We start from the raw sequence: 57671 nt of genomic DNA, 5'->3' as shown, positions 1-57671 counted from the left end.
ACCGCCGGCGGCGTACACCTCCTCCACGCCCAGCAGCGCGGCGGCGGCGAGGACCACCGGATGTGGCAGACCGCCGAACTCCGCCTGCGGCGGCGACGCCAGCGCCAGGGAGCCGACCCCGGCCTCCTGCGCCGGCACGACGTTCATCACCACGCTGCTGGGGTAGGCGACCCGCCCGCCCGGCACGTAGAGGCCGACCCGCTGCACCGGGATCCAACGCTCCGTCACCCTGGTGCCCGGGGCCACGTCGATGGTCACCGGTTCGCGGCGCTGGGCGCGGTGCACCAGCCTGGTTCRCCGGATCGCCTCCTCAAGGGCGTCCCGTACCCGCGGGTCGAGGCCGTCCAGCGCGGCGGCCAGCGCATCCGCGGCAACCCGGACCGAGGGCGGCCGCACCCCGTCGAAACGCTCCCCCGCGTCGAGGACAGCGGCGTCCCCCCGGTCGCGCACGTCGTCGCAGACCGGGCGGACCGCTTCCAGCGCGGCATCGACGTCCAGCGCGGCGCGGGGCAGCAGCCCGCGTACCTGTGGCGGTGACGGCAGACTTCCACGCAGGTCGAGCGTTCTCAGCACGACGATGAGCGTATCGGTACTCACCCCCGATCCGTCGATCTCCCGGATCCCAACGGCCTTACTCCCCACCGGCAGGCTCCGCCGGGACCAGCCGAAAAGCCCGCCCCAGCACCCCGCGGGCCGCCCGCCGCCAGCCGGGCCGTCACCCCCGCCGCCGGACGCGAATCCAGGACGCGCCGCCCACCGTGACCAGCCGGGCCCACGATGTGGCATCCTTGCTGCTATGGGGCAATGCCGCTTAACTAAGCGGCATTGCCCCATAGCAGTGCCTCGCATGCCCTCGGCCTTCTCTATTGCTCTCGTCACCGCACCCCGGCGCCGGTGGTGTCGGTAAAGGGGGGGTCGGGCAGCGTGGACGCGTGCTCCGGTCCCCCGGTTGTCCGTTCTCCTGTTGCCAGAGGCGGGGCGGACGCCTACGGCTTTCGGGCTACGGCGCCGTGTCCGTCCACCGGTTCGCCGGGGTTGTTGGGGTCCGGCCGCCACGACGAGATCGGCACCACGCCCGGCTCCACGAGTTCCAGACCCTCGAAGAAACGGGCGATCTGTTGCGGGGTGCGCAGGACATAGGGAACCGCGCCGGTGTCGTCGTAACCCTGCTGGGCCTCGTCGAATCCTTCGCTGGTGTCGGTGCCGTCCCACAGCACCAGGTAGCTGCCGGACGGAACGGCGGCCACCACTCTCTTCACGATCGACAGCGCCTCGTCGACATCGGCGACGTGGCCGAGGGAACCCATGAACATGACCGCGATCGGCCTGGTGAAGTTCAGTACGTTCCTGGCGTCGGACACGATCTGGTCCGGATTGTGGAAGTCCGCGTCGACGTAGGTCGTCACACCTTCCGGCGTGGTGTTGACCAGCAGGGCGCGGGCGTGCGCCAGCACGAGCGGGTCGTTGTCGACGTAGACGATGCGGGATTCCGGGGCGATGCGCTGGGCGACCTGATGGGTGTTCTCCAGGGTTGGCAGGCCGGTGCCGACGTCGAGGAACTGACGGATACCCGCCTCACCGGCCAGGTAGCTGACAGCACGGATGAGGAACTGCCGGGACTGCTTGGCCAGCGGGACAATGCCGGGAAAAGTGGCGACGTAGGCGTCGCCGGCCTCCCGGTCGGCCGGGTAGTTGTCCTTGCCGCCCATCCAGTAGTTCCAGATCCGGGCCGAGTGCGGCACGGTCGTGTCGATTGTCGAGGGCGCTTGGTCATCGGCGGGTACCACCGACGTGAAGTCCCATTCGGCGTTGTCGCCCTGCTCGCTCACAGCATCTCCATGGACGTCAGCTTGGCTCGGGACACCCTACGAGTGCCTCGGAACCCGGGCCCAGCACCGGATTCATGCGCATTCTTCCAGAGCGCGAACGCGACATCCCGCACGGGTGATCTCACGGCGGCCAGCCGCAGGCATCCCGGTAGGGTATTTCTGGAGTGATCGGCGTGGTTCCATTGTGACGGCTGCCTGCTGCGGTAGACAAAGATTCCAAAAGGATCTCGGCACGACCAGACCAACGGGTTGTCGAACACTCTGGAGCCAGATCGTCMAGACCATCCCCGATGACTCTTAGGCAAGATCGTAAATTCGGATCAGTCCGGCGCTTCGGCCAGGGCGACCGGTCCGCCYGCCCGCGAGTCGCCATGAAGATCATGTGATCGGTGCGACCGGCCATCACCGGCACGGACGTCACCAGCGAGGTCGGCGAGGAGGATGTCCGCGAGCCGTTCTTCCGGGACCGCGATGTCCCGGGCGCGTAGGGCGGCCGCAAGGTCCTGATCCCAGGGCGCGTCGGTGACGTGGCCCGGCCGGGCCACGCCCGTGGATCCCGCCGGAGCCGCGGCGGCCGGGTGATCGGCTGCGGCCGGCACGGCATCAGCCCGCACGGCCTCAGATGGCATGGCCGCAACCGCGGCGAGGTAGTCGGCGGCGGCCATCCGCCATGGCCTGGCACCGGTCCGCGTCATGACGTGCGCGGCGATCCGTAGGCCGTCGCCGTCGAAGTCGCCGTGATAGCGCAGGTCCGCGTCTGATGCGGCCAGCTGGCGCAGCAGCGTGATCGCGGCGCTGGAGGGCCAGCCGGCTGTGCAGACCAGCGGTGGGCACGCGACACCGAACCGCGTGATCGCCATGGTGACCAGCGAGGGGTTCTCGACGACCCACACCCGCCGCGCGACGACACGCAGCCCCGGACAGGCGCGGACCTGGGCCAACGTGACGACGCTGGCCTGCCCGGCCTCGGCCCACAGCCGCAGCGCGCGGCTCAGCGGGTCGTCACCGACCGGCCGCAGGCCCGCGACGAGCACCTGGGCGGACAGCGCGTCGCTGGCGACCCCGGCGCGTTCCCAGAGCGCGCGGCGCTCGTCCGCGCCGGCCGGCGGCGCGACACCGTAGATCGCGGCCAGCGCGCGCAGGACCAGGGTGGACAGCCGCGTCCCGTCGTCGAGGGCATGGGTGCGCCCGACGACCGCGTCCGCGAAGGCCGGCAGCGGCTGGCCGTCCGCCRGCAGCCTGGCCAGGACGCGCAGCGCCGCGTCGAGCAGCGCGCGCGTCGCGTCCACCGAACCGTCGACGACGCCCGCCCGCCGGACGTCCGCGGCCCAGGCCAGCAGCGCGGGTTCGGCGGCGACGACGGGCTGCGCGCACAGCCATTCCCACAGGTCACGCCGGGCGCGCGCCGCCGCGGCCCGGGACGCCGCCCGGTCGGTGAACGGGCCGTGCAGCGCCTCGGCCACGGTGCGCGCGTCGAGGCCGAACGACGTGCGCAGGAGCGTGTCGAGGCGGTCGAGGTGGACGGTGGTGACGCTGCCCGGCAGCCGGTCCAGCCCCAGCAGGTCCGCGAGGGCGGTCCGCTGGTTGTCGTCGAGCGGTCCGATGCGCAGGGAGGTGACGGGTCGTCCGCTCGAGAGGCGAGCGTGCAGCGCCCGCCACAGCGGGGCAAGAGCCGGTCGTTCCAGCCCGGCGGCCACGCGGGGAGCCCCGCCCGTCCTGCCATCGGTTGTACCGGCATCGGCCTGGCTGGTCCCTGGGGCCGCATCGGCCTGGCTGGTCACAGCGGCTGGCCGTCCGCGTCCGTCAGGCGCAGGCCGTCCCAGGTGAAGCGGGCCGTCGTCACGGCGTCGTCGCTGCCGTCCCCGGTGATAAGGGAGTGGATCGCGATCCCGTCGAGCTCGCGGTACATGCACCACTCGTGGTCAGATGTGATCATCAGGTCGAGGTCGAGCGAGGCGAGCAGCTCGAACACCTGGCCGCGGTTGGTCGTGTCGACGCCGACGAAGACCTCGTCGAGCAGGATCAGGCGCGGGGCGGTCGGCGCCGACTGGTAGTGCGCGGCGAGCGCCGCGAACAGCGGCAGGTGCAGGGCGATCGCCTTCTCACCGCCTGACAGCGCGCCGTGCAGCTTCTTGGTCAACGGCTGCCAGCCCCGCTCGTTGCCGCGGTCGACGCGGACGATGAACTGGTGCCAGGCCGTGTAGTCAAACACCCGCAGGAGCTGTTCCTCCCAGCCGGTCGCGGTGTCGTCGTCACGGGCGTCGTCGACCCGGGCGCGCAGGAACTCGTGCAGCGCCTCATGGTCGGCTTTGGTGAGCTGGCTCGGGTCCCGCAGGAGCAGGTCGCGGGCGCCGCGGGTCGCGGCGGGCAGGGCCGGGTCGACCCGCCACTGGATCTGGACGGCGGTCCTGGATGCGGTGCGTACCCTCTCCAGCCGGCTGTTCATGTCCGCGACGAGGGCGTTCGCCTGCCGGATCCGGTCGGCGACGTGCCGGCGGGTGTTGCCGGTGAGTGTCCGGTCGAACAACTCCCGTTCACCTTCGGTGATCTCGGCGCGGGAGCGCTCCCGCTCGTCGCGGACAGCGTCGTGCAGATGGGCGGCACCGACGCGGATCCCGTCGACGGCCGCCGTGAGAATCTGGATGTCCTCGTCCGGCTCCAGGACCAGCTCGGCCCGGTCCGCGAGTGCCTGCCGGCTGCGGTGCACGGCGTCGGTCAGCCGGGTCTCGGCCTCCTTGAGGTTCTGCCTGGCGTACGGGGTGGTCGTGAGCCTGGCCGCGACCGCGCGGGCGGCCTCCAGAGTGGGGCGCACCCCGTCCAGCCCGGCGAGCGGGATGTCGAGCCGCGTGTCCGCGGCGAGGCTGCCGGCCCCGAGGTGCCGAAACCGGTTCGCCCGGCTGTCACGTTCGGCGACGGCGGCCTCGCGGCGGTCCGCGTCCACGACACGCCGCTCGTCCAGCTCGCCGACGCGGCGCTCCAGCGCGCGCCCTGACTGCTCCATCATCACGCGCTGTTTCGCCAGTTCCTCCAGCCGGCGCCGGGCGCCGGCGATCTCGTCGAGGACCTGCCGGTACTCGGGCCCGATCGCGGCCTCGATCCCGTCGAGTTTCGCGCGCAGGCGCTGGGTCTCCCCCGCCGCATCGCCCGCCGTCGCGGCGAGCCCGAGCGCGCTCTCCTGGGATCTGGTGGCCACCCCCGCCGCGGCCACCGCGGCGTCTCGGGCGGCGGTGGCCCGCTGGTGGCAGTCGAGCCAGCCGTCCGCCAGCCGGTGGAAGGCCGTCGCGGCATCCTGCACCGCCTCCAACGCGTCCGTGTCGGTCGGCAGCCCGTGCTCGGCGCCCGCCGCGGTCAGGGCACGGGTCGCGGCGCGCACCGCGTCCTCGCCTTCCCGGACCTCCTCCAGCCGGTGGCTGACCACGTCGTCACGGGCGGCCACCGCCGCGTCCGCAGCCTCCAGCGCGCCGCGCGCGGTGTCGAGCGCGCGGTGACTCGGCCGGGCGCGGCGCTCCGCCGCGATCCGTTCCCGCCGGGCGCCGAGTTCGCCGAGTTCCCGGCCGATGCCGGCGAGAACGTCGTCCAGCTGGCTGATCAGCCTGGTCAGCTCGTCGACACGGCGTCGGCGAGCCCGGTCACGCGCCAGCGCCCCGATGTGGGCGGGCTCCGGCTTCGACCAGCTGCCCCGGGCCGCCGCCAGCCGCCAGGTGCCGTCGGCGCCGACCGCGACCGGGTGGCCGTCGGGCACGGTGGTATCGACGGCGATCCCGGCGAGCAGGCGCAGCACCCGCTCGGCCGGCACCTTCGCGTCTGGCTCGGGTGTGAGCACCGCGCCCAGCCCGCCCGCGGGCGCGGGGGCCATCCGGTCGACGTCGATGACCGTGTCGTGCCCGGGGACGGTGAGCCCGCCCGTCGGGAACACCCAGGCGTCGAGCAGCCCGGCGGCTTCCAGCGCCGCCTCAATGCCCGCCTGGACGGCCGGGGCGACGCCGTCGCGGAAAGACACCAGCCGCCACAGCGGCGCGCCGGGCAGCCCGGCCCGGTCGGCGGTCCTGGTCGGCGGGGCGGACGGCGGCAGCTCGGTGAGGATCAGCAGCCGGTCCCGCTCCGCCGTGTGCGCGTCCCGTTCGGCGTCGCGGTCCCTGTGCTCCCGGGCCAGCTCGGCCGACCGGGCGGCGATCGCCTCGAGCAGCGGGCCGGCGGTCTCCTCGACGAGGCGCAGGACGTCGGGTTCGGACTCGGCCGCGTCGCGCAGCGCCCCCGGGTCGGTGAACCGCAGCTGCGCGCAGCTGGCGGCCCAGCGGGCCAGCGCCTCGCCGAGGGCCTCCCGCGCGTCCTCGTATGCCACGCGGGCATCGCGCCGAGCCGCTGTCGCGGCGGTGAGTTCCTGGCGGGCCCGCTCCAGGTTCCGCTCCGCCGTGGTCCGCGTGTCGACCGCGGACCGGTGTTCACCCAGCGCACGGCGTACGGCGCCGATCTGACGGCCTCGGGCCTCGACCGCCGCGCGCAGCAACGACCGGGGCCGCGTCGCCGCGGCACTCCACGAGGCGGCGGCGTCCTCGCGGTCCTCCCCGGCGCCGGCGGCGCGCTCGGTGACGGCAGCGAGCTGCTGGTAGGTCGCGGTCATGCCCGCCCGGTCGGCGGCGGGGCGGGCCGTCTCCCGCGCGGACGCGAGCTCGGCCTCGGCACGGGCCGCGCCCGTCGCCGTCCGGGTGGCGGTGGCCTTGTCGACACGCGCCCGCTCCTGCGCCCCGGTGGCCTGCTCGCGGGTGTCGGCGGCGCGTCGCTGTGCCGCGCGGACCTGGCCGCGCAGCTCGTCGAGCCGCCCACCGGCCCGGTAGGCGTCACTGACCTGCAGGCCCTCGACCCGGGCCTGCAGCGTCCCGCGGTCGGTTTCGGCGGCCGTGATGCGCTCGTCGAGCGCCTCGCGCTCAGCGACGACCCGGTCGTACTCCTCCTGGCTTTCCCGGGCCGTGCGTGTCAGCGCGTCCAGGGTGCTGGTGGCGGAGATGAGGTCGGCGGCGGCCGCGCGCAGCACCCGGCTGGCATAGGCTCGCTGCCGGTCGGCCAGTACCCGCGCGGCCTCGACCTCCTCGTCGAGCCGGCGCAGGCTCTCCCGCTGTCGGTCCAGGCGCTCGAATCCCTCGGCCAGCTCGGCGATCTCGGCTCCCCCGAGCGGCGGCAGCGCCCGGGACAGCAGCGTCGACAGCAGCGACGGGTCGAGCCGTTCCGACAGTTTGGGCGTCCGCAGCTGCAGCATCGCGGTGATCAGCCCGCTGTAGCGCTGCTCGCTCAGGCCGCCGAACAGCTCGGCGCGGATCGCCGCCCGGTAGTCGGCCGCGGTGGGGTACAGCTGGCCCGTGTCACCCAGCTCCGCCTCCAGCCGTTTGCGCGTCAGCGGGGCGTTCGCCTCGTCAACCACGCTCAGGCCACCGGGCAGCCCGATCCGGCTGGTGGTCGTGAAGTAGTTCGCTGTCGCCGATGCCGTGTGCACGGACGCCTGCAGCCGCGCGCCGCAGGTGAACCAACGTTCATCGGACCCGTCGATCCCGTCATCGGACCCGTCGGTCCCGTCGTCGGGCCTGGCCGGCCCACCGCCCTCGCGCCCGCCGTCACCGACGCCGTCACCGTCGCCGACGGGCCRCACCGGGCTCGGCTGGCCGGTCGGGCCGGTCTCGCCGGTCTCGGGGAGAGCACCGAAACGGAACTCGATCCAGACGTAGCCGACGCGGGTCTGGCCGCTCGCGCCGTCCCCCATCAGGTTCCAGTGCATCGTGCGTTCCGGCCCGCCGAACGTCGACAGCCGCCTGGCCTGCAGGTTCGCGTCGAGCAGGTACGGCAGCAGCAGCTCCAGCGCCTTGGACTTGCCGGTGCCGTTACGACCGCGCAGCAGCAGCCGGCCGCGGTGGAAGTGGAACGTCTCGTCGTAGTAGCGCCAGACGTTGACGATCCCGGCGCGCTGTGGCCGCCAGCGGGCCACCCGGGCCTGGGCGTCGGCCGGAGCCGGGCGAACGGGCAGCCTGGTCACGCTCATGCTCACGCCTGCCCGCCCGACGCGACGTCCCGCTCAGCGTCCCGCGCGGCGCCCCGCTCAGCGTCCCCTGTGACATCCCCGGTGGCGGCCTTCGCGGCGGATGACGCCACGTCCGTGAGGCGCGACCGATCCTCGCGGTGGTCGCGGTAGCGTGCCGCGGCGGGCAGGGCCCGCACGACGGCGGAGGCACCGGTATGGCCCGTGTCCAGCGCGGCGAGCCCGAACATCCGAAGCTCGGTGACCGCGTCCCGCGCGAGCCGGTGCGCGCCCTCCTCGGAACGGTAGCTCTTCGCCCAGGACGGCAGCCCCGCGAGTATCCGCCCCGCCTCGATGGCCAGCTGTTCGATCGTGAGCCCGGCCGGCGCGGCCCGCAGCACGTCGAGCAGCATCAGGCCAGCGATCTTTGCGCTGCTCGCGTCGTCAGGGAAGCGGCTGTCGGTCGCGATCCCGTCGGGGTCGACGAACAGATATCCCTCGGCTCGCTCCTCCAGCTCGAAGCCTGCCAGCTCCGCGGCCCGGCGGACCATCGTGCGGCCCGTCGGCGTGGCGAGATACGCCAGCTGCGCCGCGCTGAGCTGCCAGCGATAGACGACCGGGTCGTCGACCAGGCGCCGGATCACCGAATGCCGCAGCCAGAGATTGCGCCGGGAGTCGGAGACCGTCGGGGCCTCGGCCGCGGCGTCCCCGTAGCGGGTCTCGACGAGCATGTCGGCGATGAGCACGTCGATGTCGATCAGCTCCTGGTCCGGGGGCGGGGTCGCGCCGGCCTTCCCGGCATCGTCGGGAGTGTCGTCCGCAGTGGGCGTGGCGGGCGCGTCACCGACGCCGGGCGCCACGGACGCGCCGGCGGTGACCACCCGCGACGGCGCGACCGGCGCGGCGAGCAGCCGCACCAGGCGGGTGGTGTCGACGCGGTAGAGGACCTTCGCCTCCTCGGACTGCACATACGTGTCGGTGACGCCGTCCACCGCGCTGACCACGCCGAGGGACTCCAGGAGCTTCAGCGCGTCGACGAAGGCCATCCGCCCGGCGCGGCTGGCGGTGTCGAAGGGCGGYAGGGCGTCGTCCGCCGCGCAGGCCGAGGCGGCCCGGTCGGCCAGCAGCCCGATCGTCGTGACCGGACCGGCCATCAGCTCGGCGGCCACCACGCAGAACAGCACGTACCTGCTCCGGTCGAACGGGGCCCGCGTCGACCGCGGCCGGCGCGCCGGGCGCGACGGGTCCGGCTCCGAACGGATCTTCACCAGCCGCGCGTAGCCGGCCCGCGGCTCGACGACGAGCTGCCATCCGCAGAAGTAGTCGAACCAGTCCGCGATCGGCTTGCGCCGCCGCCGCACGACCGCGAACGCGTCCGGGCTGCTGGCCGCCGTCAGCAACGGGCTGCCGAGCAGCAGCCGGATGCCCCGGGCGACGTCGACGCGCTCGTCCTGGACGTGTTGGTTCGCCGACGAGCTCACCGCGCGGCCTCGCTGGGACGCGCGCGCTGGCCGACGAGGATGATCTCGACGACGTGGTCCGGGGCGGTCAGCACACCCCGCGGGGTACGGATCATCGCCAGCCTGCCGTCACCCGTCGGCCGCGCGACGATCTCGACCCGCCCGTCGGACGTCGTGGCCCGCCGCGCGCCCGAGCTGTCCAGCGGCCCGTCGAGCGCATGCCCCAGCAGGTCCAGCAGGTATGACAGCTCCTCATGGCCGAGCTCGGCCACCGCGGACAGGCGGATCGGCCCGTCCGTTCTCAGCCGCCGCCAGATGGCCTCCAGTTCGGCGCGCTCCCGCCGCGCCCGCTCCTCGCGCGCACGCCGGACGGCCGTGACGTCACGGACCCGGCCGGTCCGGGAGAAGCGCTCCACCCGGCCCGCGCGCCGCAGCAGCGTCGACACCTCCACCGAGGGGGCGTCCGCCCAGCTCACGCCGGTCGGCACCAGTTCGGGGTCGGCGTGCCGCAGGTGCGCGTGGCGGGCCGGGGCCAGCCCGAACGCCGCGCCCCACAGCCGGTGCAGGTCGTCCTCGGCGGGAGCGGCGGCGAACGCGCGCGCGAGCACGCGGAAGTCGCGGGCCGCGCTCGACGACCGCCGCCGGGACTCGCCGATGCGTTCCAGGGCCGCGAGCAGGGCGACGATCGCCCGCCGCGCCACCGTGTGCAGCTGCTCCGCCCGCGGGCGCGCACCGCCGTCCGGGTCGAACCACAGCCGCAGGCCCTCCCAGCGCAGCCGGCGGTGCTCCAGCCAGGCCGGCGCCGGATCGTCCCCGCCCATCGGCGAGAGCTCGGCGCCCAGCAGCGCGCGCCCGCGTAACGCGCCGACACCGCGGGACTCCACCCGCCGGATCGCCTCGCGGATCTCGTGCGACCGGTGATCGAGGTCGGTGACGAACTCCTGCAGGTAGGCGACGGTGGCCCGCTTGACCTCGTGGAAGGTGTCAAGATCGGCGTTCTCGGCCCGCAGGAGCCGCTGCAGCTCACCGTTGAACTGCTTGGTGTTCACCCGGAGAGCCTCAAGATGACCCTCAAGCTCACTGAGCGTCGTGAAGATCCTGCGGTTCGGCGAAGCCTCGTCGGCCATCAGCGCGTACAGCGCGTCCAGCCGGTCCACGATGGCGTCCAGAACGGCGGTCTGCAACGCGCCCGCCGAGGCGAGCACCGCCAGCGCGTGCTGGACGCCCGCGAACGCGGCCTCCCCACGTCGCGTCAGCGAGTACTGCAGGTTGCCGCGCTCGTACTCGGCGGCGGTGGTGTAGTCCGCGCCGTGGTTCTGGATGACGTCCAGCAGCCGCCATTTGCCCAGCTGCGCGAGCGCGCGGCCAAGCTCGTCCGGACCGAGCTCACGGAAGAACCCGACGGACGCCAGCCGGTCCGAGATGCCGTCGAGGCCCAGCGCGGTCTCCAGCCGCTCGTTCGCCTCACCGAAGACGTGCAGGATCGCCGTGTACAGGTCGACGTTCTGCTCGGTCGCGAACCGGAACATCTCCGGTGGCACCCGATGCGTCGAAGTCATCCAGTCACCGCCATGGCACCCCACCACCGGCCGCGCTCAGTGATCCACCGAATGTCCCACCGTAACTGACGAATCCGAAACTAACAGGCCCGACCCCAAGGCCGACCACCCGGCCCACTCTGATCGACACAGCGACGGCCTCCTCCGGACATCCTTGGCCAGGATGCGCGGAGACAGCCACCGGACGAGCTCACAGCCGTCACCGACCACGCCGACACAGTCGCGTTGGATCACGATTCACCGGCGTGCTGTTTTACAGATGATCTATGTGCTATCTCCATGGTCAACTGCGTGCTAAATCCTTGATCATAATCGTCTGTGCATGCATACGCCCCTCGCCTGCTCGACACAGAGCTTGCTGGCCAGATACCAAGGCGGACGCAGTCACCCCAACATGAACACCCACCCAGATCAGGCCCCAGCGTCACTACTCAGCACAACAGATCATGACTTTGTGTGATCTCATCGAGATCCTGGCCACCGGCCGTCCCAGCAGCAGACAAACAGCCCTGCCCGGCACACAGAGAGGGACCGGCCAGAGGTAACGGTCAGGACAGGGCGGCGTTCGATAGTATCGCTGTCGATAGTATCAACAGCGGTAGTATCCCAGCCGGCAGGCGGTGGCCATGGTCGATTTTGTGGGGCGGGAGCGGGAGCTGGCCGCGCTGGACGGGCTGCTGCGGGCGGTGGAGGCGCAGGTCGGATCGTCGCGGCCGGGCAGGTGCCTTCTCGTCCGTGGGCGGCGGCGGATCGGCAAGTCAAGTCTGGTCGAGGAGTTCGTCGACCGAGCCGATGTTCCCGCGGTGTTCTTCACCGCCGCCGGGGCGTCCGCCGACGTCGAACTGGAAGCGCTGCGGGAGGCGGTCGCCGCGTCCACGCTGCCGGAACGGACGGTATTCGCCGACTCGGTGCCCGGGAACTGGAGCGCGGCCCTGCGGCAACTGGCCGGGCTCCTCCCCGACGACCGCCCGAGCATCGTGGTGATCGACGAGGTGCCGTACCTGATGGACCGCGTCGACGCGTTCGAGGGGGTGCTGCAACGCGCCTGGGACAGGGAGCTCAGCCGCCGGCCGGTACTGCTTGTGCTGATCGGATCGGACCTGTCGATGATGGAGGCGTTGGGCTCGTACGGGCGGCCGTTCCACCAGCGCGGGCAGGAGATGGTGCTGGGCCCGCTCAACCCCGCCGAAGTCGGGCAGATGCTGCGACTGGGTCCGGCCGAGGCGTTCGACGCGGCGCTGGTGACCGGCGGGCTGCCGCTGATCTGCGCGGCCTGGCCGGCGGGTGGGGATCTGTGGTCCTTTCTCGCCGCCGAACTGGCGAATCCCGTCTCCGCGCTGCTCGTCTCCGCCGAACGCTCGCTCGCCGCCGAGTTCCCCGGCTCGGCAAACGCCCGAGACGTACTGTCCGCTATCGGCAGCGGAGAAAGCGCGTTCACCAACATCGCCCGTGCGGCCGGCGTGATGGCGCACACCAGTCTCACCCGCTCGCTCGAACTTCTCGTCAGCAAACGGATCGTGGCAGCCGAACTGCCTGTCTGGACCATTCGCTCGAAGGAACGCCGCTACCGGGTCACCGACCCCTACCTGCGGTTCTGGCTACGGTTCATCGGCCCGTACCTGCCGGAGATCGAACGCCGCCGCGGCGACCTCACCCTGGCCCGGATCCGCGACGGGTGGACGTCCTGGCGCGGCCGGGCGGTCGAACCGCTCCTGCGCGACTCCCTCGCCCGCCTGCTGCCCGACCAGACGCTGCCCGCCGCCCCCGCCGTCGGCTCCTACTGGAACCGGCCGAACACCATCCAGATCGATATCGTCGCCGCCGACCGGGAACCGGTCGCCAAGGAGCTCTACTTCCTCGGCTCCATCAAATGGTTGGAACGCTCCGCGTTCGACCACCACGACCTCGCGGTGCTACAGAAATACCGGGCCGCGCTCACCGACGAGCCGCTCCCCCTCGTCGCGGTCAGCCGTGGCGGAGTCACCGCCACCGGCCTCACCGCCATCTACGGCCCAGCCGAACTCATCACCGCCTGGCAGACAACCTGAGCAGACGGAATTCGCCAGCCCGCCGTCCGACGAGGCGCAGACCGCGAACCGACGCTCTCCGGTAACACATGACGCCTCGGAGTCATCCAGTCGCCACCATGACCCCAACACCGGCCACGCTCAGCGATCCGTAAGGCTTCCCGCGTCCTGTCTCGTTCACTCTTGACCGATCTGGTTACGGCGTACACGCTGGTTACAGCGTAACCATGACGACCGGAGGGGAACCATGACCACGAGCAGCACACAACGGCGGCCCGGGACGGTCGCGCACGCGTTCGCCGACCTGATGAACGATCACGATCCGGACGCGGTTGACGGCTTCATCGCGGCGGACTACATCAACCACAACCCGTTCGTCGAGGACGGGCGCGAGGCGAACCGGGTGTTCTGGACGCAGTGGTTCGCCGCGTTCCCGGACACCGAGGTCAGCCTTGACGACGTCCTCGTCGACAGGGACCGGGTCGCCGGCAGGTTCACCTACCGGGCGACGTTCCAGGGCCCTTTCATGGGGCTGCCACCGACCGGGCGCGCGGTGGTGATGCATTCGATCGATATCTGGCGCGTGGTCGACGGCATGGCCGTGGAGCACTGGGACCAGCTCGACGGGCAGGCGTTCTTCGCGCAGCTGACCGGAGACGCCGACAACCGATGACGATCGACGCGCAGGACGGCCAGAACGGCCCGGCACCGACGCGTGCGCGGCGGCGCCGAGAGCGGGAACGCGCCGCCGCTCGCGAGGCGATCCTGTCCGCCGCGCGGGAACTGGCCCGGAGCGAGGGCTGGGAGACGGTGACCATGCGGCGGCTGGCGGAGCGCATCGACTACTCCACGAACTTCTCCTACCGCTACTTCACCGGCCGTGACGACATCCTGCTCACCCTCATCCGCGACGGATTCGCCCGGCTGCGCGACGCGATGGACACCGCAGGCCGACGGCCGGCGGCCGAATCCGCCGCCGAGGCGTCCGACACGGACGTCCCGGACGGCACAGACGTCGCGGCCATCCGACGGGCCGCACACGCCTACCTCGACTTCGCCCTGACCGAACCCGACCTGTACCAGCTCATGTACGGCCTGGGCGGCGTGCGCATGCCCGCCGCCGACACCTGGGTCGAGGGGCAGGCCGTCGGCGACGTCCTGACCGGGCTGCTCGCCGCCGCCGGCGACCGGCAGCCCGAGCAGCACGTGCTGCAACTGTGGGCCACGGCGCACGGGCTGGTCGCGCTGCTGGTCGTCGGCCGCGTCGACGTCGACTCCGCCGCGCTGCACGCCCTGCTCGAGGAGGCGCTGACCGACTGCCTCACCCGCGCCCTGCCCGCACCGGCGTCACCCGCATCACCCACGTCACCTCGGCACAGCGGCCGATCAGCAGCGGAACCGACTGGAAAGAGGCAGTTGTGAGCAGCCTGGCCACCGCCGCCGCGCTCGTCGCAGTCGCGGCTGCCGCGATCATCTATGGCACCGACGTCTTCTCCGCGCTCGTACTGCGCCCTGCCGCGGTCGATGCCGCTGACGCCTCCGTGGCCGACCTGCTCGGCCGGGTCCACGAGTACGGAGATCGCCGGCTGCCCGTGCCCGGAGCGGTCTCCGTCCTCGCCGCGGCGCTCGCCACCGTGGCCAGCGACACCAACCCCGCGCGCATCGGCGGCGCGACAGCGCTGGCCGCGCTGCTGGCCTGGCTCGCGATCTACGTACGCGTCAGCGCACCGATCAACAGACGGCTCCGCGCGGCCGCGGCCAACCACACCGTCCCGGCGGACACCCGAGCCCTCCAGCAACGCTGGGACAGCGTCATCTGGACCCGGGCCGCCCTGCAGAGCATCGCGCTGGCCGGTCTACTCGTCATCATCCTCGGTCGATGACCAGGAGACCTGTCCAGCGACCACCGTGTCCAGTTACTGGGAGTGTTGTGAACATGGATCCACGGCAGACCGCCGACGCGGTCGCGCAAGCTATGACATCTCGTGACCACGCGGCGCTCATGGCCCTGTACGCCGAGGACATCGTCTTCAGTTCGCCCGTCACCGCCGTGCGGTTCACCGGCAGGGCAGAGGTGGGCGCGCTCATGTCTCACGTCCTCGCCGGTTTCCAGAGCTGGGAACGCACCTTCGTGTTCACCGGCGACGACGAGTGCGTGTTCGGCGCCCGCGGGCGCATCGGCGGCCACGACATCGACCTGGCCGAACACTTCCGTCTGGACCCGACCGGACGCGTGGCCGAGATCAGCATCTATGGACGCCCGCTGGCCGGCATCGCCGCCATCGCCGCCATCGCCGCTGTCACCGCCCCACCGCTCGCCGCCCGCCACGGCCGCAACCGTGAGCGCCTGGTCGGCCGGATCTCCCGCGGACTCCCCGGCGCCCTGGCCCGGGGAGACCGGCTCATCACCCGCCTGGCCCGCTGAAACGCACCCCCGCCGCCGGCGCGGCAACCCCTCAAAAGCCACAAAACCCCCAGAGGTGTTGATCATGGGGGGTCACGGGGGGCTTGGCCCCCCGGCAGACATCGCGGCTGGTAGCGCAGTCGATCGCAGATCGACAAGCAGCCGAAGCCAGCCCGTGGGCGCGGCAGGGATCGAACCTGCGACCACTCGCTTGTAAGGCGAGCGCTCTCCCGCTGAGCTACGCGCCCGGGATGCTCGTAAGCGTACGCAACAGCGCACGGCTGTGGGGGATGGGTGCCACGGAAACCGGTGCCCGGCACGGATGTCGACGTTGTCCACGCCGGGGAACGTCCGTCCKGGCCCGGCGCGGGGTTGCCGACTGTCCGGTGTTGCCGGCTGTCCGGGCGCGCCGCTGGCCCGCGCGTGTGCCCGCTTGGCCCTGCCGCCGGTCGGACGGGCCGAGCGGGCACACGTCACCGGTCACCTCAGGCTGTTGCCCAGCATCCGCGCGAGGGCGGCTTCGACCTCGGCGCTGAGTTCGGGGGGCGCGGGCACCGGCGGTGCGGACGCGCTTCCCGGCAGCGGCGCCGGAACGTGGACCGGAAGATCAGAACCGGCTGGTGCCGGGGAGGTCTCCCGGCCGCAGTCCTGACACGAGATCGAGCCGAGAGCCTTGGCCAGGCGTGTCGAGCCGCAGCTGCCGCAGCGGTCGAGGGTCTGCGACCAGCCGACCGTCTGCTGGCACTGCGGGCAGAACAGCACCTGCTCCCCCGCCACGACCGCCCGCCGCCACGGGCTGGCTCCCCGGGTGGGGTCGGTCTGGCGGGTGTGACAACGAAAGCACGGCATCCTGCAACCTGATGTGACGGGAAAGACCGGGTGCAGCCTACAGCGCGGCGAGCGCCTTGAGGTATTCGGCGTGGTCCCGAGCCTCACCGGGACTGTTCACGATCTTCCAGTGGACGGCACCCTCCTTGTTGATGATGAAGGTCGCCCGCAGGGCAAATCCTTTGCTCTCCTCGAAGACGCCATAGCTGCGCGCCACCTCGCCGTGCGGCCAGAAGTCCGCCAGCAGCGGGAAGTCGTATCCCTCGCGCTCCGCCCACACCTTGTGGGCGTAGGGCGAGTCGACCGAGACCGCGAGGACCTGCACATCGTCGTTCTGGAACGACGAGAGCTCGTCGCGAACCGCGCAGAGCTCGCCCTGGCAGATACCGGTGAAGGTCAGGGGGTAGAACAGGAGCACGACGTTACGCCGCCCGCGGAACTCCGAGAGTGTGACCTCCTCGTTGTTCTGATCACGCAGGGTGAAGTCAGGGGCGATGCTGCCTACGTCGACGGCCACTGGCACATCCTCTCGACAGTAACGGTGTGTATTCGGATAAGGGGCGGCTGGCCACCCGTTCCCAGCATGCCATCTGTTCGGCCCCTGGATCAGGATCCCTCGTGCCGGCGACCGCCCGTGCCGGGTGCCACCGCCCACGACCTCCTGCCGACCTCCTGTCACCTCCCGCGGTTTCCGATCAGTCGTGCGGCGCCGACGTGACCGGGGACTACTGCCCAGATGTCCCGGCCGGTAACATTCATCCCGTCCCGTCGACCCGGATGCGCCTGCGTCACTCGCTCCCGTCCGCTTCAAGCTCCCATCTGTTACATGGGTGTATCCGCTTCCTTCGACAGCGGACACCTCGCGYGGCAGCCGGGTGGTCTGCCGGTGTTGTTCCGATCGGCCCGGATCGGCGCATCCGTCAGGGGTGTATGAAACCGCGGGGGATGTACAGACGACGGCACACGAAAACGCAGGGGGCACGGTGACCGATCAGAATTTCGGTCCGTATGGTCAACACGGATACGGACAGCAACCGCCGGGGCCACACAGTACGAATCCGTACGGCCAGCCCCCGCCCGGGGACCGCCACAACAACCCCGGATACGGGGAGCAGCCCGGATACGGGGCCGGGTACCCCACGTCGGGTGCCCTTGTTCCCGGCGGCCACCCACAACCCGTGGGCGCGGGCATCCGCGGCAAACGACGCAATCCCTTCGCGTCCTGGCTCGGCCTGCCTCTGATCACCCTTGGCATCTACGGCATCGTGTGGGTCTACAAGACCAACAAGGAGCTCAACGCCTACGACCGGCGGATCGACGTCAACCCGGTCCTGTCGGTGCTCGCGGTGACGTTCGGGGCGTTCCTGATCGTGCCACCGTTCGTGGCCGTGTGGCGGCTGGGCACCCGTGCCCGCCAGGCCCAGCGAGCGGCCGGTCTACCCGAACTGAGCGCCGGTGTCGCCTTCGTCCTCTGGCTCGTCGGTGGAGGCCCGCTGTACCTCCAGTACGAGATCAACAAAATCTGGGGCCGCTACCCGGGCTCGCTGGAAGGGCAGCAGGTCCCTCTGTACGCCTGAGCTGTCCGTACACCTGATCGGTCTGCCTGGCCTGCCGGTCCACACGGCGGGGACGCCGCCCGCCTGCCCGCCTGCCCGCCTGCCCGCCCGGGACACGATCGGGGCGAGTGTGTTGGCGGATACGCTTTCCGGGCCGGTGAGTGTATCCAACGACACATTCTCGTTGATCTTCGATGACGGTCGGCCTCCGGCGGTGGGTTCCCACCGCCGGTACGGCCGCGTGCGAGACGGCCCGGCAGGGGCGCTCGCGGGTGCCCGAAAGCCGGGTATCACYCGCAGGYCCCCGCCGGGCCTTCCGGTCGAACCGGTCACCGTCCGCGGCTGGGTGGGGCCGTCCCCGGGAACCCGGCGCTTGTGGCCCCCCAGCCGAGGCCGGACGGGGACGCCGGTATCGGCCCGGGTCCTCGCCCGTCTGGCTGGTGGTCGTCACCACCGGTGCCAGGGCCCGGCAAGGGATGCCCACGGCGCGCAGGCGGTACTGGCAGCCCGTCCCTCGGCCACCCGGTTGAGAGGGCCCGCCGCCCTGACGGACGGCTAGCGGTGTCGGACCCGTTGGGACTTGGGAGCGGCAAGCCGCATGCCGGCCCACTCGGTGGCGACGCTGACGGTGCTCGTCTGCACCAGGCCGACGGCCGGCACGGCCTCCAGCACGTCGCTGGGCTCCACATGGCCGGCCCGGCCGGCCTTCGGCGTCAACAGCCAGATCACACCGACCTCCGACAACTGGCGGCGCGCGTCGATGAGTGCCTCAACAAGGTCGCCGTCGTCGTCCCGCCACCACAGCAGTACGACATCGACCACATCGTCGGAGTCCTCCGGGACGAGTTCCGTTCCGCTGGCCGAGGTGACGGCGTCGAGAAGATCATAGGCGATGTCGTTGTCTTCGTTGAGCGACTGAACCAGTACCCCGGGCGTAATGCCCAGACGTTCCGCACGCCGCTGACCCTCGGCGTTCGCCGCGGTCGGACTCACCCTCAACAACCTCCTACTCGTGTCAGCTGCCCGCGGGCACGCTGCCCGTGAGCACCGGCTGTACGGCACGGCGGTTGTTCGATCCACCTGCTGCGCGCACCACCGTGGACCTAGTCCACCGGAGCACCCCGGGGCAGCGCAAGTGCCACGCCGGTAGTTGTGGACAAAGGTGCCACCCGTACCGGCTCATCCGGACAGAAACGAGAGTCGAACAGTGCGTTCAGGATTGTCCACGTTGAGATCCACGAGCGCGATCGACTGCCATGTTCCGAGGAGYAGGCGGCCGTCGAGGACCGGCACGGTCAGCGACGGGGAGATCAGCGCCGGCAGGACGTGCGAGCGCCCGTGACCCGCCGAGCCGTGGGCATGCCGCCAGCGGCCGTCCGCCGGCAGCAGTTCATCGAGCGTGGCGAGCAGGTCGGCGTCGCTGCCCGAACCGAGCTCGAGCAGGGCGACTCCGGCGGTCGCGTGCGGAACGAACACCGACAGCAGCCCGTCCCCGCGCCCGGCCACGAACCGACGGGCGTGCCCGGTGAGATCACGGACACACTCCGTCCCACCGGTGTGTACGGACACCGTGGTCGTCTCCATGCTCCGCCCTCTCCCGACCTTCTTCCTCCGCCGCGCTTCCCGCGCGCTTCCGCCTCGCTTCCCCCTGTGCCACCGTCGCCGTGTCACCGTCGTCGTGCCCGCGTCCCCTTCCCCGTCCCATTGTCCCGCTCCGGTCCCGGCCCTGGGATGTCCCACGGATGTCCACGGTGGACGTCCCACGGCGGGCGGTGGGCCCGCTGGAGCCGCCGCGGGCTCGCCGCCCGGCCCGGCCGCGCCCCGGCGGAGCGGCCCCGGCCGCCCCTACCCACCGGCTCCCGCCGGCCCGACGCCGCTCTGCCCCGGCCGCGCCGGCAGCCGGGTGCCGCCGGGACGGTCTGACGGCCCGGTGACCAGGCACCGTCGTCGGCGCGCCGCCCCGTCCCGCGGGGGCGGCGCGCCGACGACGGTGCGTACCCACGGCCGTCGATCCAGGTCAGTTCCCCAGCACCCCGCACACCCGAGAAAAATCATGATCGTGTGTTCTTCGACCGGGTGGGCCACAAGTAACGTCGGGAAGCGTGACGAGCCCCCCCGCGCAGAGCACGATGGAAGGGGACCCACTCACGACGAAGCATGCGCACAACGACCAAGTGACGTCAGGGAGAACACGTGGCGAAGGACAGCGGCAGGAGGTTCTCGGTCATCACCGACGGGCTTCCCAGCCAGTTGCCGGACATCGACCCGTCCGAAACCGGCGAATGGCTGGAGTCCCTGGACTCGGTGATCGACGAGCAGGRCCGTGGCCGGGCCCGATTCCTCATGCTGAAGCTGCTGGAACGGGCCCGGGAGAAGGCTGTCGGAGTGCCCGGACTCACCAGCACCGATTTCATCAACACCATCCCGCCGGAGCGGGAACCGTGGTTCCCCGGGGACGAGCACATAGAACGGCGCATCCGGGCCTATGTCCGCTGGAACGCGGCCATCATGGTAAGCCGTGCGAACCGGCCCGAATACGGTGTCGGCGGACATATCGCGACATACGCGTCCAGCGCCGCTCTGTACGAGGTGGGATTCAACCACTTCTTCCGCGGCAAGGACAACCTGACCGGCGGGCCCGGCGGCGACTCGGGCGACCAGGTGTTCATTCAGGGACACGCCTCGCCGGGTATCTACGCCCGGGCCTTTCTCGAGGGCCGGCTGACCGCGGCGCAGCTCGACGCGTTCCGCCGGGAGGGCGAGCCCGGTGGGCTGTCCTCCTATCCGCATCCCCGTCTCATGCCCGACTTCTGGGAGTTCCCGACCGTCTCGATGGGCCTCGGGCCGATCCACGCCATCTACCAGGCCCGGTTCAACCGCTATCTGCTGAATCGGCGGATCAAGGACACCTCCGGCAGCCGGGTGTGGGCCTTCCTCGGTGACGGCGAAATGGACGAGCCCGAGTCGATCGGCGCGCTCGGCATCGCCGCGCGCGAGGAGCTCGACAACCTCATCTTCGTCGTGAACTGCAATCTGCAGCGCCTCGACGGGCCGGTCCGCGGCAACGGGAAAATCATGCAGGAGCTGGAGTCGCTGTTCCGCGGCGCCGGCTGGAACGTCATCAAGGTGGTCTGGGGCCGCGACTGGGACCCGCTGCTGGCCAAGGACACCGACGGGGTGCTCGTCCACCGGATGAACACCACCCCGGACGGCCAGTTCCAGACCTATACGACATCGTCCGGCGCGTACATCCGGGAACATTTCTTCGGAGTGGACGCGCGGCTGCGCCGTATGGTCAAGGACCTGTCCGACGACGAGCTGCGCAAACTCTCCCGCGGCGGGCACGACTACCGCAAGCTGTACGCGGCCTACAAGGCGGCGACCGAGCACACCGGCCAGCCCACCGTCATCCTCGCCCACACCATCAAGGGCTGGACGCTGGGCAAGGACTTCGAGGCGCGTAACGCCACGCACCAGATGAAGAAACTCTCCAAGGCCGATCTCAAGGAGTTTCGCGACCGGCTCTACCTGGACATTCCCGACTCCGAGCTGGAGAGCGGCCTGCCGCCCTACTTCCATCCCGGCCCGGATTCGGAGGAGATCCAGTACATGCGGGAACGGCGGGCCGCGCTGGACGGCACGCTGCCGCGACGGGTCGTGCGCGCCCGGCCTCTCCCGCAGCCGCCGGAGTCAATCTTCGGTGACCTGCGCCGGGGCTCGGGCAAGCAGCCGGTGGCCACCACGATGGCCTTCGTCCGGCTGCTCAAGGACCTGATCAAGACGAAGGAGATGGGCGCCCGGTTCGTCCCGGTCATTCCGGACGAGGCGCGCACCTTCGGTATGGACGCCATGTTCCCGACCGCCAAGATCTACTCACCGCACGGCCAGCGTTACGAGGCCGTGGACCGTGAGCTCCTGCTTTCCTACCAGGAGTCCGAGTCCGGCCAGATGCTGCACGAGGGAATCAACGAGGCCGGTTCGATGGGATCGGTCATCGCCGCGGGCACCGCATATGCCACCCACGGGGTGCACATGATTCCGGTGTACGTGTTCTACTCGATGTTCGGGTTCCAGCGGACCGGCRACCAGATGTGGGCGCTCGGTGACCAGCTCGGCCGCGGCTTCCTGCTCGGGGCCACCGCGGGCCGCACGACCCTCAACGGCGAGGGGCTTCAGCACCAGGACGGCCACTCCCTGCTGCTCGCCTCGACGAACCCGGCGTGTGTGGCCTACGACCCGGCGTTCGCCTTCGAGGTCGCCCACATCGTCCGGGACGGCCTCGACCGCATGTACGGCGAACGCAGCGAGGACGTCTTCTACTACCTGACCGTCTACAACGAGCCGTTCCCGCAGCCGGCCGAGCCGGCCGGGGTCGACCCGGCGCAGATACTCGCCGGCATGTACCTGTTCCGGCCGTTCGCCGAGGCGGGCCTGCCGGTACGGCCGCCGGCCGACACCGGCTCCTCGGCGGGCGGGTCGTCGGACGCCGAGCCGCCCCGCGCGCAGCTGCTGGCCAGCGGCACCGGGATGCGCTGGGCGCTGGACGCCCAGGAACTGCTCGCGAACGACTTCGGCGTACAGGCGGACGTGTGGTCGGTGACCTCCTGGAACGAGCTGCGCCGCGAGGCGCTCAGCTGCGAGGAGCACAACCTGCTCAACCCGGACTCGGTGGAACGCCGGCCGTACGTGACCCGGCTCCTACAGGGGGCACCCGGGCCGGTGATTACCGTCAGCGACTGGATGCGTGCGGTACCGGACCAGATCTCCCGCTGGATTCCCCAKGACTACTCCTCCCTGGGCACCGACGGTTACGGACGCTCGGACACCCGGGCGGCGCTGCGCCGCCACTTCCATGTCGACGCCGAGTCGATCACGGTGGCGACCCTGGAAGCTCTGACCCGCCACGGTGCGATCAAGGCGACGGTCGTCGAGGACGCGATCCGCCGGTACCGGCTGCGGGAGGCGTGACACCAGGAGGTGTCACACTGCGTTGAAGCCCCAGTGGCGACCGGCCGGCCGCCGACCAGCTCGGTCGGTCGGGCCGGCCGGTCGGGCCGGCCGGTCGGGCCGGCCAGCCGGTCGGTCAGCGTCCCAGTGCGGCGTGCATCTCCCATACCAGGATCTCTGCCGGTCCGGCCTCGGCGGTCACGGCAAGCCCGTCACAGCCCCTGATCCGGGCCGCGTCCCCGGTATCGAGTTCGCCCGCGCTCTCCAGCGTGACCGCGCCGCGCGCGACGAACAGGTGCGCCCACGGCGCGGACGGCAGGTGCACCCGGCCGGCGGCGGGCAGGCGCGCCGCGTGCAGGACCGCCTTGCGCTGCTGGATGTCGATGGCGGCGTTCGAGCCCTCCCCGCCGGCGATCGTCACCAGCTCACCGGTGGCGAGGGCGTCCGTCACGTCCCGCTGGGCATAACTGGGCGTGATCCCGGTGTGGTCGGGGGTCACCCACATCTGGATGAAGTGGACGGTGCCCGGATCGCCGGGGACGGGACTGGCGCCCGGGGCATCGGCTGTCCACGGATCATCGGTGGCGCCCACCGCGTTCATCTCCGCGTGCAGGATCCCCGTACCGGCGCTCATACGCTGAGCGACCCCGGGCCGGATGGTGCCATGGGTCCCGGTGGAATCGGTGTGCAGGAGCTCACCCTCCAGCACCCATGTCACGATCTCCATGTCCCGGTGTGAATGGGTGGCGAAGCCGCCACCGGGAGCGACATRGTCGTCGTTACTGACCAGCAGCAGGCCGAAATGGGTGTTGGCCGGATCATAGTGGCGACCGAACGCGAACGAGTGGCGGGAGTCCAGCCAGTCATTCCGGGTCACCGCCCGACCGTCCGCGCGTCTGACGGCAATCCCCGCCCCCCGCAACGCCGAGATATCGGTCACAGTCACTCGCGCCCCTTTCCTGTCGCTGGCCCGCGTCCTCCGGCTACCATCGTTGCGGCTACTATCGGTGCGCCAGTTGCCGTAGGGTTCATCCGACGTACATGCTGCCGAGACCATGGTCCAACCTATTCGCCCCGACGGCTATGATCCCAGTCGGACGTCCAGGAAGAACGGGGCCTTTGGCCGACCAGTGGCCAACTGGCCCCCAGGCGCGACCAGAGGGCCTCGTGAGGAGGCGATGTGACGGCTGCCGACAGCCGGACGCGACAGCAGATGCCAGAGCCGCCACGGACAGAAATACTACTCGGCGTCATCGCCGGAATACGAAAACGTGACATGGCCTGTACGAAGCTGGGGAAACCGGCATGATTCTGCGTTTCCGTAGGATCGACAGACTGGAGAATCATCCCAATCTCCGTGGGATCCTCGCGATTCTTGCCCAACTCGTGCACACCAGTGACGCCGAACTCAACCAGCTTGCCTCGGCCTGGCGCAACACGCCACAACTCGCCACCGCACGGGACAAGGCACTCTCACCGGACGCGCCGCTGGTCATCGAGGTCCTCGCCGCGTTCGACGCCCTGTCGGCCATCTACGCCGACGACCTCGCCGGCATCGACGACTACGTGACGGTCGACCCGAACGTCACCGCGACCGCGCTCAAGGCGGTCCGGGACGCGATCGCGGCCGCCTACGCCAAGCCGGTTCTCACCCGGTCGGAGTACGCGGCGCTGCTGCGGCCCTGGCGCACTGTCTACCCCCGCAGCCGCGGGCACGAACCAGATCTCGGCCCATTCGGATCCGAGGTCAAGCGGGTGCTTGCCGCGCTGCCGGCGCTGTCACGGCGCTGTCACGATGCCGACAGCCTGCGAACCTACGACCGCCTGCTGGTCGCCGCGTTCACCCGGGACGAGAGCGCCCACCAGGACGCCATGCAGATCGCGTTCAACAGCGCCGTGCGCACGGGACGCCGCCGGGTGTGGACGCTGGTACGCCGCAGCGCCGCCGAGGGCTTCTGGCGGCTGTGCCCGTCCTGCCACACGACGATCGACTCCGTGGACGTCGGCACCGACCAGCGGGTCATGGAACTCTGCGCGGACCTCGCGTGCGCCCTGCTCGTCCAGGACATCCTCGACCCCGACACCGTCGCGAGCCTGACCGCGCCGCTGCACACGCTGGTCCCGCTCCAGGAACGCTACGACACCAACCGCTACCGCTAGGCCGCCAGGCCGTGGCCGGCCGCCCGACGCACGCGCGCGGACGCGCGGTCACACTGGCGGCGCCCGGACGAGCGACCTTCTACCGGAGGTGGCTCGGCCACGGTCAGATGGCTGTCGATCGGCGCGGTCGGAGGGACCGGCGGGATCCAGGCCGACGCACACGTCAGGGCCATCCCGCACGTCAGGACCGTCCCGCGCGCTCTCCAGCCTGACGGCGTGCCGGCCCCGGCCGCCGAGCGGGCGGAAAACCCGCGCGCATACCCGTCCGGCCGGACAGCCCCGGCGGCGCCCGTCAGCCACGCGTAAAGATGCCATTACGCACTGCTCAGCCGGACAGGTCCGCTCAGGACTTTTCGGAAGCGGCCCCTTCGAGAGCGGCCCTGCCGGGGCCGCCGTATACCCGGATACCCGCCCGGACAGTCATCCGCGCATACCCTTTGATCGAATGATTGTCACGGGCCGGTTCGGGCCGGGCGGCCGCCTCACACCGTCCGGACGCGTGGTGTGGGCACGGCCATCGGTTGCCGCGTGGCAACCGCACCGCTGCCGACCATGCTCCTCGGCATCGGAGGCACCCGCCGCGGTTCGATGATGCCCCCCGTCGGCAGAATCTCCCCCGTGTCGTCAAAAAGGATCACACCATTACACAGCAGACTCCAGCCCTGATCGCAGTGCCGGTTCGTCACCCGCGCAGCGTCCCGGTCGGGACTGTTGGCGGACGGGCACGGTGGCTGGTGAGGACAACCCCCCCGGCCGGTTTGACGTACCTGTGGACTCGCCGACGTCGTTGTCGATGGATCTCCAGAAACCGGTGTTCCTCGCACAGTCACAGAAGATTACGCCTCCGCGTAACGGACGTCACATCGGCCTGCGCTCTCAGGGTGTCGGTAGTAGGACGACAGGGACAGCGGCATACGACCCGGCCGCCGCGGCCCGGCGCGTCGCGCCTTGTGTCTCCATTCGCTCGCCTTGCGTCTCGATTTGCGACAGCCGCTGCCTCGTGTCAGCGGTCCGGAAGCACCTGGTGACAGATACCGGATATGACGATGCCAACCGGATGCCGGTCGGATGTCGGTCGGATGTCGACCGGATACTGTCCGGATGTCGACCGATAGCCGGAAAATCCCTTCGGTACGTTTTCTCGGGACCCTTTACGGAGGTGTGACCGGTCRCCCTGCCGGCGACCCGCGCATAACGTGATCAGGAGGCCCCGGTGGATCGGGACCGACGCCGGCCGCGGACGCCCCGGCCGCACCTGCCCCGGCCCGATCCCCCACGGCCGGGGCGGGCACAGCCGGGCTCCGCCCGTCGGGCGGCGGCCCGCGGACGCCCCTCGGCCGCCGTCATCGTTCCGATCACGATCGTCGTCATCCCGGCTGTCGTCCTGCGAGCCCTGGCCATGATCGCCTATCGGCCGGCGCTGGAGTTCTCCGGGGACTCCATGGCCTACCTGCGGCTCGCCCGGCCCCTGGTGCCCGATCCGGTCCGACCGGCGGGCTACCCCCTGCTGCTGCGCGCACTGTCCGTGACGCACCAGCTGTGGGTGGTACCGGCCGTCCAGCACCTCACGGGCGTCCTGCTCGGCATCCTTCTCTACGCGCTGCTGGTGCACCGCGGRCTGACTCCCCGAGTGTCGGCGCTGGCGGCGACGCCGGTGCTGCTGGACGCCTACCAGGTGAACATCGAGCACTTCGTCATGGCGGAGACGCTGTTCGAGGCGCTGCTCGTCGCGGCCGTCGCAGCCCTGTTGTGGGCACCGAAACCGTCCGTGGCGGCCTGTGGACTCGCCGGGGGCTGCCTGGCCCTGGCGTCGCTGGTCCGCACGGTGGGAGTCGTCCTGGGGCTGCTGGCGCTGGCCTGGGTGCTGCTGCGACGGCTCGGCTGGTCACGTTCGGTCGTCTTCGGTGGCGCGCTGGCCGCACCGCTGGTGGGGTACGCCGTCTGGTTCCATTCCATCCACGGCGCCTACGCCCTGACCGGGGGTGACACGTACTGGCTGTACGGCCGGGTGGCGCCCATCGCCGACTGCGCACAACTGGATCTCAGCCCGGACGCCCGTCTGTTCTGCTCGCCGCATCCGCCGGYGCAGCGGCCCGGGCCGAACTACTACGTGTGGAACCACGCCAGCCCCCGGTTCACCGTCGATCTCCCCGYGGACCGGAAGGAGGCCGCGTTGGCCGAGTTCGCCCACGAGGTCATCCTGTGCCAACCGGTGGACTACACGCGGATGGTGACCGGTGAGGTGGCCCATTTCTTCACGCCCGGCCGGTGGGTGGGGGCCCGCGACTGGCACGTCGGTAGTTGGCAGTTCCCCGCCGAGGCGGTGCCGGCCTACTGGAACATCAGCGCGCCGTTGATCACCTTCGACGGTACCCAGGTCGCCCGGCAGGTCGACCCCGGGCCGGCCGCGCTCCTGCGGGCCTACCAGCGCTACGTTTTCACCCCGGGGCCGGCGCTGGCCGTCATGGTGGCGCTCGGTGTTGCCGGCTTTCTGCCCACGGGCGGGCGCGCCAGTCGCGGGCGGGCCGGCGGCACCAGCTCCGACAGCGACACTGGCACCGAGAATGACACTGGCACCGAGCGTGACACCAGCGCTGACAACGGTGCCGACACCGGCGGCGGCACTGGTGCTGGCAGCGACACTGGCGCTGGCAGCGAGGTCGGGCGGTTGCGCGCGGACTGCGCGTTGCTGGTGACGGCGGGGATGGCGCTGTTGGTGGTCCCGTCCGCCACGGTGTGTTTCGACTACCGCTACCTGTTACCGACGCTGGTGCTGCTCCCGCCGGCCGCGGCGCTGGGCTGGCAGCGGATCTCCCGTTTCTCGTCCGGCCGCCGGCCCGGGCTGCCCCGGCAGCCGCAGCGCCGGCGACACCGGAGGGCCACACACTCCACTCACCGCGTAGGCGCTCGGGTACGTAGGGCGCACGGGGAGCGCGGGAGGCGCGGCTGGTGACCGGGGCTGTGGTCAGGATGCCCAGACGGCCAGGCGGGGCGCCTCCATGGCGGGGCAGGTGTCCATGACGACGGGCACTCCGGCCCGCTCCGCCCGCCGGGCGGCGGCGTCRTCACGGACACCGAGTTGCATCCAGATCCCCCCGGCGCGGATGGCGATCGCGTCGTCGACCACCGGGCCGACCAGCTCCGAGCGGACGAAGAGGTCCACCACATCCACCGGGAACGGGATCTCCGCCAGCGAGGCGTACCCCTGCTCACCCGCGACCACGGGCGCGGACGGGTGGACCGGAACGGTCCGTTTGCCATTCGCGCGCAGATAGCCCGCGATGGAGTAGGCGACCCGGGAGGTGTTCTGCGACAGCCCCACTATCGCCCACACCTTCGTGTCGGCCAGCATCCGTCGGATGATCTCGTCGGTTCCGTAGCGCACGCCCAGCACCAACCCGTGACACCGGCACGGTCATTCCACGTCCGCCGGGGCCGCCGGACATTTCGTGAGCGGGCGGGGCCAGCGGTCACGCCGGCGCCGGGCCGTGTACGGCGCGTGCCCGAGTGGCGGCTGGGCGTCGAGTGACATGGGTAATCTTGGCGTCATGTCCGTCACCGCCGGGCCCGGCGCGCTGTCACGGGCTGCCGCGCCGTCACAGATCCCGTCACGGGTTGTGGAGACGGACGGGGCAGCCCTGCCCCTTTCTCCCGCCCGGTCGGAAACTCCGGCGGCCGGTGGCGGAGACTTCTACGATCACCATGTGAAGAACCGGACATGCGCGCCGGCCCCGTGCTCGCCGCGCCCACGGACGAACGGCGTGGCGGCATGAGCCCCCGCCATGAGGTGACCGTCGCGGCATCGGCCGAGCGCGACCTGCAGCGGCTGCCCGACCGGACCGCCGGCGAGATCCGCCGGTTCCTGGGCGGCCCGCTGCGCAACGATCCGCGCCGGGCGGGCACACCCCTGTCGGAGTCGCGTTCGACGATGTGGGAGGCGACCGGCCCGTCCTGGCGGATTCTTTACCAGGTGGACGCGAACACGCTGTCCGTCCGGGTGATGGTGGTCGCGCACCGTCGTCATCCGACCAGTCGTGCCTCGTAGCGGCACGGGGACCTGAGCCCGCCGAACCTTCCGGATCGGCTTCCGGGCCCGGCGGGAACCACGAGCGCGGAAAAGCATGATCGCATCGCCTTCGGTCCGCCGGCGGCCGTCGCCCGCCAGCGGACCGTCGGCCGTCGCTCGGGTCATCCGTTCCGGAAGCGTCACTTGAAGTAAATGTTTACGCTGTCGGAGCAAAATTTTTCGCCTGATGACGCTTCGTCTGTAAAAGTTTCTTTAAATAAAAGATTATTTAAAATAATTTAATTAGTTAACTCATTTTAGCGTGAGGCCGATCACCTGACTGACCCTGGTCCGGCTATGGTTGCCCAGCCGGAAGATCCGGAGGCTGCTGATCAAATACCGTTACTCGGCAGCCCCCTGGTGGCATGTGGCGAACTCCTGGGGGTTGGGATGGGACCGGTCAGTGCCGCAGCAGAACATCTGCATGCCTCGTACGACCCCGTGTTCGTCCTGCTCTCCTTCCTTCTCGCCGCGTTCGGTTCGTTCGCGGCCCTGGCGTGCGCGGTCCGCCTACGTACGACCACCGGCGCCCGTCGACTGGCGTGGACGACTCTCACGGCCGTGGCGCTGGGCGGGTGCGCGATCTGGTCGATGCACTTCGTCGGGATGGTCGCTTACCGTATAGAGCTGGGTATCACGTTCAACGAGGTGGTCACCGCCCTGTCGCTGCTCACCGCCGTGGTCGTGGCCGGCGTCGGACTCACGGTGGTAGCCGCCGATCCCGACAACGTCCTGCGGCTGCTCACCGGCGGAGTGGTCGCGGGAGCCGGTGTCGCCGCCATGCACTACACCGGCATGTACGCGATGCACACCCAAGGGACGATCAGCTACGCGATGCCGCTGGTCGGCCTGTCCATTGTCATCGCCGTCGTGGCCTCGACAGCCGCCTTCTGRATCGCGTTCCACATCGGTGGTGTCAGCCTACGCATCGTCGCATCGGTGATCATGGCGGTCGCGGTGTGCGGGATGCACTACACGGGCATGGCAGCCACCCGCGTCACCGCCGACCCCGCCGTGCCACGACCTCACGGCGTCGATCCTTTCGCCATGGGGACCATCACCGCTTTCACCGCGTCCATCGTTCTGATGTTCATCATCTTCGCCGCGACCGGCGGGATCGGCGCCCCCATACCCGATCATCACCACCCCCCCGCCCGCTCAGAAAGGCCTACCCCGGCCAGCTTTTCCCGTGCTGACAGCAGCCCCTCACCGCGCGGTGCGGCGCATTCACACCAGCCGGCATCCACTGCCGGCGCCGGTGCCGTAACCACGCAGGTCATCCCCTCCCCCGTCCCGCACTCCTCCGCCGCGGACCCCGACGCACTCGGTCCGGCCAGGAAGAACCACCGCCTGTCGCGATCTCCGGGACGGTGACACGACCGCCAGTGACGATCACCGCACCAGTGGCCGCCACCCGTCGCGGGACCAGCCCGCGGATCCACGCACCCCCGTGTCCCGATCCCGGGAAAACAGGTTCACCCGAAAACCCGTTCGGAGTTTCGATCTGACCTCTGACAAGGAAAGAAAATGAAGATTCTTCTACTCGCGTCCGCATTCAACGGGCTCACCCAGCGGGCATGGATCGAGTTACGGCGCGCGGGCCACCGTRTGACGGTCGAGCTCGCGCTCAGCGCGGAAACGATGCGCGAGGCCGTCCAGCTGTCCGATCCTCACCTGATCATATGCCCCTTCCTGCGCGAACGGGTACCGGACGACATCTGGACGACCCGACAGACGATCATCATTCACCCGGGGCCGGTCGGTGACCGCGGGTCGTCCTCGCTCGACTGGGCCATTCTGGAAGGGGCGTCGACCTGGGGAGTCACGGCCTTGCAGGCCGTCGCCGAGATGGACGCCGGGCCGATCTGGTCGACCCGGGAGTTCGCCGTCCCACTCGGCATGAGCAAGTCGGCACTCTACAACGGGCCGGTCACCGACGCGGCCATGGCCRTCATCCACGACGTGGTCGACAAGGCGCAGGTCGTCGGATTCGTGCCCACACCGCTCGACAGCATCCCGGCACACCGGTTGCGCGGCAGGCTGCGGCCCTCCACCCGCGCCGACGACCGGCGCATCGACTGGGACACCGACACCACCAGCGACGTCCTGCGCAAGGTGGCGGCATCGGACGGCTCACCAGGCGCCCCCTGCCTGCTGTTCGGTGAGCAGCTACGCGCCTTCGACGCCAGTCCGGTCGTCGCCCTCCCCGCCGCGCGGGCCCGTGACGGTGAGCGCGAGAACACACTGCTGTCCCGGCGGGACGGCGCCGTGCTGGTACCCACCGTCGACGGCGCGGTGTGGATCGGGCACCTCCGCCGCGCCGGCCAACCCAAACTCCCGGCCAACCTGGTGGTGGCCGACCACGTCCAGCCGCTGCCGGTGGCGACGTCAGAGGCTCCCGACCCGGACGCCGGTCGGGACGTGCGCTACCACCGTCACGGCCCCGTCGGGTTGATCAGTTTCGACTTCTACAACGGCGCCATGTCCACGGAGCACTGCCGCCGGCTGCTCGCCGCGTTCACCTGGGCGAGCCAGCAGGACACCCGTGTGATCGTGCTGCGCGGCGGTGACACCTTCTTCTCCAACGGCATCCACCTGAACGTGATCGAGGCGGCCGAACGGCCCGCGACCGCCGCCTGGGCGAACATCGACGCGATGGACGACCTGTGCCAGGCCATCATCACCTGCACCAGCCAGCTCGTGGTCGCGGGCATCTCGGGCAGCGCCGGCGCCGGAGGCGTCATGCTCGCGCTTGGCGCGGACCTGGTTGCCGCCCGCACCGGGGTGGTGCTCAACCCGCACTACGACAACATGGGACTGTACGGATCCGAATACTGGACGTACACATTGCCACGACGAGTCGGTAAGGATGTCGCGGCGACACTGACCACCGAGTGCCTTCCCGTCGGTGACGTGGAAGCGGCCGCCATGGGTCTGGTGGACCGGCTGCTCCCCCACGGGCCGTCGGACTACGACGACGCCCTGCTGGCCCTCGCCGACGAACTGGCCGGCGAGGGCTGGCAGGAGGCRCTGGACGCCAAGACCTCACGGCTCGCCGCCGACGAGGCCGAGATGCCTCTTGAGGTCTACCGCACCCGTGAGCTGAGCCGGATGGCTGTCAACTTCTTCACCGAGAACCGCCATGCCGATCTGCGCCGGGCATTCGTCTGCAAGGAAAAGCCCACGGCGACCCCACAGAACATCGCTCTTCACCGGCATTCCATAGCATGGCGGGTCGATCTCCAGGGGGCGTCCGTCACCAGCGGCCCGACCGCCACGATCGGCGCGCAGCCATCGGAACTTCTGACGCCGACCCCGAGCACCTGACACCGTCGCACAGGGAGTCGAGGCCCCGGGCCGCCAGCGGCACGAAAAACATCATCGCACCGTCGGCGGCCCTTCAGGCGGACAGCAGGCAGACGAAACAGGCAGACGAAAACAGTGGGTGTCTCCGTAAGAGTCATCATCCGCGGAGACGCCCCACCTGGCCCGCCGAGCGCTTCGGCTGTCCTGGTGACCGGCGCCAACCGCCGGGACAGCAGCGGTCAGGAGACGTTGACGCCGAAGTCGAGGGCGATTCCCCGCAGGCCCGAGGCGTATCCCTGGCCCACCGCGCGGAATTTCCACTCACTGGAATATCGATAAAGCTCACCGAAAATCATCGCGGTCTCCGTGGACGCGTCCTCGGTAAGATCATACCGGGCGATCTCCGTACCAGTAGTCGAATCACTCACCCTGATGAAGGCGTTACGCACCTGACCGAAGGTCTGCCGGCGAACCTCCGCGTCATAGATCGACACCGCAAAGACAACCTTGGACGCCTGCGGCGCGAGCGCGGACAGTTCGACCGTGATCTGCTCGTCGTCCCCGCCACCACCACCGACAAGATTGTCGCCCAGGTGCTTAACCGCCCCGTCCGGGCTGACCAGGTTGTTGAAGAACACGAAATACTGATCGGAGAGAACCTTGCCGCGGTCGTCGACGACGATCGCGCTCGCGTYGAGGTCATAGTCGGCGCCGGAGGTCTGGCGTACCTGCCAGCCGAGACCGACGGTCACCGCACGGAGGTTAGGGGCGACCTTGCTGAGGGATACATTGCCGCCCTTGGACAGCGACACCGATGCCATGGGTGAAAGCCTAGACTGCCCGGGACACGCCCGTACACACACCCGTGCCCACACTCGCGTCCCGCCTCACGCGCACGGCCTACGGCCTACGGCCCACGGCCCACGGCCCACGGCCCACGGCCCACGGCCCACGGCGACCGTACGAGACGCCGGTGGGACACCGGCCACGCCGCACCGTCAGCCCGCACTGGCCGGCTCGGCGGCGGCCGGGCAGGAACTGATCTCAAGCGAACCGGTGGACTGCGCGCGCAGCCCGTCGAGGTCGGTGACGGTGACGGTGAACGACAACGAGCCCGGGACCGCCGACGGCCCGACCGGCCCCGACCACACCGACCAGTCCTCCGCGGCCTCGCCCAGGTTCAGCGCGCTGGTGGTCGTTCTCCCGTCGGGCAGATGAGCGACCAGGTCCACCCGGAAGACACCGGTGGAATCCGTCGCGCGCACCGACACCGTGGACACGGTCGGCCCGGCCCCGGCCGGACATCCCGTCGTGTACACAACGGCCGGGGTGACGGTCAGCGAGCCGACGGCCGGCGGGCCGGAGACCACGGCGGTCACCCGCAGCGTCCCGCCCTTCCCGTCGCCGCCGACGGTAGCGACGGCGACCGACCGGTCCAACACGCCGACCGGCGCGGCGGACCGGTCGAGGGTGATGGCGACAGCCCTGCGATCGCCCGCCGCGACCGTGCCGGTGGCCGGCACGACGGACAGCCAGGGCGGCGTGGAGGCGAACCGGAAGTCGACCGGCTGGCGACCGGTGTTGCGCAGCTCCACGGTCGCCGAGGAGTTGACCGCCCCCAGGTCGACGACACCCGTCGACAGCACGAGCCCGCCACCTACCGTGACCGCCGTGTCCCCGGAAAGAATGCGCGCGGTCCCAGCCGCCGTCACGGCGGGCTGTGGCCGCGGCTGCGTCGCGCCCGGGGACGGGCTGCCCGGCGCGCCCGCGGCCGCCACCGCCCCCGGCTGCCCCGGCGCACCCGTGGCGGCGCCGGCGGACGGCTGCGCACCGGCCGCGGATGTCGCCGCCGACGGTTCGCCGCCAGCGGCACCACCCCCCGGCTGGCGCCCCTCGATGGCTGTCACGGCGGTGTCCGGCTGTGCCCTGGCCGACTCCAGGGGGCGGAAACRCAGCCACACGCCCAGCCCGGCCGCGATCGCCAACGCCAGTGTCAGCGCCACAAGGCGCCCCCATCGAACGGGAAGAATCCGGCCCGACCGCCTCCACGGCGATCGATGCCGGCCCCCATCGGGGCCGTCGCGCCCCGCGCTCCACACCATCGAATCGAGCTTAGGTCGACGAAAGTCACCCGCGCAGCGGTTTGAACCGGTCGATCTGTAACAAAGAGCGACATTCACATGACGCCCTCGTCAACGACGATCTCACCCGGAAACGCTGACGCCAGGCGATCCTCTTTGCGGGCCGCCTGACCCCGAGCGCCACCAACTGACATCTCACCGGACATGGGTGTCGGTACGATCAGATGCTGCTCTTCTTGTCCAGTCGTCAAGCGCGCGCAGGCCGCCGATGACGCGTCGGAGCAGAGCAGGATCATGGACGTTTTCATACGCAAATGATCATAACGACCAACCTGCGATGGATCTTCCTATGTGGAATGGAAGCCGGCGTGCTTTCGCTGACTGGTCGCCACCCCGCAGCGTCAGATGCCCCTCGCTATGAAGGAACCCCTCACGGTGGCGACGGAGTCGGCGCGGGCCCGCATGAGTTGGAGGTCCGCTGGTTCCGGCCTGCGACGGAGGGCAGTTGGTGGTATCAGAGGTGATACCGTTTTTCTCGTGGCGATGACACTGCGATTGGCGGACGACGAGACGGAGGCCCTGCGGCTTCGGGCCGAGCTGGAGCAGCGGTCGATGCAGGAGATCGCCCGGCAGGCGATCCGGGAGTACATCGAGGCGCACAGCCGCGCGGAGCTGCTGGACCAGGTCCTGGACGAGGAACTCCCGCGGTACGCCGAGGCACTCCGCCGGCTCGGCGAATGATCTGTTGATCTATCTGACGCTTCCCGAACTGCTACACATCGCCGAACGGGCCCTCGGAGCGGAACCCCTGGTCAGAGACCACGGCCTGCTCGCGTCCGCGCTCGCCCGCCCGCAGGCGACGGTGTTCGGGCAGGATGCCTACCCCACTCTCGACGGCAAGGCCGCCGCGCTCCTRCACTCGCTCGCCCGCAACCACGCCCTCGTCGACGGGAACAAGCGCCTCGCCCTCGCCGCCCTGATCGCCTTCTACGGCCTGAACGGCCGCCGCCTGACCCTGACCAACGAGGACGCCTACGATCTCGTGATCAGCGTCGCGGCCGGCACACACGACTCCGTCGAAGAGATCACCGAGATCCTCGCGAAGGCGAACCAGCCCCGCCGGTGAGCCCAGGGTCTGCCGTCCGCGTGCCGGCAGTCTCAAGAGGGGGCGTGTCATCCCCGGCAACGGTTTTCAACGCCGGGCGGGCCGTCCAACCTGTTGGGAGGAACGTTCAGCCCGTCGGGAGGGATGGGCCCTCGGGAGGGACGAAACGGGCTGCGAGCGGCTCCAGCGTCATCGAGAGCAGTGTTCCGGCGGCCGAGGCGCCGATGGCGACGGCCCAGCCGGAGGGTCCGAGCGGGGTGCAGCCGAAGAACCGGCTCAGCCCGGGCGTCTGGACGACCATAACCAGCGCCGCCACCGACCCCAGGCTGCTCAGCAGCACCGACCGGGAACGCCCGCCGACGAGCAGCGTCTGGCCAAGCTGCGCCCCGACCAGCGCCACCAGCCCGACGGTGTCGGCGTGCCGGCGCCGGCCGGTGGGACGGGCGACGATCCACGCGCCGGTGGCGGCCGCGGTGGTCGCCACCGCGCGCACCGCGACCTCCCGGAGCAGCGCGCGGCCCAGCGATCTCTCCGGTCCCTCCCCGAGCAGCTCGCCGGCCCGGCCGGGATCCGGCTGGCGCAGGGCGATGGCGAGCCCGGGTGCGAGGTCGGTGAGCAGGTTGACCAGCAGCAGCTGCCGGGCCGACAGCGGGGAGGTGCCGGTGGCGAGCGCGCCGAGGAGGGTGAAGGCAATCTCGCCGAGGTTGCCGCCCACGAAGATGCCCAGCGCCTGGCGCACCGAGGCCCACATCGACCGGCCCTCGACCAGGACGTCGATGATCGTCTCCAGCCGGTCGTCGACGACCACCACGTCGGCGGCGGCCCGGGCGGCGGGGGTACCCCGTCCGCCCAGCGCGATCCCCACGTCGGCGAGCCGGATCGCAGGCGCGTCGTTGGCGCCGTCGCCGGTCATCGCGACCACCTTGCCCAGCCGCTGGTACGACTCCACCACGCGGACCTTGTGCGCCGGGGTGCCGCGGGCGACCACCGTCACCTCGGGCAGCAGCGCGTCGAGCGCGTCGTCATCCAGCGCGTCGATCTCCATGCCGGTCACCACCCGGCCGCCGTCGAGGAGCCCCAGCTCGGTGGCGATCGTCTGCGCGGTAGCCGGATGATCACCTGTGATCATCACGGACTGTACGCCGGCGTCGTGCAGCTGGACCAGGGACGGCCCGGCACCGGAGCGGACCGGATCCGACAGGCCGAGGAAACCCAGGAAGGCGAGATCATCAAGATCGTCGTCCGACACCTGCCGGCTGTGGTCGGGCATCGCGCGTTCGGCGACGGCGAGCACCCGGTATCCCCGCCGGCCCAGCGCGACGTGCTCGCGGGCCAGGCCCGCCCGGCCACGCCCGTCCAGCGGCACGTCGCCCCGGGCGGTCCGCCAGCGGGCGCACCGGGGCAGCAGCGTCTCGGGCGCGCCCTTGACGCTGAGCAGCACGGTGTCGCCGGCGTCCCCGGCGGACGTCCTTCGGGACGTCTCTTGGAGCGTCCCTCGGGGCGTCCCTCGGGAGGCCCCGAGGGAGGCATGGTAGGAGCGGCCCGGCTCGAACGGCAGCGAGGCCAGCTCCGACCAGGAGCCCAGGCCGTGGTCACGGTGGATGTCCGTGGCGGCCGCGCCCTTGGTCACCGCCCGGTCGGTGGGATGGGACAACTTGCGCCCGTTGACCCGCACCGGGGTGGCGCGCAGACCGGCGGCGACCACCTGGCGCTGCCGCTCCGTCAGCTCGCCGACGGCGACGGCACGGGTGCCGTCCGACACCATGCCCAGACGGATCTTGCCTCTGGTGAGCGTGCCGGTCTTGTCGAAGCACAGCACGTCCACCCGTCCGAGCGTTTCGATGGTCCGCGGGTTGCGCACCAGCGCGCCGCGGCCGGACAGCCGCCGGGCCGCGGACAGCTGCGCGGCCGTGGCCAGGAACGGCAGGCCCTCGGGCACCGCGGCGACGGCGAGCGCCACACCCGCGCTCAGCGTGTCGCCGGCGGGCCGGCCGCGAACGAGCCCGGAGGCGAGCAGGACCGCGGCCGCGCCGAGCACCACCGGCGCGGTGAACTCGGTGATCGCGGCCAGCCGGGCCTCGACACCGACAGCCTTGGCCGGGCCGGCGGCCGCGGCCATGCCACGGCCCGCCTCGGTGGCCGGGCCCGTCGCCACGACGGCGGCCGTCGCGGCGCCCGCGACCACGGTGGTTCCCTCGTACACCATCGAGGAGCGCTCCGCGACATAGCTGGCGGCGACCGGACGCGACGACTTCGTCACCGGCAGGGACTCCCCGGTCAGCGACGACTCGTCGACCTCCAGGCTGGTCGCCGACAGCAGCCGGGCATCGGCGGGGACGACGTCCCCCGGCCCGATCGAGATCACGTCGCCGGGGACCAGTTCCCGCGCGGTGAGCTCGACGTCGGCACCGTCCCGGCGCGCCCGGGCCCGCAGCGCGGACCGGGCGAACAGCCGGGCCAGCGCGCGATCAGCCCGCCGCTGCTGCACCGCGCCCACCAGCGCCGACATGACGGCCACGCTGACCACCAGGCCTGCGTCCAGCACCGAGCCGCTGGCGGCCGACAGCGCCGCCCCGCCCAGCAGGACCGGGGTCAGGGGGCTTGCCAGCTCCCGGGCGAGCGCGGCGAACAGGCCAGGAGCCCCCGTGCCCCCAGGGACGTCGTCCGCCCGCCGCGACGCGACCTGCGCGCTGGTCAGACCGTCCGCGGAGCTGCCCAGCCCGGCCAGGACACGCCGCGTCGAGAGCACATGCCAGGGCGTGCGCGGGATGCTCGGCGGCGGTGGGCGCCGGTCGAGCTCGCGAGCCGCCCAGACGCCGTCACCGAACGCGAGGGCACCGGCACCGTTCACCATGAGCATCGCCCGGGAAAGCAGCCGTGGGCCGGTACTGGTCAGCGCGACCAGCGCGCCGGCGCCGGAACCGATCCGGGCGAGCCGCACCGCGCGCCGGCTCACCCGGGCCGCCACGGCGGCCGCCTCCACCATCATCGCGGCGGTCGRCAGGTCCGTCCCGACGAGGACGTCGGCGCCCCAGGCCGGCGCGCCGTCGGGGCCGTCGACCCCGACCCCGCAGTCGGCGCCGCCCACCGCGGGGCGCCGGTGCGAGACGACCAGCACCCCGGCACCCGCCGCCCGCAGGTCGCCGACGGCGGCCGGCAGACGGTGCCCGCCCGGGATCACCGGGAACCCGAAGCCGTCGTCCGGGCAGGCCACGCCGCCGGCCACCCACACCGTCAGCCCGCTGCGCCGGCAGGAGGCCAGCAGCGCCTCGGCGCCCTCGGCCCGCTCGGGCACCGCCGTCACCACCGCCGTCACCGCCGTACCCTGGGCGAGGCCGAGGATCGTGTGCACCCCGGCCGCCCGCAGCCGCCGCCACTGCGCCCGGCCCGGGCCGTCGCCATCCGGGCCGTCGTTATCCGGGCCGTTGTCGCCCGAGCCGCCGTTGCCGACCAGCCGCTCGATCGGCGCGAGCGTCCAGCCGTCCGCCTCGGTCGTCGCCGCCGGATCGGTCGGCCGGAACAGCGCGTACGCCCGGACGGCCACCTCGCTCGCGTCGGCACCGGCCAGCGGGATGACCTCACCGACGGTGAACGCCGTGCCGACCAGCACGTCAGAGTCGACCACCACCGTGTCGATCCGGTCCAGCAGCCGCAGCGCCCCGGGGTTCATCACCTGCGCTCCCCGGCGCGCCAGCACAACGGTGAGCTGGTCGCAGAAGCCCTCCCGGCCAAGACCGGCGGGACGCGGGAGCATGGCCAGCGCGGCGGCGGCGGCCCGCCGCGGGCCACCGGCCAGCGCGACCGTGGCACCGAAGAGCGCCAGCAGACCCACCCCGGCGGCGTCCGCGTAGCGTTCCACCGGGCCGGCCGGAGCCGGTCGAGGCCGCTCAGGAGCCACCGGCCCGGCACCGGCCCGGTCAGGGTCCCCCAGCAGTTCGGCGCCGGCGGCGGCAAAGGCGCCCTGGCGGGCCCGGGCGGCGGCGAGGGCGTGCGCCCGGTGGACGGCGTCCAGACCGAGACCGCTGGAGCTGCCGGCCAGCCCCAGCGCGGCGGCGTTGGCCACCGCCAGGACGATGTCCGCCCGTTGCGGCCCGATCGTCCGCTCCACGACCGCGCGCAGCCGCGGCTGGGTGTCGACGACCGTGACCAGCGCGGCGAACTCCAGCGGCAACGGCGTCCAGCGGGCGACCCGGCCCACCGAGGCCACGGTGAGGGCGATCCCGTCCGCGGCGAGCGCGGCGGCCGCCCGCAGCACCACAGCCGCCGAATCCGGCAGGTCGGCGGTCCTGGGCCGTGGACCGGCGTCCACCGCGCTCTGATCATCGGCGGTCTGATCATCGGCGGTCCGGCCCTCGGCGGTCTGATTCGCGGCGGCTGCCCGCTCGGCCCGGGCTTCCCGCTCGGCCCGCTCGCCGCGGATCACGCGGACGGCGCGCTCGGCGGCCACGACCAGCTCACCCATCCGTGGGTACGGCTCGGCCAGACCGACCAGGAGCCGTCCCAGCGGCGCGTTGACCCGGGCCCACCGCACCCCGGGACGGCGCTCCAGCTCCTGTTCCAGCAGCCGCCGGCACGACGGGTGCGACAGCCCGCCGACACCGCGCACCCGCAGGCTGGCCACCCTGAGCCGGGTGCTCCCGAGGGCGCCGCCGGGACGAGCCAGCCGGCCGGCGGCCTGACCGGCGTGACCGGCCTGGTCAGGCCGATGATCGGGCTGGTCCGCGGCGGAGGGCTCCAGCCGCTCCAGCAGCGGTCCGGCCAGCAGTATCAGTCCCGTGTCGCACAGGAGGCGTCCTTCGGCCAGCACGCGTCGCGCGCCCGAGCGGGGATCCGGCAGCCGCATCGGCGGACCTCCTCACCGATCCCGTCGATCGCACCGATCCTGTCGATCACCGGCGGGGCGGTATCGACCACCGGCCGCGATGACACCCAGCCGCTGTGACACCCGGCCACCGGCAGCTGTGGCACCCGGACGGCAACAGCCGTGGCCGGCCCCCAGCTCATGGCCGACGCCGTCAGGCCACAGCCTGACGGCGCACGTCATGGCCGGCGCCGCGTCCCCCCACGGCTCGGGCCCCGCGGATACCCCCTCAACAGCCGGTACCCGGTGGCCGGCACCGTCTAACAGGCGGGCGCTCCGCCAGACGGCCGGCGCCCGCCATCGGAAGAGCGCGCCCGTCGTCACTGGAAGAACACCGCCGGACAGGTACAACCGGACGGACACCGCCCCTGGGCGAACGGGAAGAACCGGAAGAAGTACCCACGCACGGTCGCTGGACGAATGTCGCGGCAGGCAGCCGTCCTCGCGGGATGGACCAGACGTCCGCAACGGGACGAAACGTCGACCGACAGCCTCGGTTCCCGCCGAGAAATCTTCTGGAACCGACCTCGAGATCTTTTGTTTACCTGGGGTTTTCTTTTGGGGATGGTGACCTGGTAGCGGAGGGAGGGCCCGATGTCCCCCAAGACACACAATCATGTACGAGACGAAGAAAAAGAAGAAGCCGGCAGGGCGAAGAAGTACCAGGACGGACCGGACGCGGGCGACGAAACCGGAACCCCGACAGAACGATCGGAGCAGTCACGGGCCGACCAGGCGAACGGGTCCACCGACAACGGCCGGGCCCGCGGCGAGGCCGGCCGCGAAAGCGAACCGGAGGGCGTGGGTGGGGAAGGGAAGAGCGAGGCGCGAAAGCCCCACAGCGCCACGCTGCGGACGCCGTTTGCCACAGCCCGCATCGAGATCCCGCGCGCGCCGGGCACAAGCATGAAAGTGGGCCCGATCAGACTGCCGTCACCAACCCAGACCGCCTTCTACGTGGGCCTCGGCGTGCTCGCCGTCACCGAAGTCGTCGAATGGCCGGTCGCGGCGGCGATCGGAGCCGGTGCCTACATCGCCCAGCACAGTCACGCCGGGGCCGCTCCGGCTCCGAGGAAGTCGGGCCAGACCGAGGAAACGTGACGCGAAGGACAACGGACACGCACCGATGGTAGCCACCGACCGCGACCGCCGACCGCGATCACGCGAAACGGCGGACCGCCGGCGGCCACCGACTTCGTTCGGGAGCCGGTGGCCGCCGGTCGTCGCCGGTCACCTGTCAGCCGTCAGCGACGACCCGCGGAGACGATGACCCGCGGACAGGAGGATCCATTCGGACAGGAAGTATCCAGGACAGACGGTGGACGACGGGCTCAGGCCGTACGGATGGCTGGCCTGAGCCACCGCCGGAACAGCGACGAGACCAGCACGACAACCGCCGCGCTGACGAGTTCGGCCACCAGGGCCAGCACAATATCCGACACCGTGCGCTCCTCAACAGATGATGATTTTGGAATGATCGCCGTTGCCACCTTCGGCGGTACAGGTATCGCACAGGAAAGGGCGGCTGGTCTACCGGTTGCCGGCAGCGCGAACAACCTGGCCACGCAGACGAACAGAGCAGCTGGAAAGCGAGAGCCCGCGGGCGGGACCCCGCCACCTGAAGGGACCGGTCGGCCACGCGCGGAATCCATTCGCAGGATGCCGCCACCGTCCGGCGTCCCTGGCTCACCGGTCGGATGGCCGTCCAACCCGTCCTGATCGATAATAGGAAGACGATCGATAACAGGAACACGGACGACGAGCACGGAAACGACCATCGCAACGACCGTACGTTCCCTGCTTTCATTGTTCCGACAGCACTTGATATTTCAGGATTTCAGGCGGATGGAAGAAGTGGATCGCCATGACACACCGGCCGCGCGCTCGAATCGCGCAACGGGCACGGTTGGTGCTRCTGCCTCGGCGCTCCGCCCTGGAGGACTGGCTGCTTGTCACCGAACAGCGGATGATCCTTCACCGCAGGGCGCTGCGCACTCCGACCAACACCAACCTGGCCGAACTGCTTGACGCGGCGCAACGCGAGTCACAGCTCGCGGTGGCCACCGCCACACGTCTGACCAACAGGTCGGACGTCCCGTCGGACATCCCCCGAACTCCGACGGCGGAAGCCACGACGGACACACCGCGCCGACCCGAACGGCCCCAGCGACAGCGCACGGTACGGCCACCACGGAAGCGCGACGGCATCACCGTGACCCGCTGACCCGGTCGGCCCCAGCACCGAACGCCTCACGCGCGGCGGCGTCCCCGCGAGGACAGGACAGATCACCAGATCAGGTGTGGGGCGCGACGGCGCCATGGTGACGCGAGAACGGTCTCGGTCACCGTCCCTGATCCGCCCGTGGCAGTGCGACAGCGTCGCGGTGGCATGGTGCCACGGCGGTGCGGCGACCGTGATCAGGACGGTTGCGCTCTGGATCGGGCCAGTAGCGGGATCGTGACAGTTAACACCATCTGAAGGTTACGCACAGCTTTCACACAGCCGGACTCGGCACGATACCGGTGCGGCGGCAACGGGCGGATCGTGACTACCTACACTTCCCTTGACTGTGCACTCGCCAGTGGCGGAACAACGCCGCGTATCCGCAGTGATGGACAGGGAGGCCGACAGGTGGTGACGTCCAAGACGCGCCGACAGCGCGATCTCGCCGCGGCCAGGGCCGCCCGACAGGCCGCACGCCGGGCCGCCTCACGGCGTCGACAGCGCAGGGTAACAGCGGCCGTCTGCGTGGGCGCCCTGATCCTGCTGACCGGCGGTATCACCGCGGCACTGCTGGTCACCGGCGACGACGACACCGCATCCCTGTCGCCTTCGGCGACATCGCCCGCGACGGAGCCATCCGCGGCGGCCCCGGCCGTCACGACACAGGTCGGCCCCTGCACCTACACCTCGGACGGGCAGAAACCGTCCAGACCRCTCAGCCTGCCCGCGGCAGCCGACACGGTGGACCACTCCCCCGCCACGATGACCATCAACACGAACAAGGGGACGATCAGGGCCGCGCTGGACGCGGAAAAGGCGCCCTGCACCGTCCACGCCCTGCTCACGATGGCGAACGCCAAGTACTTCGACAACACCACCTGCCACCGCGAAACCACCCAGAACATCTTCGTGCTCCAGTGCGGGGACCCGGACGGCACCGGTATGGGCGGCCCGGGCTTCGCCTACGCCAACGAGAACACCGACGGCGCCAGGTACACCCGCGGCGTCATCGCCATGGCCAACGCGGGCCCCGGCACCAACGGCAGCCAGTTCTTCATCAACTACCAGGACCCGAACGAGGACGGCGTGCAGGCACTGGCCACCAACTACACGGTCGTCGGGAAGGTGACCGAGGGCCTGTCCGTCCTCAACGCCCTCACCACCCCCGGAGTCGAAGGCGGCGCCCCCGACGGCGCCCCCGCGAGCAAGCCCCAGATCCTCACCCTCACCATCACCCAGGGCACCTGACCCCCAAAAACCTCCCCACCCACCCTCACGACAAGCCCCACCCACCCTCAGCAGCCGCCAAGGATGTGAATCCACTGCTGCTATGACAGCAGCGCATTCACATCGTTGACACCCCAAACCCCCCAATCACCGGCAAAAGCCCCGACGCACCCCCCTTCCCCTTATCGATCATCATCAGATGATCGATAAGCCCACGTAACGGCCAACCCCTCCGCCAGGGGCCCCCAAATAGTGGTGAAAGCCACTATTTGGGGAAAGGCCGCTATTCGGGGAGAGTCCAGCGGCGGACGGCGTCGATGCGGGCGCGTAGCTGAGCGGCGGTGGCCTGGGCGGTTGCCGGGCCGCCGCAGGTCCGTCGCAGTTCGCCGTGGATCGCCCCGTGCGGGCGGCCGGTGCGGTGGTGGTGGGCCGCGACCAGCCGGTTGAGCTCCCGGCGGAGTTCGGCGATCACCTCGTGGGTCGGACGGTTGTCCGTGGCCTGTGCGTCCGGGCCGTCCGCCTCGGCGGCGCGGGCCGCCGGGACCGTCTGCCCGAAGGCGCCCCGGGCGGCGCGGCCGGTGGGGTCCTGGCGGGCCTCGGTGCGCTCCTGCCGGCGCCGGGCGGCGAGCTGGGCGGCCTCCCGTTGTTTGAGCAGGACGGCGACCTGGTCGGGTTCGAGCAGGCCGGGCAGCCCCAGGAAGTCCTCCTCCTCGGCGGAGCCGGCGGCCGCCTGGGTGCCGAACTCGCCACCGTCGAAGATGACCCGGTCGAGATGTGCCGAGGAACCCAGCGCGGTGAAGGACCGCTCGGGCAGGTCGGGGACGTCCCGGCGCCGGTTGGCCTCGCGCAGCGCGGCGTCGTCGAAGGCATCCGGTTCACGCAGGGGCTTGTCCAGCGCGTGGTCACGCTGGACCTCCATCTCGCCGGCGAGCGCGAGCAGCGTCGGGACGCTGGGCAGGAAGACGGATGCGGTTTCCGCCCGGCCCCGGCCGCGGACGAACCGGCCGACGGCCTGGGCGAAGAACAGCGGCGTGGCCACGGAGGTGGCGTAGACCCCGACGGCCAGGCGCGGGACGTCCACGCCTTCGCTGACCATCCGGACGGCGACCATCCACCGTTGCCGCGACTCCCGAAAATTCGCGATCTTCGAGCTGGCGGAGGGGTCGTCGGAGAGCACCACCACCGGCTCGGTGCCGCTGACCCGGCGCAGGATCCCCGCGTAGGCGCGGGCGCTGGCATGGTCGCTGGCGATCACCAGCCCGCCGGCGTCCGCCATCCCGCCGGCCTGAATCTGGGACAGCCGGGTGTCCGCGGCTGCGAGGACGGCGGGGATCCAGTTGCCGCGGACGTCGAGCGCGGTGCGCCACGCCGCGGCGGTCTGCTCGTTGTTCAGCGGCTCGCCGAGCCGGGCGGACAGCTCGTGCCCGGCGCTCGTCCGCCAGGTCATCTCCCCGGAGTAGGCCAGGAACAGCACCGGACGCACCACTCCGTCACGCAGCGCGTCGGCGTAGCCGTAGGAGGAGTCGGCGACGCTGCGCGTCACACCGTCCGGCCCGGGCAGGTAGGTGACGAACGGGATCGGGTTGACGTCCGACCGGAAGGGGGTGCCGGTGAGCGCGAGGCGCCGGATCGCGGGGGTGAACGCCTCCCGGACGGCGTCACCCCAGGACAGGGCATCGCCGGCATGGTGGATCTCGTCGAGGATCACCAGAGTGCGACGGCGTTCGCAGCGCAGCCGGTGCAGCGCGGGGTGCGCCGCCACCTGGGCGTAGGTGAGCACCACGCCGGTGTAGTCCGAGGAGGTGGCCCCGGCGGTGTTGCGGAAGGCCGGGTCGAGGGAGATACCCACCTCCGCCGCCGCGTCGGCCCACTGCCGTTTCAGGTGCTCGGTCGGCGCCACCACTGTGATCGCACGCACCACGCCGTCGCGTAGCAGGTCGGACGCGACGCGCAGCGCGAAGGTCGTCTTGCCCGCGCCCGGGGTGGCGACGGCCAGGAAGTCGCGTGCGCCGGAGCCCGCCCGGGCCCGGTAGATCGCAAGGGCAGCCTCCTGCCAGGCTCGTAACGGACGGCGATTCGCCGGGGGCGGTGAAGCGTCATCGAAAGGGCCTGCACTCACAGGACAGACTCTACGGGCTGCCTGCCGCGGGCCGTCACCGGATCTCACCGAGCGCGCTCAGGGCCATCCGCTTCCCGCCGACGGGCACCGCTGGCAACATCCGACATCACCGAATGTGCCGGAATCCACATACCTGTGTACCGGTGCCGGCCGGTGTGCTTCCCCGGTGCGCGCCGACGGGCGGCCGGACGCTGTTCTCCGGCGTCCGCTCTCCGTCATCCCCGCGCTCCGGCATCCGCACACATTCAGTAAACGGCGGCCGTCGGAGCACTGGCATGCCATCAACCGTGCCATCAACCATGTCGCCAGCTGTGCCGCCAACTGTGCCGCCGACGACAAAACCACCGGGAAATAATTCCGAAACGCACGGGCCGGGCCGTCGGAGAGGAGCCGTCGCCCACGCAAAGGCCGCCGTCCGGACGACGGAACGACGTGGTGCCGCCGTCCGGCCGCTGGACAACCAGATCACGACGACGCAACGGACGGCGACGCCCGGCAGCGGGGCCGCCGCCGGTGACCACCACGGACGGTGGGAGGGCGGCCACCCCGCGGACATAAGGCCATGGATAAACTCTTTTACCGGGGGGCTATACGGGAGTTGGCGGACAAGGAAAGGCAGACGATGACTCCGGCGAGCAGGGCCCTTACGACTGCCGTTTCCCGACCACCCGCACGCACCCCCAACATCCGGCTGCGAAACTGCCGGGAGGAACGGGGCTGGTCGCAGGAACAACTGGCCATGGAGCTGCGCGGCTTCGCCGTCAGCCGCGAAGGACGTGAGGCCGGGGTCACCGGCAACATGATCTGCAAGTGGGAGAAAGGCGACAAGAAGCCAAGTCTTCGTTACCAACGGCTTCTGGGAGCTCTCTTTCAGCGAACATCCGGGGAGCTCGGGTTCATCGAGAACGACACCGCCGGCGCTACTGGCGCTACCAATATCGTCGGTACTGTCGGTGACATCGCGGCCGGACCCAGGCCGGAACATGCGTCCGGGCCGTCACGGCCGGGGGCGGAACAGCGCCCCTTTCTCCGGCTGGTCGCGGCGGCCGAGGATGCCACGACGGCATCACCCGGCGCCCGGCCGCCATGGGAGCGGCTTTCCGCGGCGTTGCGGCAGCAGGCCGTGGCCACTCCGTCGGTCGTCGACAGTCTCTCCGCCCGCACCGCCGGCCTGTTCGGGCTGGAGGAGCGGGTGCCGGCCCATCGGCTGATAGAACGGGTGACCGCGCATCTGGCCGCCCTCAGCCGTCTCCTGGAGGCCGCACCGCGCTCGGCGGTGCGCCGGGCGCTGGCTGTCACTGCCGGTGAGACCGCCGCGCTGGCCGGCTGGCTCGCCTTCGACATGCGCAACAGTGCCCACGCCCGCGCCTATTACCACGTCGCGGCCGAGGCCGCCCAGGAGGCCGGCGACGACGCCCTGCTGGCATGCGTGCTCGGCTATGAGAGCTTCCAGCCGAGCATGAACGGACGGCCGGACAAGGCCTGTGCGCTGCTGGCCGAGGCCCAGCGTCACGCCGAGCGCGGCGGCAGCCCGATGACCTGCGCCTGGCTGGCCGCCCGGGAGGCGGAGGAACAGGCCCACCAGGGGGACAGCGACGCGGCGCTGCGCGCGCTCGACCGCGCCACCGACGCCTTCGGCCAGGCCACCCCGGCCGACGACCGGGTGTGGACGCAGTTCTTCGACCGTTCCCGTCTCGACGGGATGAAGGTCACCACCTTCACCCGGCTGCGCCGTCCGGACGCGGCCCGCGCGACCGCCTTCGAGGGGCTGCGTACGACCAGCCCCACCACCACCAAGAAGCGTTCCCTGCTGCTGGGCGCCGTCGCCGAGGTGCACATTCAGCAACGGGAGATCGAACAGGCCTGCCAGTTCGCCGCCGACGCCCTGGCGATCGTGGCGCAGACGGACTTCTCGCTCGGCCTGACCCGCGTCCTGCACATCCGTGATCATCTGTCGCCCTGGCGTGACGTCCAGGCAGTGCGTGACCTCGACGAACAGCTGCGGGTTCTGATCTGAACGCCGGTGGCCGGCGGGAACGGGCTCCCACCGGCCACCGGCGACACGCGGATGGCGCGCAGGTAGCGCGCGGGACGAACAGGATCAACCCGGCCTGGTGCCGGCGCGGTAGCAGTCGTAGACGCCGCCGACCGTCCGTACGGCCGCGAGCAGCGCGTCCAGCTGTGCCGGGCCGGYGACCTCCACGGTGAAGCGGGCCCGGGCCACCCGGTCCTCAGAGGTGATCGAGGAGGCGGAACGGACCGTGGCCGACACGTCCGACAGCATCTCGGTGATGTCCGCGAGCAGCCCGTGGCGGTCGAACGCCTCGACCGCGATCTCGGCGGGGAACGTGCCCTCCGCCGATGGGAGCCAGGAGGTCACCGCGACCCGATGTCGGTCGCTTGCGGCGTTCACGCACTGCGACCGGTGCACGGACACGGCGAGGCTGTGCGTGTTGGTGAACCCGACGACGTCGTCCCCGGGCAGGGGAAGACAGCAGCGGGCGGGACGGACCGGGACGCCGCTGCGGCCGTCGATGGCGGCCGTCCCCGCCCAGGTGAGGGCCTCGTCCGTGTCCCGTGACCGCCGCCGGCTCCGCCTGCTGTGGGCCTGCTCCCTCAGCGCCGGTGCCTGCGTCCGCGCGGCCGACGCGACAGGCAGGGCGGCCGGAACAGGCGTGGCCGGCAGAGCGGGCGGACTCACCAGGCCCGCCGGGGACGGTGAGGTGGCGGGGCCGCCGACAGCTACGGGCCGCGGGGCCGTGTCCGAGTGCCGCTCGGAGGCCTCCGGGACGGTATCGACGCCGGTATCGGTGCCGGTGCCACTGTCGGTGTCGGCACCGATGCCGCCGCCGGTGTTCAGATGTTGACGGCCGGGGCGGAGCGGGCCTGGATCCCGGGTATCGTCATGGCGGGTATCCGGGTGTGCCGGCTGCCGATCAGCAGGGTGTTCGGGATCCGACTGCTGGCCGGTGGTCTCCCGTCGCTGCCTGGTCAGCCCACGACGGATCCGTACCCGGGCCCGGGAGGTCTTGACGAAACCCAACCAGTCCTCGGATGGGCCTGCGTCCGGCAGCCCCGAACGCAGGATCTCCACCACGTCGCCGTTGCGCAGCCGGGTGTGCAGCGGGACCAGCCGGCCGTTGACCCGCGCCCCGATGGCCCGGTGCCCGAGTTCGGTGTGGACGGCGTAGGCGAGGTCGACCGGCGTGGACCTCGCCGGCAGCGCGATGATCCGCCCCTTGGGAGTGAAGATCAGTACCTCGTCGGAGTCGAGGTCCGCCGACAGCGACTCCAGGAACTCACCGGGATCCTTGGCGTCGCCCTCCCAGTCGAGCAGGCTGTGCAGCCAGGCCAGGCCCTCCAGCCGGGCGCCGTCCGCGGACGGCCCGATCGGCCGGGCGATGATCCCGGTCTCGGCGAGCCGGTGCATCGCGTCCGTGCGGATCTGGATGTCGACGGGCTTACCGGCCGGGTCCATGACGGTGGTGTGCAGCGACTGGTACATGTTGAACTTGGGTGTGGCCACGAAGTCGCGCAGCCGTCCCGGCGCCGGTCGCCACAGGGCGTGCACTTCCCCGAGCGCCTCATAACAGTCAGTGATCGAATCGACGAGGATCAGCACGCGGACGATGTCGTTGTGGTCCCGCGCCTCGAAGCCGCGCTCCTGGRCCCGCTTGTAGATCGAGAAGAGATGGCTGGTACGGGCCGAGACCCTGGCGTCGATGCGCGCCTCGGCCAGGCCGCTGGCGAGCTTGTCGACGACCGAGGCAAGCTGGCCGGACTCGCGTTCCGCGGCCGTGAAGGTGTCGACCACCGCCTGGATCCGCGTGTACTCGTCGGGGTGCAGGACGGCGAACGCCCGATCCTCCAGCTCCCGCTTGATGACGTTCACGCCGAGCCGGTGCGCCAGCGGCGCGAGGATCTCCAGCGTCACCCGGGCGATGCGCGCCTGCTTGGATGGGGACTTGAAGCCGAGGGTCCGCATGTTGTGCAGCCGGTCGGCGATCTTGATGAGCAGGACCCGGTAGTCCCTGGCCAGTGCGACGATCAGTTTCCGCAGTGTTTCGGCCTCGGCCGCGTCCCCGAAACGCATCTTGTCGAGCTTGGTCACCCCGTCGACGAGGTTGGCGACCTCCGGGCCGAAGTCCGCCGTGACGRCCTCCAGGGTGTAGCCGGTGTCCTCGACCGTGTCGTGTAGGAGGGCCGCGACGACCGTGGTGGTGTCCACCCCGAGTTCGGCGAGGATGTCGGTGACCGCCAGCGGATGGGTGATGTACGGATCACCGCTGTGCCGCATCTGACCGGCGTGCTGACGGTTGGCGACATCGTAGGCGCGGACGATGAGAGCGATGTCGGCCTTGGGATGATGCTGACAGTGCCGGTCGATGATCCCCCGTAGTACGGGTGGCACAGGTGGCCCTGGTGGTGAACTTCGGGCCGCGGCCACCCGGCGGGCGAGGTGGGCCAGCCGGCTGCCAGCCAGCCAGGCGGCCGCGAGGGTCCGCGAGGCGTCATCCCCACCGCCGACCTGCCCCCCGCTGGATCGGTCCACTCGCGCGGGCAGCGCCGCGCCCTGCATCCCGGCACCTACGATCTCAGCGTCCACAGTGCTCCCCCTCGATACGTCCCGGTGCGTCGGTACGTCCCGGCACGGAACAGCTCCGTGCCCCCGCCGCCCGCCGGTGACGGTCTCCCGCCGCGGCAACATCGACGACGCGGACCCGGCCGGCGGCCCCTCCCACTGGAAACCGCCGGATCCCCCCACAGCACCAGCATGGTCAACACCTCGCCCCGGAGGCGATCCGGTAACAGTCGTGCACACCGTCGATCGAGCGCACGGCGTCCCGGATGTGGCCGAGATGCTTGGCGTCCCCCATCTCGAAGGTGAACCGGCTGACCGCGCGCTGGTCCTTGGTCGTCGTCACCGACGCCGAGAGGATGTTGACGTGGTGGTTGGTCAACACCCGGGTGACGTCGGAGAGCAGACGAGCGCGGTCGGTCGCCTCGACCTGGATGACGACGAGGAACACCGACCCCGAGGACGCGGCCCACTCGACCGGCACCGTCCGGTCACGAGAACTATTACACAAAGTAGCCAGATTCGGGCAGTCCTGGCGGTGGACCGAGACGCCCTTCCCCCGGGTGACGAATCCGACGATCGGGTCTCCGGGCATGGGTGTGCAGCAGCGGGCGAGCTTCGACCACACGTCCTCGGCGCCGTTGATGACCACCCCCGGATCGCCGGCTGTGCGTTGCAGGGCACGGGTGGGCAGCGCGGTCTCGGCGACGTCCTCGGYCGCGCCCTCCGGGCCGCCCAGCGCGGCCAGCAGGCGGCCCACCACGTGCTGGGCGCTGATGTTCTTCTCACCGATCGCGGCATACAGCGCGGAGACGTCCGGGTAGCGCAGGTCCCTGGCCAGGCTGGGCAGCATGTCGCCGCTCATCAGGCGGGTCAGCGGCAGGCCGTGGCGGCGCATCATCCGGGCGATCGCGTCCCGGCCGGCGACAATGGCGTCCTCCCGCCGCTCCCGCGCGTGCCACTGGCGGATCTTCGTACGGGCCCGGGACGACCGGACGAAGGTCAGCCAGTCCTCGCTCGGGCCCGCCGCGTGCGCCCGGGAGATGAAGATCTCGACCGTGTCCCCGTTGTCCAGCGTGGTGTCCAGCGCGACGAGCCGGCCGTTGACCCGCGCGCCCACGCACTGGTTGCCCACGTCGGTGTGGACGGCGTAGGCGAAGTCGACCGGGGTCGCCCCCTCCGGCAGCGCGATCACGTCCCCTTTGGGGGTGAACACGAAGACCTCGTCGGTGTGCAGGTCGAAGCGCAGGCTGTCGAGGAACTCGCCGGGTTCGGCGCTCTCCCGCTGCCAGTCGAGGATCTGGCGCAGCCAGGCGGTCTGGTCGGCCCCGGCGGAGCCCCGCCGGGAACGGCCGCCACCCCGGGACGCACCGGCTCTGGAGCCGCCGTCGGCGAGTCCGAACGCGCCTGCCCTGGTCTCCCCGGAGGGCCGGGCGCCGACGCCGTCCTCCTTGTACTTCCAGTGCGCCGCGATCCCGTACTCGGCCCGGTTGTGCATCGCGTGCGTGCGGATCTGCAGCTCGACGGGCTTGCCCTCGGGGCCGATCACCGTCGTGTRCAGCGACTGGTACATGTTGAACTTGGGCATCGCGATGTAGTCCTTGAACCGGCCCGGGATCGGCTTCCAGTTCGCGTGGATGGTGCCCAGGGAGGCGTAGCAGTCCCGCAGGGAGTCGACCAGCACCCGGATTCCGACCAGGTCGTGGATGTCGTCGAAGGACCGGCCGCGGACCACCATCTTCTGGTAGATCGAGTAGTAGTGCTTGGGCCGGCCGGTGACGACAGCCTTGATCCTGGCCTCGGCCAGGTGCGCCTGCACCTGCGTCACCACCGCGGTGATGTAGGTGTCCCGGCTGGGCGCGCGGTCGGCCACCAGCCGGACGATCTCGTCGTAACGCTTCGGGTAGAGCGTCGCGAAGGCGAGATCCTCCAGCTCCCACTTCAGCGAGTTCATCCCGAGCCGGTGGGCCAGCGGAGCGTAGATCTCCAGGGTCTCCCGGGCCTTGCGCTCCTGCTTGTGCTCGGGCAGGAAGCGCAGCGTGCGCATGTTGTGCAGGCGGGCGGCAAGCTTGATCACGAGGGCCCGGGGGTCGCGGGCCATCGCAACCACCATCCGCCGGATCGTCTCGGCCTGCGCGGCCTCGCCGACCTTCACCCGGTGCAGCTTCATCACCGCGTCGAGCACCAGCGCGACGTGGTCGCCGAACTCGTCCCGGATCCGCTCGAGCGTCATGCCGCCCTGGCCGACGGTGCCGTGCAGGAGCGCGGCRCACAGGGTCGGCGTGTCCATCCCGAGATCGGCGAGGATGCTCGCGACCGCGACGGGATGGGTGATGTAGGGGTGGCCGGAGAGGCGAACCTGGCCGGCGTGCGCCCCCGCCGCGGTCTCGAAGGCGTGGTAGACCGGGCCGACGTCGGCCCGCGGATGGTTCGCGAGCAGGCCGCGCAGCACCGGATCCAGCAGTGACGGCGGGGTCGCCCGATGCGACGCGAGCCTGGGGAAGCGCCCGCGGACCCGGCGTGGCAACGGCGGCGACTCGTGTCCGAGGCGCGGGACCACCGGCGAACCGTCACCAGGACCGAACTCACCGTGGTCGACAAGAAGCCCGGACTGGCGCGTCGGCGGGGCCGATGTGCCGGGCCGGGCGGATGGAGCCGAGGTGGCCGGGGCCGCCGGCGGAATCGGTGAGGCCGGGAGAACAGCCGGCGGTGCGGAAACCGGCTGCCCGTCAGATGACCGCACCGTATCCGGATGGACGCTGGTCGGCTGGGCGTCGCCTGGCGACCTGGTTTCGGTTGACCCGGCATCGATTGGCCTGGTGTCGGTTGGCCTGGCGTCGCTCGACCCGGCATCGGTTGGCCTGGTGTCAGCCGGCCTGGTGTCAGCCGGCCAGGTATCGGCCGGCGGGATGTCGGCCGGCCGTGGCGCGCCGTCGGCCGCCCTGGTGCGTCCCGCCGACATGGCCTGCGGTGGACGTTCCGCCCCGGCCGCCGACGACGGCGCGCCGGTGGGCGGGCAGCCATGGCTGTCCCCGCGGGCGAGCACAGCGTATTCGCCTGCCGCGGACGACTCCCGAACGGTCGTCGCGCCAGGCTCGGACGCTCCAGCCGTCACCGGGGCTGCCTCGGGCACAAGCCGCTCCTGCTTCATGTCGGACCCCTGAAGGCTAACGCTTCCGTGGGTTGGCCTCCTCCCGCAACCCCGGCCAATGCCCGTGGATCACACAAAGGTCACACGGCCGGGGTTGTCGCAATCGTGATCATTACGGTCGGGAGTGCCGCACAGGAGCACCACGGCCGAGGCGCCGAACCGGCGAGGAACAGGCCCCGACGATCAGACTTCCATGATCGACGATATCGCGAGCGGCGCAAGCCGGTCACGCCCGGCCAGGAAGGTCAGCTCCATGAGCACGGCGAGCCCGACGACCTCCGCGCCCGACGCGCGGACCAGTTCGGTCGCGGCGGCCGCCGTACCGCCCGTGGCCAGCACGTCGTCGACGAGCAGCACCCGGTCACCCGGCTGGAAGGCGTCGGCCTGTACCTCGAGGGTGGCGGTGCCGTACTCCAGGTCGTAGGTACGGCTGACCGTCTCCCCCGGTAGCTTGCCCTGTTTGCGGATGGGYACGACACCCACCCCCGTGCGGTAGGCGACCGGGGCCGCCAGCAGGAAGCCACGCGCCTCGATGGCCGCCACGACGGTGGCGCCGTAACCGCCCGCGGTCGTGGCCAACTCGTTGATGACCACCGTGAAGGCGTCCGGTGTCCCCAGCAACGGTGTGATGTCCTTGAAGACCACCCCGGGCTGGGGGAAGTCGGCGACATCCCGGATGTGGGCCCGCAGCACGTCCGCGGCGGTGGCGCCGGCCGCGGACAGGCCGCTGGTGGTGCCGGTGCCGGCCGGTCCGATGGTCGTTTCGGCTGGTTCGATGGTCGTCACCGCCGTTTTTTACCGCTGGGACGGCCTTTGCGGCCAGAACGCCGGGCCGGTGTCGGACGGCGGCCCGCGGCGGGCCGTGGCGGCCGGACGCCGGCGACGGCCGGTTCACGGCCGCTGGCGGGCTCTCCACGTTCACGCTCGTCAGCGTCCGAGGGGGTGGTCGCGGTATCGGAAAATCCGCTTCCCGGCCCCTGGCCGGCCGCCGCGGCCCCGCTGTCGGATACGCGACCACCGACGGCGGCCGCCGCCGCGGCCCTCGGCTGCCTGGCGGGCTCCCGGGCGGCCGCCGCCCGTACCCGGGCCACCCGCTGGTCGAGTGCCCTGACCGCCGGCTCGTTCTTCTTCAGGTCGACCAGCAGCGGAGTGGCGAAGAACAGCGACGAGTAGGCGCCCGAGGCGATACCCACGAACTGGGCGAGGGCGAGATCCTCCAGGGTGCCGGCGCCGAGCAGACCGGCGCCGACGAACAGCAGCGAGGCGACCGGTACGAGCGCGATGAACGAGGTGTTGAGCGAACGCATCAGGGTCTCGTTCAACGCGTCGTTGGTGGCCTCCGCGTAGGTGCGCCGGCTGGTCGTGCTCATGCCGGCGGTGTTCTCCCGGACCCGGTCGAAGACGAYGACCGTGTCGTAGAGGGAGAACCCGAGAATGGCCAGCAGCGCGATGACCGTGGACGGGGTGACCTGGAAACCGACCAGCGAATAGACGCCCATCGTGATGACGAGGTCATGGATGAGCGTGGTCATGGCGGCGACCGCCATCTTCCACTCGAACCGGACCGACAGGTAGACCATCACCAGCACCAGGAAGACCGCAAGCCCCTGCAGCGCCTTGCTGGTGATGGTCGACCCCCACGACGCGCCCACCGTCGAGATGTCGATGTCGGTCGGGGCGACCTCGAAACGCTTCTCGATGGTGTTCTGCAGCGCACTGGCCTGCTCGGCGGAGAGGGTCGGGGTCTGCACCCGCAGTTGCTGGGAGGTGTCGAGCTCCTGGATGACCGAGTCGGCCGGGTTGACGCCGGCCGAGGACAGGGCCTCCTCGGCCACGGCGACCGACCTGCCGCCGGACGGGAACTGGAACAGCGCCCCGCCCTTGAAGTCGATGCCCAGGGAGAAGCCCCGGATCAGCATGCTGGCGACGCAGACGATCAGCAGGAACGCGGAGAAGGCATACCAGATCCGGCGGCGGCCGACGAAGTCGACATGGGACTGGTTGCGGTAGAGCCGGCTGGCCCAGGACATCGCCTACTCCCCCTGCGCCGTGCCGGACGAGCCCGGCCGTGACGGCCGCGAACCGCGTGCCGAACGAAGATCGCGTGATCCCTGCTCGGGGCCACCGGCGGCGTCCGCCCTCGCCGTTCCCCTGCCGGCGGCGGCCTGGGCGGGGGTGGCCGGGGCCCGCTCCCGCTTGGCCAGGCGGGCCGGCGCGGGGCCGGCCGCGGCCGGCTGGCCACGGACTGCCGCGACGGTGAGACCGGAGAAACGGCTGGTGGCAAAGAACGGCCTGCGCACGAGCAGGGTGACCACCGGTCTGGYGAAGATGAACATGATCAGGACGTCTATCAGAGTGGACAGCCCGAGGGTGAAGGCGAATCCCCGGACGGAGCCCACCGACAGGATGTAGAGCACCGCGGCGGCGAGGAAGGAGASCGTGTCCGCGGAGAGCATGGTCCGCCGGGCCGACGGCCAGGCCCGTTCGGTCGCCACCCGCGCGGTGCGGTTCTCGCGGACCCCGTCCTTGATGCGTTCGAAGTAGACGACGAACGAGTCCGCGGTGACACCGATGGACAGGATCAGACCGGCGATCCCGGCCAGGGTGAGAGTGAACCCGATCCATTCGCCGAGGAGCACGACCGAGGCGTACACCAGCACCCCGCTCACCGCCAGCGAGCTGAGCACGATTATTCCGAGCGCCCGGTAGTAGACGAACGAGTAGAACGTCACCAGCGCGAGACCGATGACACCGGCGAGCAGGCCGGCGTTGAGCGAGTCCTGCCCCAGGGTCGGGGAGATCGACTCGGCGCTGGACTGCTCGAAGGCCAGCGGCAGGGCGCCGTAGCGCAGCACGTTGGCGAGATCCTGGGCGCTGGACTGGGTGAACGAGCCCGAGATCTGCGCGTCACCGGCGATCCGGTCGTTGGTGGTCGGGGCGGACTGCACCACCCCGTCGAGCACGATCGCCACCTGCTTGCCGAGTGTCTTCTCGGTCAGGCTGGTGAACTTCGCCTGCCCGCTGCCGGTGAAGCTGACGTTGACGACCCACTCGCCGGTGCTCACCGAGGTGGTGCCRCCGGAGCTGGCGAGCCCGGCCGTTGCCGACTTCACGTCGGTGCCGATCACCGTGGCGGGCATCAGCAGGTACTTGACGGCGCCGGAACGGTCACAGGCGGCCACCCAGTCCGTCGGCCGGTCGGTGGCGGCCGCCTGGCTGCGCACGTCCGATGGGGCGCAGGTCAGGCTTTCGAACCGGGCGACGACGTCGGCCGGTGGCGTGTCGGCGGCGGGCTGCGCGGGCTGGCCAGAGGCCGCCGGGGGTACCGCGGCAGGGGGCGTCCCGGGGGCCGGTGACGCCGAGGCGGCCGGTGCTGGCGCGGCCGAGCCGGCCGGGGCCGTCGGCGCGGCCTGGGCGAGCAGACCGGAGCCGACCACGTCCGGCCGGGTGGTGGTGGACGGGGACGCAGCGGTGGCGGCGGGCGGAGCGGACGCGGCGCCCGGTGCTCCGGGCACCGGAACCGTCGGGGTGGCCGTCGGAGTGGCCGGAGCGGCCGGTACGGCGGCCCCGGAGGTGTAGACCTCTCGGAAGCGCAGTTCGGCGGTCTGCCCGACCAGTTCGACGACATCGTTGCGGCCGCGGCCGGGAACCGAGATCTCGATCTGGGTGTTGTTGCGTTTGACCTCGGCCTCGGCGACCCCGAGCCCGTTGACCCGCTCCCGGATGATGTCGACGGCCTTGTTGACCGCGCCACCGTCGACGCCCTTACCGGGCTCGGTCGACCGGGGCGTGAGGATCACGCTCGTCCCGCCCTGGAGGTCCAGGCCCAGCTTCGGCGTCCACGTGGACGTCAGCGCCATGGAGCCGTAGAGCAACACCACGATGCCGAAGAGGAGCCCGATCCGGGACCAGGCGGGGCTCAAGGCCTTACGCCGTCGCCCTGACCCTCGTGCCAACGGATATCCCTTCGTCACGCGCCGTCGCGCTCATACCACTTCCTGCTGGACTTCCTGCTGGACATGCCCACTGGACCTGCCCGGTGGACGGCCGATCCGGCCACGACCGGTGGAACCGGCGTGGACTGAGACTGATCGTCACAGTGTGGACCTGCCGTCACGGTGGGACGGCGCCGACCACGCCCACGGCCGGATGCCGACCGCACCCAAGGTATCGGCCCA

41 protein-coding genes and 1 tRNA gene (1 of these 42 only partly in view) are annotated in these 57671 nt (G+C 71.0%); 19 read left to right on the top strand and 23 right to left on the bottom strand.

Annotated features, from left to right (window positions below):
* From hisD to BL254_RS14060, 6 genes are all read right to left on the bottom strand, one after another.
* Nucleotides 1–573: the start of a histidinol dehydrogenase gene (gene hisD, locus BL254_RS14085; protein WP_175648374.1), read on the bottom strand. The gene continues 723 nt to the left of window position 1, outside the view; 573 of the gene's 1296 nt are visible here — the first part of the coding sequence; its start codon is at nt 571–573; its stop codon lies off the left edge, out of view.
* Between the two features lie 413 nt (nt 574–986).
* On the bottom strand, nt 987–1787 hold the full coding sequence (locus BL254_RS14080) for an SAM-dependent methyltransferase (protein WP_047222788.1): 801 nt from the start codon (nt 1785–1787) through the stop codon (nt 987–989).
* 362 nt (nt 1788–2149) lie between these two features.
* Complete coding sequence (locus tag BL254_RS14075) at nt 2150–3526, bottom strand: TIGR02679 family protein (protein WP_254858127.1); 1377 nt, start codon at nt 3524–3526, stop codon at nt 2150–2152.
* A gap of 80 nt (nt 3527–3606) precedes the next feature.
* Nucleotides 3607–7857 carry a TIGR02680 family protein gene (locus tag BL254_RS14070; protein WP_076843508.1) on the bottom strand — a complete coding sequence of 1417 codons (4251 nt, stop codon included), beginning with the start codon at nt 7855–7857 and terminating at the stop codon, nt 3607–3609.
* A gap of 2 nt (nt 7858–7859) precedes the next feature.
* On the bottom strand, nt 7860–9314 hold the full coding sequence (locus BL254_RS14065) for a TIGR02678 family protein (RefSeq protein WP_076843507.1): 1455 nt from the start codon (nt 9312–9314) through the stop codon (nt 7860–7862).
* A complete protein-coding gene (locus BL254_RS14060; RefSeq protein WP_047222748.1) occupies nt 9311–10852 on the bottom strand; it encodes a TIGR02677 family protein in 1542 nt (513 codons plus the stop codon). Before BL254_RS14060 ends, BL254_RS14065 begins: the two co-directional genes overlap by 4 nt.
* Nucleotides 10853–11478: 626 nt before the next feature.
* On the opposite strand from BL254_RS14060, the gene BL254_RS14055 reads away from it, so the two are divergent.
* From BL254_RS14055 to BL254_RS14035, 5 genes are all read left to right on the top strand, one after another.
* Nucleotides 11479–12900: an ATP-binding protein gene (locus BL254_RS14055; RefSeq protein ID WP_076843506.1), complete on the top strand. Its 1422-nt coding sequence runs from the start codon at nt 11479–11481 to the stop codon at nt 12898–12900.
* Nucleotides 12901–13126: 226 nt separating this feature from the next.
* Nucleotides 13127–13552 (top strand): ester cyclase, encoded by a 426-nt coding sequence (locus BL254_RS14050; RefSeq protein WP_047222746.1) that lies wholly within the window; start codon nt 13127–13129, stop codon nt 13550–13552.
* On the top strand, nt 13549–14301 hold the full coding sequence (locus BL254_RS14045; protein ID WP_052914514.1) for a TetR/AcrR family transcriptional regulator: 753 nt from the start codon (nt 13549–13551) through the stop codon (nt 14299–14301). Before BL254_RS14050 ends, BL254_RS14045 begins: the two co-directional genes overlap by 4 nt.
* The gene (locus BL254_RS14040) at nt 14298–14762 is read left to right on the top strand and encodes a DUF1772 domain-containing protein (RefSeq protein WP_047222745.1); all 465 of its coding nucleotides are present in this window, start codon (nt 14298–14300) and stop codon (nt 14760–14762) included. The genes BL254_RS14045 and BL254_RS14040 overlap by 4 nt, the downstream gene beginning before the upstream one ends.
* A 53-nt stretch (nt 14763–14815) precedes the next feature.
* Nucleotides 14816–15304, top strand: a complete 489-nt coding sequence (locus BL254_RS14035) for a nuclear transport factor 2 family protein (protein WP_047222744.1) — start codon at nt 14816–14818, stop codon at nt 15302–15304.
* A gap of 155 nt (nt 15305–15459) precedes the next feature.
* Here the strand turns inward: BL254_RS14035 and BL254_RS14030 are convergent.
* The 3 genes from BL254_RS14030 to BL254_RS14020 all read right to left on the bottom strand — a co-directional run bounded on the left by BL254_RS14030 (nt 15460) and on the right by BL254_RS14020 (nt 16628).
* Nucleotides 15460–15531: transfer RNA gene (locus BL254_RS14030), tRNA-Val, on the bottom strand.
* 232 nt (nt 15532–15763) lie between these two features.
* Nucleotides 15764–16132: a hypothetical protein gene (locus BL254_RS14025; RefSeq protein WP_047222743.1), complete on the bottom strand. Its 369-nt coding sequence runs from the start codon at nt 16130–16132 to the stop codon at nt 15764–15766.
* Nucleotides 16133–16169: 37 nt separating this feature from the next.
* Nucleotides 16170–16628, bottom strand: a complete 459-nt coding sequence (locus BL254_RS14020) for a peroxiredoxin (protein WP_047222742.1) — start codon at nt 16626–16628, stop codon at nt 16170–16172.
* 661 nt (nt 16629–17289) lie between these two features.
* Here BL254_RS14020 and BL254_RS14015 point away from each other — a divergent pair.
* The gene (locus BL254_RS14015) at nt 17290–17688 is read left to right on the top strand and encodes a DUF4234 domain-containing protein (RefSeq protein WP_047222741.1); all 399 of its coding nucleotides are present in this window, start codon (nt 17290–17292) and stop codon (nt 17686–17688) included.
* Nucleotides 17689–18222: 534 nt separating this feature from the next.
* Here BL254_RS14015 and BL254_RS14010 read toward each other — a convergent pair.
* Together BL254_RS14010 and BL254_RS14005 are read right to left on the bottom strand one after the other, a co-directional pair.
* Nucleotides 18223–18660, bottom strand: a complete 438-nt coding sequence (locus BL254_RS14010; protein WP_047222740.1) for a DUF3052 domain-containing protein — start codon at nt 18658–18660, stop codon at nt 18223–18225.
* Nucleotides 18661–18846: 186 nt separating this feature from the next.
* The gene (locus tag BL254_RS14005) at nt 18847–19251 is read right to left on the bottom strand and encodes a YjbQ family protein (RefSeq protein ID WP_047222739.1); all 405 of its coding nucleotides are present in this window, start codon (nt 19249–19251) and stop codon (nt 18847–18849) included.
* A 609-nt stretch (nt 19252–19860) separates the two neighbouring features.
* On the opposite strand from BL254_RS14005, the gene aceE reads away from it, so the two are divergent.
* Nucleotides 19861–22635: a pyruvate dehydrogenase (acetyl-transferring), homodimeric type gene (aceE, locus tag BL254_RS14000; protein ID WP_076843505.1), complete on the top strand. Its 2775-nt coding sequence runs from the start codon at nt 19861–19863 to the stop codon at nt 22633–22635.
* Between the two features lie 115 nt (nt 22636–22750).
* Here aceE and BL254_RS13995 read toward each other — a convergent pair whose 3' ends face one another.
* The gene (locus tag BL254_RS13995; protein ID WP_083731082.1) at nt 22751–23554 is read right to left on the bottom strand and encodes a pirin-like bicupin family protein; all 804 of its coding nucleotides are present in this window, start codon (nt 23552–23554) and stop codon (nt 22751–22753) included.
* Nucleotides 23555–23919: 365 nt separating this feature from the next.
* Here BL254_RS13995 and BL254_RS13990 point away from each other — a divergent pair, with 365 nt between their 5' ends.
* The gene (locus BL254_RS13990; protein ID WP_047222738.1) at nt 23920–24774 is read left to right on the top strand and encodes a hypothetical protein; all 855 of its coding nucleotides are present in this window, start codon (nt 23920–23922) and stop codon (nt 24772–24774) included.
* A gap of 482 nt (nt 24775–25256) precedes the next feature.
* Here the strand turns inward: BL254_RS13990 and BL254_RS29460 are convergent, their stop codons facing one another.
* Nucleotides 25257–25460: a DUF5999 family protein gene (locus tag BL254_RS29460; protein ID WP_043603574.1), complete on the bottom strand. Its 204-nt coding sequence runs from the start codon at nt 25458–25460 to the stop codon at nt 25257–25259.
* A 527-nt stretch (nt 25461–25987) separates the two neighbouring features.
* On the opposite strand from BL254_RS29460, the gene BL254_RS13980 reads away from it, so the two are divergent.
* Nucleotides 25988–27727, top strand: a complete 1740-nt coding sequence (locus BL254_RS13980; protein WP_076843503.1) for a hypothetical protein — start codon at nt 25988–25990, stop codon at nt 27725–27727.
* A gap of 12 nt (nt 27728–27739) precedes the next feature.
* Here the strand turns inward: BL254_RS13980 and BL254_RS13975 are convergent, their stop codons facing one another.
* Nucleotides 27740–28126 carry a CoA-binding protein gene (locus BL254_RS13975; protein WP_047222784.1) on the bottom strand — a complete coding sequence of 129 codons (387 nt, stop codon included), beginning with the start codon at nt 28124–28126 and terminating at the stop codon, nt 27740–27742.
* Between the two features lie 366 nt (nt 28127–28492).
* Here BL254_RS13975 and BL254_RS13970 point away from each other — a divergent pair, with 366 nt between their 5' ends.
* The 3 genes from BL254_RS13970 (at nt 28493) to BL254_RS13960 (ending at nt 32167) form a co-directional block, all read left to right on the top strand.
* Nucleotides 28493–28819 (top strand): cytotoxic translational repressor of toxin-antitoxin stability system, encoded by a 327-nt coding sequence (locus BL254_RS13970; protein WP_083731075.1) that lies wholly within the window; start codon nt 28493–28495, stop codon nt 28817–28819.
* A 411-nt stretch (nt 28820–29230) separates the two neighbouring features.
* Nucleotides 29231–30214 (top strand): MHYT domain-containing protein, encoded by a 984-nt coding sequence (locus BL254_RS13965; RefSeq protein WP_076843502.1) that lies wholly within the window; start codon nt 29231–29233, stop codon nt 30212–30214.
* A 153-nt stretch (nt 30215–30367) separates the two neighbouring features.
* Entirely contained in the window at nt 30368–32167 is a 1800-nt protein-coding gene (locus BL254_RS13960) for a hydrogenase maturation protein (protein WP_076843501.1), read from the top strand.
* Between the two features lie 218 nt (nt 32168–32385).
* On the opposite strand, the gene BL254_RS13955 is transcribed toward BL254_RS13960, so the two are convergent.
* Complete coding sequence (locus BL254_RS13955) at nt 32386–32967, bottom strand: TerD family protein (RefSeq protein WP_076843500.1); 582 nt, start codon at nt 32965–32967, stop codon at nt 32386–32388.
* 177 nt (nt 32968–33144) lie between these two features.
* On the bottom strand, nt 33145–34149 hold the full coding sequence (locus BL254_RS26065) for a hypothetical protein (RefSeq protein WP_139342306.1): 1005 nt from the start codon (nt 34147–34149) through the stop codon (nt 33145–33147).
* A gap of 621 nt (nt 34150–34770) precedes the next feature.
* Between BL254_RS26065 and BL254_RS13940 the strand changes: the two genes are divergently transcribed.
* Together BL254_RS13940 and BL254_RS13935 are read left to right on the top strand one after the other, a co-directional pair.
* Complete coding sequence (locus tag BL254_RS13940) at nt 34771–34968, top strand: ribbon-helix-helix protein, CopG family (RefSeq protein ID WP_047222967.1); 198 nt, start codon at nt 34771–34773, stop codon at nt 34966–34968.
* A 4-nt stretch (nt 34969–34972) separates the two neighbouring features.
* Complete coding sequence (locus tag BL254_RS13935; protein ID WP_047222821.1) at nt 34973–35353, top strand: type II toxin-antitoxin system death-on-curing family toxin; 381 nt, start codon at nt 34973–34975, stop codon at nt 35351–35353.
* Between the two features lie 106 nt (nt 35354–35459).
* Here BL254_RS13935 and BL254_RS13930 read toward each other — a convergent pair whose 3' ends face one another.
* Complete coding sequence (locus tag BL254_RS13930) at nt 35460–40175, bottom strand: cation-translocating P-type ATPase (protein WP_076843498.1); 4716 nt, start codon at nt 40173–40175, stop codon at nt 35460–35462.
* Between the two features lie 612 nt (nt 40176–40787).
* Here BL254_RS13930 and BL254_RS27715 point away from each other — a divergent pair.
* The 3 genes from BL254_RS27715 (at nt 40788) to BL254_RS13915 (ending at nt 43665) form a co-directional block, all read left to right on the top strand.
* Complete coding sequence (locus tag BL254_RS27715) at nt 40788–41294, top strand: hypothetical protein (protein ID WP_200902400.1); 507 nt, start codon at nt 40788–40790, stop codon at nt 41292–41294.
* A gap of 763 nt (nt 41295–42057) precedes the next feature.
* Nucleotides 42058–42417: a hypothetical protein gene (locus BL254_RS13920; protein ID WP_047222823.1), complete on the top strand. Its 360-nt coding sequence runs from the start codon at nt 42058–42060 to the stop codon at nt 42415–42417.
* Nucleotides 42418–42828: 411 nt separating this feature from the next.
* The gene (locus BL254_RS13915; RefSeq protein ID WP_371390623.1) at nt 42829–43665 is read left to right on the top strand and encodes a peptidylprolyl isomerase; all 837 of its coding nucleotides are present in this window, start codon (nt 42829–42831) and stop codon (nt 43663–43665) included.
* Nucleotides 43666–43927: 262 nt separating this feature from the next.
* On the opposite strand, the gene BL254_RS13910 is transcribed toward BL254_RS13915, so the two are convergent.
* Nucleotides 43928–45763, bottom strand: coding sequence for a DEAD/DEAH box helicase (locus BL254_RS13910; RefSeq protein WP_047222825.1), 1836 nt, complete (start codon nt 45761–45763; stop codon nt 43928–43930).
* A gap of 622 nt (nt 45764–46385) precedes the next feature.
* Here BL254_RS13910 and BL254_RS13900 point away from each other — a divergent pair.
* Nucleotides 46386–47780 carry a helix-turn-helix transcriptional regulator gene (locus BL254_RS13900; protein WP_047222827.1) on the top strand — a complete coding sequence of 465 codons (1395 nt, stop codon included), beginning with the start codon at nt 46386–46388 and terminating at the stop codon, nt 47778–47780.
* 84 nt (nt 47781–47864) lie between these two features.
* On the opposite strand, the gene BL254_RS13895 is transcribed toward BL254_RS13900, so the two are convergent.
* Nucleotides 47865–50369: a bifunctional (p)ppGpp synthetase/guanosine-3',5'-bis(diphosphate) 3'-pyrophosphohydrolase gene (locus BL254_RS13895; protein WP_076843495.1), complete on the bottom strand. Its 2505-nt coding sequence runs from the start codon at nt 50367–50369 to the stop codon at nt 47865–47867.
* Nucleotides 50370–50541: 172 nt separating this feature from the next.
* Nucleotides 50542–53085: a bifunctional (p)ppGpp synthetase/guanosine-3',5'-bis(diphosphate) 3'-pyrophosphohydrolase gene (locus BL254_RS13890; RefSeq protein WP_254858125.1), complete on the bottom strand. Its 2544-nt coding sequence runs from the start codon at nt 53083–53085 to the stop codon at nt 50542–50544.
* Between the two features lie 76 nt (nt 53086–53161).
* On the opposite strand from BL254_RS13890, the gene BL254_RS13885 reads away from it, so the two are divergent.
* Nucleotides 53162–53506 (top strand): hypothetical protein, encoded by a 345-nt coding sequence (locus BL254_RS13885; RefSeq protein WP_139342305.1) that lies wholly within the window; start codon nt 53162–53164, stop codon nt 53504–53506.
* Nucleotides 53507–53676: 170 nt separating this feature from the next.
* Here BL254_RS13885 and BL254_RS13880 read toward each other — a convergent pair whose 3' ends face one another.
* The 3 genes from BL254_RS13880 to secD are packed head-to-tail and all read right to left on the bottom strand — an operon-like array spanning nt 53677 to nt 57449.
* A complete protein-coding gene (locus BL254_RS13880) occupies nt 53677–54249 on the bottom strand; it encodes an adenine phosphoribosyltransferase (protein ID WP_076843517.1) in 573 nt (190 codons plus the stop codon).
* A 26-nt stretch (nt 54250–54275) separates the two neighbouring features.
* The gene (gene secF, locus BL254_RS13875) at nt 54276–55523 is read right to left on the bottom strand and encodes a protein translocase subunit SecF (protein ID WP_076843494.1); all 1248 of its coding nucleotides are present in this window, start codon (nt 55521–55523) and stop codon (nt 54276–54278) included.
* 3 nt (nt 55524–55526) lie between these two features.
* On the bottom strand, nt 55527–57449 hold the full coding sequence (gene secD, locus BL254_RS13870; protein WP_371390620.1) for a protein translocase subunit SecD: 1923 nt from the start codon (nt 57447–57449) through the stop codon (nt 55527–55529).
* Nucleotides 57450–57671 lie beyond the last annotated feature (222 nt).

It is taken from the genome of Protofrankia sp. BMG5.30, assembly GCF_001983005.1.
GTDB lineage: Bacteria > Actinomycetota > Actinomycetes > Frankiales > Frankiaceae > Protofrankia > Protofrankia coriariae.
The sequence above is the reverse complement of the archived record's forward strand: the minus strand, read 5'-3'. Positions and strand labels throughout refer to the sequence as shown.

Coding starts and splice junctions, on each gene's coding strand:
- BL254_RS14060 (WP_047222748.1), bottom strand. CDS start 10,852: ATGACTTCGACGCATCGGGTGCCACCGGAGATGTTCCGGTTCGCGACC.
- BL254_RS14055 (WP_076843506.1), top strand. CDS start 11,479: ATGGTCGATTTTGTGGGGCGGGAGCGGGAGCTGGCCGCGCTGGACGGG.
- BL254_RS14050 (WP_047222746.1), top strand. CDS start 13,127: ATGACCACGAGCAGCACACAACGGCGGCCCGGGACGGTCGCGCACGCG.
- BL254_RS14045 (WP_052914514.1), top strand. CDS start 13,549: ATGACGATCGACGCGCAGGACGGCCAGAACGGCCCGGCACCGACGCGT.
- BL254_RS14035 (WP_047222744.1), top strand. CDS start 14,816: ATGGATCCACGGCAGACCGCCGACGCGGTCGCGCAAGCTATGACATCT.
- BL254_RS14025 (WP_047222743.1), bottom strand. CDS start 16,132: ATGCCGTGCTTTCGTTGTCACACCCGCCAGACCGACCCCACCCGGGGA.
- BL254_RS13990 (WP_047222738.1), top strand. CDS start 23,920: ATGATTCTGCGTTTCCGTAGGATCGACAGACTGGAGAATCATCCCAAT.
- BL254_RS13970 (WP_083731075.1), top strand. CDS start 28,493: ATGCGCGCCGGCCCCGTGCTCGCCGCGCCCACGGACGAACGGCGTGGC.
- BL254_RS13940 (WP_047222967.1), top strand. CDS start 34,771: ATGACACTGCGATTGGCGGACGACGAGACGGAGGCCCTGCGGCTTCGG.
- BL254_RS27715 (WP_200902400.1), top strand. CDS start 40,788: ATGTCCCCCAAGACACACAATCATGTACGAGACGAAGAAAAAGAAGAA.
- BL254_RS13900 (WP_047222827.1), top strand. CDS start 46,386: ATGACTCCGGCGAGCAGGGCCCTTACGACTGCCGTTTCCCGACCACCC.